The organism is Streptomyces sp. NPDC002754 (assembly GCF_053592315.1).
The window spans coordinates 1-54,834 of the sequence record NZ_JBSFVM010000009.1 but is presented as its reverse complement, the minus strand read 5'-3'; the positions used below and the strand labels follow the sequence as shown (position 1 = coordinate 54,834).

The 54,834-nt window shown below is 71.3% G+C and carries 57 protein-coding genes and 1 pseudogene (1 of these 58 only partly in view); 32 read left to right on the top strand and 26 right to left on the bottom strand.

Translation table 11 applies throughout. The features are described from left to right. From ACWD2L_RS20195 to ACWD2L_RS20160, 8 genes are all read right to left on the bottom strand, one after another. Positions 1–439, bottom strand: partial view of an alpha/beta hydrolase gene (locus ACWD2L_RS20195; RefSeq protein ID WP_451190396.1) — the 5' portion only. The gene continues 1,196 nt to the left of window position 1, outside the view; only the first 439 of its 1,635 coding nucleotides appear in the window; its start codon is at positions 437–439; its stop codon lies beyond the left edge, outside the window. A gap of 132 nt (positions 440–571) precedes the next feature. Then, the gene (locus ACWD2L_RS20190; RefSeq protein ID WP_351331114.1) at positions 572–1,345 is read right to left on the bottom strand and encodes an urease accessory protein UreD; all 774 of its coding nucleotides are present in this window, start codon (positions 1,343–1,345) and stop codon (positions 572–574) included. Then, positions 1,333–2,010: an urease accessory protein UreG gene (gene ureG, locus ACWD2L_RS20185; RefSeq protein WP_351331115.1), complete on the bottom strand. Its 678-nt coding sequence runs from the start codon at positions 2,008–2,010 to the stop codon at positions 1,333–1,335. Before ureG ends, ACWD2L_RS20190 begins: the two co-directional genes overlap by 13 nt. A 182-nt stretch (positions 2,011–2,192) precedes the next feature. Next, positions 2,193–2,867, bottom strand: coding sequence for an urease accessory protein UreF (locus ACWD2L_RS20180; protein WP_351331116.1), 675 nt, complete (start codon positions 2,865–2,867; stop codon positions 2,193–2,195). Between the two features lie 31 nt (positions 2,868–2,898). Then, positions 2,899–4,620: an urease subunit alpha gene (locus tag ACWD2L_RS20175; protein ID WP_351331117.1), complete on the bottom strand. Its 1,722-nt coding sequence runs from the start codon at positions 4,618–4,620 to the stop codon at positions 2,899–2,901. Continuing rightward, positions 4,613–4,924: an urease subunit beta gene (locus ACWD2L_RS20170; protein ID WP_351331118.1), complete on the bottom strand. Its 312-nt coding sequence runs from the start codon at positions 4,922–4,924 to the stop codon at positions 4,613–4,615. Before ACWD2L_RS20170 ends, ACWD2L_RS20175 begins: the two co-directional genes overlap by 8 nt. Before the next feature lie 16 nt (positions 4,925–4,940). Then, a complete protein-coding gene (locus tag ACWD2L_RS20165) occupies positions 4,941–5,243 on the bottom strand; it encodes an urease subunit gamma (protein ID WP_351331119.1) in 303 nt (100 codons plus the stop codon). A 211-nt stretch (positions 5,244–5,454) separates the two neighbouring features. Continuing rightward, positions 5,455–5,745, bottom strand: coding sequence for a type II toxin-antitoxin system Phd/YefM family antitoxin (locus ACWD2L_RS20160; RefSeq protein ID WP_351331120.1), 291 nt, complete (start codon positions 5,743–5,745; stop codon positions 5,455–5,457). Between the two features lie 78 nt (positions 5,746–5,823). Between ACWD2L_RS20160 and ACWD2L_RS20155 the strand changes: the two genes are divergently transcribed. The 4 genes from ACWD2L_RS20155 (at position 5,824) to ACWD2L_RS20140 (ending at position 8,311) form a co-directional block, all read left to right on the top strand. Continuing rightward, positions 5,824–6,459, top strand: coding sequence for an ATP-dependent Clp protease proteolytic subunit (locus ACWD2L_RS20155; protein ID WP_351331121.1), 636 nt, complete (start codon positions 5,824–5,826; stop codon positions 6,457–6,459). 7 nt (positions 6,460–6,466) lie between these two features. After that, complete coding sequence (locus ACWD2L_RS20150) at positions 6,467–6,775, top strand: hypothetical protein (protein WP_351331122.1); 309 nt, start codon at positions 6,467–6,469, stop codon at positions 6,773–6,775. 540 nt (positions 6,776–7,315) lie between these two features. Next, positions 7,316–7,789, top strand: a complete 474-nt coding sequence (locus tag ACWD2L_RS20145) for a C40 family peptidase (RefSeq protein WP_351331123.1) — start codon at positions 7,316–7,318, stop codon at positions 7,787–7,789. A gap of 48 nt (positions 7,790–7,837) precedes the next feature. Beyond that, positions 7,838–8,311, top strand: coding sequence for a DUF6328 family protein (locus tag ACWD2L_RS20140; RefSeq protein ID WP_351331124.1), 474 nt, complete (start codon positions 7,838–7,840; stop codon positions 8,309–8,311). On the opposite strand, the gene ACWD2L_RS20135 is transcribed toward ACWD2L_RS20140, so the two are convergent. Further along, on the bottom strand, positions 8,295–8,732 hold the full coding sequence (locus ACWD2L_RS20135; RefSeq protein ID WP_351331125.1) for an ATP-binding protein: 438 nt from the start codon (positions 8,730–8,732) through the stop codon (positions 8,295–8,297). The two genes, ACWD2L_RS20140 and ACWD2L_RS20135, sit on opposite strands and share 17 nt — an antisense overlap. A gap of 284 nt (positions 8,733–9,016) precedes the next feature. Here ACWD2L_RS20135 and ACWD2L_RS20130 point away from each other — a divergent pair, with 284 nt between their 5' ends. Both ACWD2L_RS20130 and ACWD2L_RS20125 read left to right on the top strand, forming a co-directional pair. Continuing rightward, on the top strand, positions 9,017–9,874 hold the full coding sequence (locus ACWD2L_RS20130; RefSeq protein ID WP_351331126.1) for a helix-turn-helix domain-containing protein: 858 nt from the start codon (positions 9,017–9,019) through the stop codon (positions 9,872–9,874). A 50-nt stretch (positions 9,875–9,924) separates the two neighbouring features. Beyond that, complete coding sequence (locus tag ACWD2L_RS20125; RefSeq protein WP_351331127.1) at positions 9,925–10,134, top strand: DUF397 domain-containing protein; 210 nt, start codon at positions 9,925–9,927, stop codon at positions 10,132–10,134. Here the strand turns inward: ACWD2L_RS20125 and ACWD2L_RS20120 are convergent. After that, positions 10,118–11,287, bottom strand: a complete 1,170-nt coding sequence (locus ACWD2L_RS20120; protein ID WP_351331128.1) for an 8-amino-7-oxononanoate synthase — start codon at positions 11,285–11,287, stop codon at positions 10,118–10,120. The genes ACWD2L_RS20125 and ACWD2L_RS20120 overlap by 17 nt on opposite strands. A 209-nt stretch (positions 11,288–11,496) precedes the next feature. Here ACWD2L_RS20120 and bioB point away from each other — a divergent pair, with 209 nt between their 5' ends. From bioB to bioD, 3 genes are read left to right on the top strand one after another with little or no spacing between them, the layout of a single operon-like run. After that, the gene (bioB, locus tag ACWD2L_RS20115; RefSeq protein WP_351331129.1) at positions 11,497–12,639 is read left to right on the top strand and encodes a biotin synthase BioB; all 1,143 of its coding nucleotides are present in this window, start codon (positions 11,497–11,499) and stop codon (positions 12,637–12,639) included. After that, positions 12,632–13,930 (top strand): adenosylmethionine--8-amino-7-oxononanoate transaminase, encoded by a 1,299-nt coding sequence (locus tag ACWD2L_RS20110; protein WP_351331130.1) that lies wholly within the window; start codon positions 12,632–12,634, stop codon positions 13,928–13,930. The genes bioB and ACWD2L_RS20110 overlap by 8 nt, the downstream gene beginning before the upstream one ends. Before the next feature lie 8 nt (positions 13,931–13,938). Next, positions 13,939–14,637 carry a dethiobiotin synthase gene (bioD, locus tag ACWD2L_RS20105; protein ID WP_351331131.1) on the top strand — a complete coding sequence of 233 codons (699 nt, stop codon included), beginning with the start codon at positions 13,939–13,941 and terminating at the stop codon, positions 14,635–14,637. Positions 14,638–14,789: 152 nt separating this feature from the next. Here the strand turns inward: bioD and ACWD2L_RS20100 are convergent, their stop codons facing one another. Both ACWD2L_RS20100 and ACWD2L_RS20095 read right to left on the bottom strand, forming a co-directional pair. Beyond that, a complete protein-coding gene (locus ACWD2L_RS20100; RefSeq protein ID WP_351331178.1) occupies positions 14,790–15,128 on the bottom strand; it encodes a fic family toxin-antitoxin system, toxin component in 339 nt (112 codons plus the stop codon). A gap of 64 nt (positions 15,129–15,192) precedes the next feature. Further along, a complete protein-coding gene (locus tag ACWD2L_RS20095; RefSeq protein WP_351331132.1) occupies positions 15,193–15,432 on the bottom strand; it encodes a toxin-antitoxin system HicB family antitoxin in 240 nt (79 codons plus the stop codon). A gap of 153 nt (positions 15,433–15,585) precedes the next feature. Here ACWD2L_RS20095 and ACWD2L_RS20090 point away from each other — a divergent pair, with 153 nt between their 5' ends. The 6 genes from ACWD2L_RS20090 (at position 15,586) to ACWD2L_RS20065 (ending at position 23,089) form a co-directional block, all read left to right on the top strand. After that, positions 15,586–16,386 (top strand): ABC transporter ATP-binding protein, encoded by an 801-nt coding sequence (locus ACWD2L_RS20090; RefSeq protein ID WP_451190384.1) that lies wholly within the window; start codon positions 15,586–15,588, stop codon positions 16,384–16,386. Between the two features lie 2 nt (positions 16,387–16,388). After that, positions 16,389–18,953 (top strand): ABC transporter permease, encoded by a 2,565-nt coding sequence (locus ACWD2L_RS20085; protein ID WP_351331134.1) that lies wholly within the window; start codon positions 16,389–16,391, stop codon positions 18,951–18,953. A gap of 54 nt (positions 18,954–19,007) precedes the next feature. Next, the gene (locus ACWD2L_RS20080) at positions 19,008–19,898 is read left to right on the top strand and encodes an LLM class F420-dependent oxidoreductase (RefSeq protein WP_351331135.1); all 891 of its coding nucleotides are present in this window, start codon (positions 19,008–19,010) and stop codon (positions 19,896–19,898) included. A gap of 81 nt (positions 19,899–19,979) precedes the next feature. After that, entirely contained in the window at positions 19,980–20,405 is a 426-nt protein-coding gene (locus ACWD2L_RS20075; RefSeq protein ID WP_351331136.1) for a GNAT family N-acetyltransferase, read from the top strand. 189 nt (positions 20,406–20,594) lie between these two features. Next, positions 20,595–22,079, top strand: a complete 1,485-nt coding sequence (locus ACWD2L_RS20070) for a hemolysin family protein (RefSeq protein WP_351331137.1) — start codon at positions 20,595–20,597, stop codon at positions 22,077–22,079. Continuing rightward, complete coding sequence (locus tag ACWD2L_RS20065) at positions 22,076–23,089, top strand: hemolysin family protein (protein ID WP_351331138.1); 1,014 nt, start codon at positions 22,076–22,078, stop codon at positions 23,087–23,089. The genes ACWD2L_RS20070 and ACWD2L_RS20065 overlap by 4 nt, the downstream gene beginning before the upstream one ends. 12 nt (positions 23,090–23,101) lie before the next feature. Here ACWD2L_RS20065 and ACWD2L_RS20060 read toward each other — a convergent pair whose 3' ends face one another. After that, the gene (locus tag ACWD2L_RS20060; protein WP_351331139.1) at positions 23,102–23,374 is read right to left on the bottom strand and encodes a holin; all 273 of its coding nucleotides are present in this window, start codon (positions 23,372–23,374) and stop codon (positions 23,102–23,104) included. 123 nt (positions 23,375–23,497) lie between these two features. Here ACWD2L_RS20060 and ACWD2L_RS20055 point away from each other — a divergent pair, with 123 nt between their 5' ends. Further along, positions 23,498–24,295, top strand: coding sequence for an SGNH/GDSL hydrolase family protein (locus ACWD2L_RS20055; protein WP_351331140.1), 798 nt, complete (start codon positions 23,498–23,500; stop codon positions 24,293–24,295). Positions 24,296–24,333: 38 nt separating this feature from the next. On the opposite strand, the gene ACWD2L_RS20050 is transcribed toward ACWD2L_RS20055, so the two are convergent. Continuing rightward, positions 24,334–25,260: an NADP-dependent oxidoreductase gene (locus tag ACWD2L_RS20050; protein ID WP_351331141.1), complete on the bottom strand. Its 927-nt coding sequence runs from the start codon at positions 25,258–25,260 to the stop codon at positions 24,334–24,336. Positions 25,261–25,393: 133 nt separating this feature from the next. On the opposite strand from ACWD2L_RS20050, the gene ACWD2L_RS20045 reads away from it, so the two are divergent. Beyond that, complete coding sequence (locus ACWD2L_RS20045; RefSeq protein WP_351331142.1) at positions 25,394–26,224, top strand: aldo/keto reductase; 831 nt, start codon at positions 25,394–25,396, stop codon at positions 26,222–26,224. Here ACWD2L_RS20045 and ACWD2L_RS20040 read toward each other — a convergent pair. Next, positions 26,221–27,708: a long-chain-fatty-acid--CoA ligase gene (locus ACWD2L_RS20040; protein ID WP_451190379.1), complete on the bottom strand. Its 1,488-nt coding sequence runs from the start codon at positions 27,706–27,708 to the stop codon at positions 26,221–26,223. The genes ACWD2L_RS20045 and ACWD2L_RS20040 overlap by 4 nt on opposite strands. Positions 27,709–27,906: 198 nt before the next feature. Between ACWD2L_RS20040 and ACWD2L_RS20035 the strand changes: the two genes are divergently transcribed. The 6 genes from ACWD2L_RS20035 to ACWD2L_RS20010 all read left to right on the top strand — a co-directional run bounded on the left by ACWD2L_RS20035 (position 27,907) and on the right by ACWD2L_RS20010 (position 33,884). Beyond that, a complete protein-coding gene (locus ACWD2L_RS20035; RefSeq protein ID WP_351331144.1) occupies positions 27,907–28,965 on the top strand; it encodes an AraC family transcriptional regulator in 1,059 nt (352 codons plus the stop codon). Between the two features lie 94 nt (positions 28,966–29,059). Continuing rightward, positions 29,060–30,130 carry a BKACE family enzyme gene (locus ACWD2L_RS20030; RefSeq protein WP_351331145.1) on the top strand — a complete coding sequence of 357 codons (1,071 nt, stop codon included), beginning with the start codon at positions 29,060–29,062 and terminating at the stop codon, positions 30,128–30,130. Next, complete coding sequence (locus tag ACWD2L_RS20025; RefSeq protein WP_351331146.1) at positions 30,130–31,101, top strand: quinone oxidoreductase family protein; 972 nt, start codon at positions 30,130–30,132, stop codon at positions 31,099–31,101. Before ACWD2L_RS20030 ends, ACWD2L_RS20025 begins: the two co-directional genes overlap by 1 nt. Positions 31,102–31,129: 28 nt before the next feature. Then, complete coding sequence (locus ACWD2L_RS20020) at positions 31,130–31,996, top strand: TauD/TfdA dioxygenase family protein (RefSeq protein WP_351331147.1); 867 nt, start codon at positions 31,130–31,132, stop codon at positions 31,994–31,996. After that, positions 31,996–33,288 (top strand): MFS transporter, encoded by a 1,293-nt coding sequence (locus ACWD2L_RS20015; RefSeq protein ID WP_351331148.1) that lies wholly within the window; start codon positions 31,996–31,998, stop codon positions 33,286–33,288. The genes ACWD2L_RS20020 and ACWD2L_RS20015 overlap by 1 nt, the downstream gene beginning before the upstream one ends. Then, entirely contained in the window at positions 33,285–33,884 is a 600-nt protein-coding gene (locus ACWD2L_RS20010; protein WP_351331149.1) for an RBBP9/YdeN family alpha/beta hydrolase, read from the top strand. The genes ACWD2L_RS20015 and ACWD2L_RS20010 overlap by 4 nt, the downstream gene beginning before the upstream one ends. A 6-nt stretch (positions 33,885–33,890) precedes the next feature. Here ACWD2L_RS20010 and ACWD2L_RS20005 read toward each other — a convergent pair whose 3' ends face one another. From ACWD2L_RS20005 to ACWD2L_RS19985, 5 genes are all read right to left on the bottom strand, one after another. Then, entirely contained in the window at positions 33,891–35,249 is a 1,359-nt protein-coding gene (locus ACWD2L_RS20005; protein ID WP_351331150.1) for an MFS transporter, read from the bottom strand. Positions 35,250–35,291: 42 nt separating this feature from the next. Next, entirely contained in the window at positions 35,292–36,611 is a 1,320-nt protein-coding gene (gene hisD / locus ACWD2L_RS20000) for a histidinol dehydrogenase (RefSeq protein ID WP_351331151.1), read from the bottom strand. 98 nt (positions 36,612–36,709) lie between these two features. Then, the gene (locus ACWD2L_RS19995; protein ID WP_351331152.1) at positions 36,710–37,705 is read right to left on the bottom strand and encodes a LacI family DNA-binding transcriptional regulator; all 996 of its coding nucleotides are present in this window, start codon (positions 37,703–37,705) and stop codon (positions 36,710–36,712) included. Between the two features lie 96 nt (positions 37,706–37,801). Next, positions 37,802–38,221: an SRPBCC family protein gene (locus tag ACWD2L_RS19990; protein WP_351331153.1), complete on the bottom strand. Its 420-nt coding sequence runs from the start codon at positions 38,219–38,221 to the stop codon at positions 37,802–37,804. Between the two features lie 48 nt (positions 38,222–38,269). After that, positions 38,270–39,280: an aldo/keto reductase gene (locus ACWD2L_RS19985; RefSeq protein ID WP_351331154.1), complete on the bottom strand. Its 1,011-nt coding sequence runs from the start codon at positions 39,278–39,280 to the stop codon at positions 38,270–38,272. A 180-nt stretch (positions 39,281–39,460) separates the two neighbouring features. Between ACWD2L_RS19985 and ACWD2L_RS19980 the strand changes: the two genes are divergently transcribed. From ACWD2L_RS19980 to mug, 3 genes are all read left to right on the top strand, one after another. Continuing rightward, positions 39,461–40,357, top strand: a complete 897-nt coding sequence (locus ACWD2L_RS19980) for a LysR substrate-binding domain-containing protein (RefSeq protein WP_351331155.1) — start codon at positions 39,461–39,463, stop codon at positions 40,355–40,357. 66 nt (positions 40,358–40,423) lie between these two features. Continuing rightward, on the top strand, positions 40,424–41,863 hold the full coding sequence (gene purB, locus ACWD2L_RS19975) for an adenylosuccinate lyase (protein ID WP_351331156.1): 1,440 nt from the start codon (positions 40,424–40,426) through the stop codon (positions 41,861–41,863). Positions 41,864–41,868: 5 nt separating this feature from the next. Beyond that, positions 41,869–42,402 (top strand): G/U mismatch-specific DNA glycosylase, encoded by a 534-nt coding sequence (gene mug, locus ACWD2L_RS19970; protein WP_351331157.1) that lies wholly within the window; start codon positions 41,869–41,871, stop codon positions 42,400–42,402. A 16-nt stretch (positions 42,403–42,418) separates the two neighbouring features. Here mug and ACWD2L_RS19965 read toward each other — a convergent pair whose 3' ends face one another. The 3 genes from ACWD2L_RS19965 to ACWD2L_RS19955 form a co-directional block, all read right to left on the bottom strand. Further along, entirely contained in the window at positions 42,419–43,216 is a 798-nt protein-coding gene (locus tag ACWD2L_RS19965) for an SAM-dependent methyltransferase (protein ID WP_351331158.1), read from the bottom strand. A gap of 116 nt (positions 43,217–43,332) precedes the next feature. Beyond that, positions 43,333–44,067, bottom strand: coding sequence for an ABC transporter permease (locus tag ACWD2L_RS19960; protein ID WP_351331179.1), 735 nt, complete (start codon positions 44,065–44,067; stop codon positions 43,333–43,335). A 12-nt stretch (positions 44,068–44,079) separates the two neighbouring features. Further along, complete coding sequence (locus tag ACWD2L_RS19955) at positions 44,080–45,003, bottom strand: ABC transporter ATP-binding protein (protein WP_351331159.1); 924 nt, start codon at positions 45,001–45,003, stop codon at positions 44,080–44,082. Between the two features lie 108 nt (positions 45,004–45,111). On the opposite strand from ACWD2L_RS19955, the gene ACWD2L_RS19950 reads away from it, so the two are divergent. The 3 genes from ACWD2L_RS19950 (at position 45,112) to ACWD2L_RS19940 (ending at position 48,295) form a co-directional block, all read left to right on the top strand. Next, positions 45,112–46,329, top strand: coding sequence for a sensor histidine kinase (locus ACWD2L_RS19950; protein WP_351331160.1), 1,218 nt, complete (start codon positions 45,112–45,114; stop codon positions 46,327–46,329). A gap of 24 nt (positions 46,330–46,353) precedes the next feature. Further along, positions 46,354–47,004 (top strand): response regulator transcription factor, encoded by a 651-nt coding sequence (locus tag ACWD2L_RS19945; protein WP_351331161.1) that lies wholly within the window; start codon positions 46,354–46,356, stop codon positions 47,002–47,004. Positions 47,005–47,137: 133 nt separating this feature from the next. Then, a complete protein-coding gene (locus ACWD2L_RS19940) occupies positions 47,138–48,295 on the top strand; it encodes an ROK family protein (RefSeq protein WP_351331162.1) in 1,158 nt (385 codons plus the stop codon). Between the two features lie 254 nt (positions 48,296–48,549). Here ACWD2L_RS19940 and ACWD2L_RS19935 read toward each other — a convergent pair whose 3' ends face one another. Beyond that, complete coding sequence (locus tag ACWD2L_RS19935) at positions 48,550–49,311, bottom strand: GntR family transcriptional regulator (protein ID WP_351331163.1); 762 nt, start codon at positions 49,309–49,311, stop codon at positions 48,550–48,552. A gap of 205 nt (positions 49,312–49,516) precedes the next feature. Then, positions 49,517–50,398, bottom strand: a complete 882-nt coding sequence (gene sigJ / locus ACWD2L_RS19930) for an RNA polymerase sigma factor SigJ (RefSeq protein ID WP_351331164.1) — start codon at positions 50,396–50,398, stop codon at positions 49,517–49,519. A gap of 223 nt (positions 50,399–50,621) precedes the next feature. On the opposite strand from sigJ, the gene ACWD2L_RS19925 reads away from it, so the two are divergent. After that, positions 50,622–51,452, top strand: coding sequence for an alpha/beta fold hydrolase (locus ACWD2L_RS19925; protein WP_351331165.1), 831 nt, complete (start codon positions 50,622–50,624; stop codon positions 51,450–51,452). Positions 51,453–51,488: 36 nt separating this feature from the next. On the opposite strand, the pseudogene ACWD2L_RS19920 reads toward ACWD2L_RS19925, so the two are convergent. Further along, positions 51,489–52,325: pseudogene (locus ACWD2L_RS19920) on the bottom strand (EamA family transporter); the annotation flags it as partial. Between the two features lie 111 nt (positions 52,326–52,436). Between ACWD2L_RS19920 and pdxR the strand changes: the two are divergent. Both pdxR and ACWD2L_RS19910 read left to right on the top strand, forming a co-directional pair. Next, entirely contained in the window at positions 52,437–53,876 is a 1,440-nt protein-coding gene (gene pdxR, locus ACWD2L_RS19915) for a MocR-like pyridoxine biosynthesis transcription factor PdxR (protein WP_351331166.1), read from the top strand. Positions 53,877–54,116: 240 nt separating this feature from the next. Beyond that, a partial coding sequence (locus ACWD2L_RS19910; protein ID WP_451190366.1) for a transposase occupies positions 54,117–54,834 on the top strand: 718 nt, incomplete at its 3' end.

Here is a 54,834-nt window from a genome sequence, read left to right as displayed (position 1 = left end):
TCACGCGCGTCGGGAAGCGCATGCCGGAGCCGCCCGGACCGCCCGGGTTGTAGACGAGGGAGCCCTGGCGCTCGCCCTTGGTGCCGGTGTTGCCGATGCGGTCCACGGCGAGCTTGATCTGCTTGCCGTGCGGCTTGGTGTAGTCGAGCGGCACGCTGACCCAGCCGCACTGGATGGGCTTGTCGAGGCCCCAGTCCGCGGGGCAGTCCTTCCAGTCGACGCCGGCCTTCGCGGCCTTGGCGGCGGCGAAGGCCGCGCCGCGCGCCTGGCGTTCGGCGGTACTGCTGCCGGACTTGGGTGCGTCGGCCTGGGCGACGGGGGCGGTGACCGCGCCCGCTATCAGCGCCGCCGCGGCGAACGCGCCCGCGGAGCCGATCACCGCCTTCCGGCTGCCGCGCGCTGTCTGTCTGGTCCGTCTCAAGTGAGGCCTCCCGCACATCGATTCGATCCGTACGTCGATCGTGTTGCTGATCGGTACGCGGATCCTGACGCGTGCGGGGCCCCTGGCAACAGAGACAGCGGGCGTTCTTTACCAATCCGATAAACGGTATAACTCGCCCCGGTGAGCGGTTCAGGCCAGTCGGTCCAGCGCCGCATCGAGCGTCCGGCGCAGCCGAAGGGCGTCCGGCGCGACCGCCGTGACCAGCACGGCGGGGCCCGCCAGGGGCGTGAGCGCGGCCGTTCCGGCCTCGTCGAGCAGGGCGGCGGACGGCTTGTCCGTCTCGAACTCCGGGCGTACGACGACGAGTTGACCGAGGGCCCGGTGACCGGCGAGGACGGCGGGACCGTCCCAGCCACCGGGCGCGCCCGGGCCGCAGGCCAGCTCCTGGTCGAGCAGCGGACGTCCGGCCCGGTACACGGTGAGGCGGCTGGTGAGCCGGCCCGGCTCCTCGGCCACGCGCCCGAGCACCTGCTCCTCGCGCAGCACGAGCCGCGCGCCCGGCGCGAGATCGGCGCGCGTGGCGACTCGCAGGTCGCTCCCGCCCGCCGAGATCAACTGCTCGGGCAGCCAGTCCAGTCGGGCCCCGTCGGCGACGTCGAGGCGTACGTCGTAGTGGGCCTCGTCCTTGGCCTGTCCCGGCAGGGCGATGGTCGCGGCGATGGAGCCCACGTGCAGGTGGGCGCCCTCCTCGGCGCGCGCCTCCACGGTGAGGTGGTCGCCGCCGAGCGGGCCGCTCATGGCGCCGACGAGCATGACGCGGGCCTCACCGGCGCTCGCGCCGCGCGTGCGGCGCAGCGCGAACGAGCCCTCGGCCTCCATGACGGGCAGCGCGGTGCCGCCCCGCCCGTCGCCGCGCGAGACGATCCGGGCGGTGGAGCGGACGCCCGCGCTCACGCGGTCCACGCGGCGAGCCGCTCCCGGGCCCAGGCCGCGACGTCCCCGACGCCGACCTCGGAGCGCAAGGACTGGAGCACGACGGGGAGTTCGGCCCGCGCCTCCTTGGCGTCGGCCTCCATCCTCGCCAGGTCGGAGCCGACGTACGGGGCGAGGTCGGTCTTGTTGATGACCAGCAGGTTCGCGGTGGTGACACCGGGGCCGCCCTTGCGCGGGATGTCGTCGCCGCCCGCGACGTCGATCACGAAGATCTGCGCGTCGATGAGGCCCTTGGAGAAGGTGGCGGTGAGGTTGTCGCCGCCGGACTCGATGAGGATCAGGTCGAGCGGGCCGACCTCGTCCTCCAGGTCCTCGACGGCCTCCAGGTTCGCGGAGATGTCGTCACGGATCGCGGTGTGCGGGCAGGCGCCCGTCTCCACGGCGGTGATCCGCTCGGGCGGCAGCACGGCCTCGCGCAGCAGGAACGCGGCGTCCTCCCGCGTGTAGATGTCGTTCGTGACGACGGCGAGCGAGAGCTCCTCGCGCAGCGCGCGGCAGAGCGCGGCGACGGTGGCGGTCTTCCCCGAACCGACGGGCCCACCGAGCCCGATCCGCAGCGCCCGCCGCGTCCCGTCGGGCCGCCGAGCATCGGCGGAAACGGCGGAGGCTTCGTCGTGAGAGTGCCCAAGGTGCATGCTGATCCACAACTCCAATCTTTCCGACCTCACGGTCGGCCCGGCCGGCTCTTCCAGCCCGTCCGGCGTTTGAGGACATCCGGCCGGCTCTATCCAGCCCGTCCGGCGTTTGAGGACAAGAGGGTCCGGGGGCGAAGCCCCCGGGGGTCGGGAATGGGAAGGGGCGGCGGGGGCGACTTCCGCTAGGACGCGAAGAGCCGCACGGGCCAAGCCGCATGCGCCTCCGCGCCAATCTCCAGAAGCGGCGCCGACCCCGCAGGAAGCGCATCAACCCCCACATCAACCACCCGCCGCGCCGCCTCCACGGCATCCGCCACCACCCGATCAACCTCAGGCGCAAGCCGCGCCAGCACCCCGGTCGCATCGAACGGATCAAGGCTCAACAACCGCACCACGGCAGTCGCCGCCCCACCCACCCCTTCATACGCGGAGCAATACGCGGCATCCTCCGCCCCAAGCCCCGCCGACCTCGCGGCAAGCCCGAGCACGACGGGCTGATGCGCCCCCTTGGGGAACTGCCGTGCCAGGGCGTCGAGTTCGGGGTGCGGCCAGGTGGCACGCGCGGCCCGCATCATCTGCCGCCCGAGCTTGCGCGCGACGGCCCGCAGCGCGACCGACGGCGTACGCGCGTCGGCAGCCTCGTCGAGCGCGGCGGGGTCAATGCCTAGCGCGGCGGCAGCGGCCAACGAAGCGGTCACGACCCCACTGGTGTGCAACCGCCCCCGGCAGAACGCCTCCAGGCTCGCCGCGTCGGTGATCCGGCCCGCCTTGACCGCGGCCTCCGCCCCACCGGAGTGCGCATGCCCTCCGGCGGGGAAGCGGCCGTCGGCCAGGACGAGCAGTGCGGCGCGGCTCATGACGTACGCACCCGGCTCACAAGAACCCGCATCAGAACAGGAAGTACCGCTGCGCGAGCGGCAGTTCGGCGGCCGGGGCGGGCTCGACGAGCTCGCCGTCGATGGTCACGGCGAACGAGTCGGCGGCGACCTCGACGCGCGGCAGGGCGTCGTTGTTGAGCATGTCGGACTTGCCGCGACCGCGGGTGGAGTGGATCGGCACGAACGACCGGCCGAGCCCGAGCCGCTCCGGCAGCCCGTCCTCGATCGCCCACTCGCTCGTGAAGTTCACCGAGTTGGACTGGGGCGCCCTGCCGTACGCGCCGTACATCGGGCGCGGCAGCATCGGCTGCGGCGTGGGGATGGACCCGTTGGCGTCGCCCATCTGCGCATACGCGATCTGCCCGCCCTTGACGACGAGTTGGGGCTTCGCGCCGAAGAACTTCGGGTCCCAGAGCACCAGGTCGGCGAGCTTGCCGGGCTCCACGGAGCCGACCTCGTGGTCGATGCCCTGCGAAACGGCCGCGTTGATCGTGTACTTGGCGACGTAGCGGCGGGCGCGGGCGTTGTCGGCGCGGGTGTCGCCGGGCAGGAAGCCGCGGCGTCGCTTCATGACGTGCGCGGTCTGCCAGGTCCGCATGATGACCTCGCCGACGCGGCCCATGGCCTGCGAGTCCGAGGACATGATCGAGATGGCGCCGAGGTCGTGCAGGATGTCCTCGGCCGCGATGGTGGTGGGCCGGATGCGGGACTCGGCGAAGGCCAGGTCCTCGGGCACCGCCGGGTTGAGGTGGTGGCAGACCATCAGCATGTCGAGGTGTTCCTCGACGGTGTTGACGGTGTGCGGCCGCGTCGGGTTGGTGGACGACGGCAGCATGTTGGGCAGCGACACCGCGGTGATCATGTCGGGCGCGTGCCCGCCGCCCGCGCCCTCGACGTGGAACGCGTGCAGCGTGCGCCCCGCGACCGCGTCGAAGGTGTCCTGGACGAAGCCGGACTCGTTCAACGTGTCGGAGTGGATGGCGAGTTGGACGCCGGACTCGTCACAGACGTCGAGACAGGCGTCGATCACGGCCGGTGTCGCGCCCCAGTCCTCGTGGATCTTGAAGCCGACGGCGCCGCCGCGCAGTTGGGCGCGCATGGACTCCTTCGACATGGTGTTGCCCTTGCCGAGGAAGCCGATGTTGACCGGGCTGCTCTCCATCGCCGCGAACATCCGGGCGAGGTGCCAGGAGCCGGGGGTGATGGTCGTCGCCTTGGAGCCCTCCGCGGGGCCCGTGCCGCCGCCGACCAGCGTGGTGACGCCGGAGGCGAGGGCCTCGTCGAACTGGGTCGGCGAGATGAAGTGGACGTGGGTGTCGATGCCGCCGGCGGTGACGATCTTGCCGTTGCCCGCGATGACTTCGGTGTCGGGGCCGAGGACGAGGTCGGGGTGGACGCCGTACATGGTGTCCGGGTTGCCGGACTTGCCGATCGCCGTGATGCGGCCGTCGCGGATGCCGATGTCGGCCTTGACGACGCCCCAGTGGTCGATGATCACGGCGCCGGTGATGACCGTGTCCGGGGTGCCGTCGGCGCGTGTGGCCCGTGACTGGCCCATGGACTCGCGGATGACCTTGCCGCCGCCGAAGACGGATTCGTCGCCGGAGAGGCCGGGTCCGCCGGAGCGATCCTCCTCGATCTCGACGAGCAGGTCGGTGTCGGCGAGCCGGATGCGGTCGCCGGTGGTGGGGCCGAACAGATCGGCGTACGCGGCGCGGGACAGCTCAGGCATCGAGGGCACCTCCGGTCTCGCCGCGCAGGCCGGTGACGATGCGATTGCCTGCGAGGGGTACGAGTTCGACGTCGACGGGGATGCCGGGCTCGAAGCGTACGGCGGTGCCCGCGGCTATGTTCAGCCGCTTGCCGCGGGCGGCGGCGCGGTCGAAGTCGAGGCCGGGGTTGGCCTCGTAGAAGTGGTAGTGGGAGCCCACCTGGATGGGACGGTCGGCGGCGTTGAGCACCGTCATACGTGTGACGTCGCGGCCCTCGTTGTATGCGACCGGCTCGTCGGCGAAGAGTATTTCTCCGGGAATCATGACTGCCGCTCCCCCGTCAGACGATCGGCTCGTGGACGGTCACGAGCTTGGTGCCGTCCGGGAAGGTCGCCTCGACCTGCACGTCGTGGATCATCTCGGAGATGCCGTCCATGACGTCGTCACGGGTGAGCAACTTGCGTCCGGAGGCCATGAGTTCGGCGACGGTGCGCCCGTCCCGGGCGCCTTCGAGAATGTGCGAGGTGATCAGTGCGACCGCCTCGGGGTGATTCAGTTTCAGACCCCGGGCCCGACGCTTCTCGGCGACGTCGGATGCCACATGGATGAGCAGTCTCTCCTGCTCGTGCGGGGTCAAATGCACGATCCACCTCACAAGTCCTTCATGCCGGACCGTGCGGGCCCGGCTGCCGCGGCCACCGCGACGGGTCTAGATGTAACACACAACAAAGGCGCTCATCCGTGCGGACCCTGCCGCGAAAAGCGGCCGATGACCTGGAGTTGGAGGCTAATTCAGCGGAGTTTCAACGGCGTTAACCGACGCTTGACCGTCTTATTGCTGAACGTCGACCGCGCTACCTCAGCTCGGGGCCGCGATGCTCGGCGGCAATACCGAACCTTTGCTGTTCGCCCGGAGCGGACGCCGCCGTACCAATTCGTGACACGGACGTGACCACCGGTTCATCCGCGACATCTCCGGCGTGGACCCCCATCGCCTCGAGTCGCTCCAGGTCGGCGGCCGAGACCAGGGCGACGAGCGGCTTGCCGTGCCGGGTGACGACCACGCGCTCGCTGCCGTACACGACGCGGTTGATCAGGTCGGCGAGCTCAGCCCTGGCTTGCGTCACCGGAATCTCATAGGCCATGCTCCTCATCGTACGTCATGTACGTCCTGTACATTTTTACCGGTACAGCGTTTTCGCAGGTCCAGAGGAGGAGGCACCATGACCCGTCCGTCCGGCCGCTACGTCCTGCCCGAGTTCACCGAGCGCACCAGCTCGGGTAGCCGCACCCTCGACCCGTATTCGAAGCTCCTGGAAGAGCGCATCGTCTTCCTCGGCACGCCGATCGACGACGTCTCGGCGAACGATGTGATGGCGCAGTTCATGCACCTCGAGTACCAGGCGCCCGACCAGGACATCTCCCTGTACATCAACTCCCCGGGCGGCTCGTTCAGCGCGATGACCGCGCTCTACGACACGATGCAGTACGTCAGTTGCGACGTGGCGACGACGTGTCTGGGGCAGTGCTCGTCCGTGGCCGCGGTGCTGCTCGCGGCGGGGGCGCCGGGGAAGCGGATGACGCTGCCCGGCGCGCGCGTGGTGATCGACCAGCCCTCGCTGCCCGAGCCGGCCCAGGGGCAGCCGAGCGACCTGGAGATCTACGCGAGCGAACTCACGCGCATGCGCGACCAGTTGGAGGAGCTGCTCGCCGAGCACAGCGGGCGCTCCAAGGAACAGGTCGGCGCGGACATCGAGCGGGACACCGTACTGACGGCCCAACAGGCCCTCGAATACGGCCTGGTGGACCACGTCGTGGAGAGCCGGACCACCACGCTGCGCTCCCCCGGCGCGAGGTGATCGGCCGATGTATCCGCCCGAGCTCCCGCCGCTGCCCGCGATGACCCGCGCCGAGTGCGAGCTCGTGGACCGCTATCTGGAGGTGGTCGACCTCATCGCGCGGATCAACCCGGCCCGGGGCGATGACACCTACAGCGGACTGCGCGCGGCGCAGGCGCTGGTGAGCCGGGCGGTCGAGCTGCGGGACGCGCTGAACCTGATGCACCAGAGGGGCGAGAGCCGGGTGCACGCGAGCACGCTCGCGCGGGCACTGCGCGTCCTGGACGGGGAGCGGCGCACCAATCGGGTCACGTTGCCGTCAGAAACGGTCGGTTGACGTCACGGACCGCTCACCGAACTTCCCGAACCACCACGCCGCAACCCAAACGACCCGTACGGGGTACCCCGTACGGCCCATCCTCCGGTACGCACATGAGCCCGCCAAAGTTGCGTACGCGCCGTAGTCCGTTGCCGGAATTCGACGTTCCGCCGCTGGTGCGGGGCTCGTCGGTGCTCGGCGGGCGGGGACGAAAGCCGCACCGTCCACCCGAACGGGCCAAGGGTGACGAGACTCACTTACCGCCGGTTCACCCCGGTTTTCGCCCCCGCCGTGCGTGAAGATCCGTTGCGACGACAAGCCCCCGCCACCGCGGCGGGGCGGTCCGCACGGACGCCGAGTCCTGCCGCCGTGCGGATGCCAGGTCGACAGGAGTGCATCGGCAGGAGTGGAGGACCCGAGCACGACGGGCCCCCGCCGCGCCTCGCCAGAGGCCGCGCCGGACGGTCCTTGGGGTGAAGCCGCAGCATGCGGCCGGGCAACTTCGCCGGCCCGAACCCGACAGGTCATCCTTCACAGGCGGTTGACGAAGGGTTGCGCATGACTGCGCTGAATCGTGTTCCGTCGCTGCTGACCCGGGCGGGTACCGCTTCCGCCCTCACCATCGCCGTCGCCGGCGCGGGGCTCACTGTCCCCGGCGCCGCTTCCGACGCATCAGCGGCCACGGCATCCGTCAAGGCACTGCACGTCGCCGCGTCCAAGAAGGGTGCGCCGTACAAGTGGGGCGCCGCCGGGCCGCACCGGTTCGACTGCTCGGGCCTCACGCTCTACTCGTTCAAGCGGGCGGGCAAGAAGCTGCCCCGTACCGCGGCCCAGCAGTACAACAGGACCAAGCACATCTCAAGGTCCCATCGCACCCGCGGTGACCTGGTGTTCTTCCGCTCCGGCCGAAGCATCTACCACGTCGGCATCTACGCCGGAAAGGGCCGTATCTGGCACTCCCCGAAGACCGGAGCCAAGGTGCGCCTTGAGCGGATCTGGACGAACAGCGTGCTGTACGGCCGGGTGCGGTGAGCCGCCGCGCTCGCGCTTGAGCGTGCCGCGAGCGGATACTCGTAGGCGATGGACGAGCGCAACGAGACGCCGTTGGAGCGCGCCGACCGGAACTTCGGAGAACTCCTTCAGGAGCTCCGGGTCATCCAGACCGGCGTGCAGTTCCTGTTCGCGTTCTTGTTGACCCTCGCGTTCACCTCGCGCTTTCCCGAGCTCGACACCGTCCAACGGGCCACGTATGTCACGACGTTGCTCCTCACGGTCATCGCGGCCGCGCTGTTCACGGCGCCGGCCGCGGTGCACCGGATGCTGTTCCAGCTGGGCGCGAAGCGGCTGATCGTGACGGTGTCCGCGCGGCTCGCCGCGTACGGGATGGTGGTGCTGGTGCTGGCGCTGAGCGGGTCCGTGCTGCTCGTGGTCGATGTGACGGTCGGCAGGGGCGGCGGGATCGCGGCCGGCGTCGGGACGTTCTGCGTCTGTGCGGGTCTGTGGGGGCTGCTGCCGTGGCTGCTGCGGCGAGCGATCCTCAGGCGGGACGGCTGACCGGGGCCACCCAGGGCAGCGTGATCAACACCGTCTTGCCCCCCTCGGGAGTCGGTCGCACGGTCAGCGTGCCGCCGCACTCCGCGGTGAGACAGCGGATGATGACCATGCCCCTGCCGTTGTCCTGCTGGACCGCGGCAGGCAGCCGCTTCGGATAGCGGGGGTGACTGTCCGTGACGCCGATGCGCAGCTGCTCGTCACGCTCCAGCTCCATGTCGACGGTGAACGTGGGTGACTGCCCGCGTGTGTGCTGCACCGCGTTCGTCGCGAGCTCGGAGACGATCAAGCGGATGGCGTCCGCCGCGTCGGTGCCCGACGCCATGCCCCACTCCCCGAGGATGGTGGCGACATACCTGCGGGCGGCGGAGACCGAGGCGGGATCGCTCGGCAGGGTGACGGATGCTTCCTGGTGATCTGCCATGGCGACGTGTCCCTTTCCCGCCGAGGTGGCTCGTCCGGCCGCACGGATCGCTCGCGTACGGCCCCCGGCAACTGCTTCGCGCCAGATTGCCACTTGGACGTCCCCCCGTGGTGCCGATCCCCCAAGATATGCATATATCTGTCGCTCGATGCGGTGAACTCTGGGACGGTGGAGTGCATTTGGGCCGAGGGCCGCTGTGTCCTCTACCGTCGGCTCAGATATGCGTCCCGTGCGGGCCGGGAGGGAGTCCGGCCGGGTGGCGCGAGGAGCCCGAGGAGTCCTCCATGAAATACGGTCCCGCGGTACGCCGCCGCAAGCTCGGTGCCGAATTGCGGACGCTGCGCGTCCGGGCCGGCCTGACGAGCGGAGAGGCGGCCAGGCTCGTCGGCTGGCACCAGTCGAAGGTGAGCAGGATCGAAACAGGGCGCAGCGGCGTGAAGCCTGCGGACGTGCTGCGGCTGCTCGACGCCTTCGAGGCCCGCGATCCCCGACTCCGCGAGCTGGTGGTCGCGCTGGCCGGCGGAGACGAGGCGGGCGGCGGCGGGCAGCACTGGTGGCACGCGTACCGGAGCCTGCTGCCGCCCGCGTACCGCGATTTCATCAGCCTGGAGTCCCAGGCGTGCCGCATCAGGACCCTGGAGACGAGCGTCGTGCCGGGGCTGCTGCAAACTCCCGAGTACGCGCACGCGGTGACACGTTCGGTATTGAACGGTGCGCCGGACCGGCACATCAACGCGCTGGTGGATGTGCGGCTCGCGCGGCAGGACGTGCTGCGCGCCGAGCCGCCGCTGCGGCTCACCGCCGTGCTCGACGAGGCGGTGCTGCGACGCGAGGTGGGCGGGAACGGAGTGCTGCGGCGGCAGTTGGCGCATCTGGCCGAGGCGGCATCAATGCCCCATGTCCGGATCCATGTGCTTCCGTTCTCGTCCGGAGGCCATATCGGCTTGACGGGACCTTTCGTTGTGTTCTCTTTTCCGAACACATCTGATCTGGATGTGGTTGTTCTCGACCATTTGACGAGTAGCCTCTACCTGGAACGGAAAGAAGACCTCAAGGCGTACACGGACGCCTTCGACGCTCTTCTGCTCCACGCCAGGTCACCCGAGGATTCACTGGAATTCATCGCAGCGATTGCCGGGTAAGCGAGGACGCCGACACCTCGTCGTGCGCCGGCACCGCGTGAGGAGGCATCATGGCCATTGCCCGCAGCACGTCGTTGAACGGTGTCCGATGGCGGCGCAGCAGCCGCAGCACGGGCGCCAACAACTGTGTGGAGACAGCCCCGCTGGGGACGGGCGCGACGGCCGAACTGCTGGCCGTCCGCGACTCCAAGCGCATGACGGGGCCCGCGCTCCTGTTCACGTCCGCGACATGGCGGGCATTCGTCACATCCCTGCGGTAGCCGCCCCGTTGGGTGCGGTGCGGCTGATCACCCGTACGGCCCGGTCGACTTCGGTCACCGTGAGGTCGGCGCGGGCGGTCAGCCGCAGCCGCGCGATACCGTCGGGCACGGACGGCGGCCTGAAGCACCCCACCGAGAGCCCGGCGTCCCGGCAGTCCGCGGCCCAGCGGACCGCCGCGTCGGGCGAGGGGGCGCGCACGGAGACGACCGCGGCGTCAGGGCGTACGGCCAACAGCCCTTCCTGCCGCAGGAGTTGATGCAGGGAGGTCGCCATGTCCCGCGACCGCGCCGCGCGTTCGGGCTCGCGGCGCAGGAGCCGTAGTGCCGCGAGGGCCGATCCGCACGCGGCCGGGGCGAGGCCCGTGTCGAAGATGAAGGTGCGGGCCGCGTTGACGAGGTGGTCGATGACGTGGGCCGGGCCGAGCACCGCGCCGCCCTGACTGCCGAGGGACTTGGAGAGGGTGACGGTGGTGACCGTGTCCGCGGCGCCCGCGAGGCCCTCCGCGTAGGGGACGCCCCGCCCGCCGGGGCCGACGACGCCGAGCCCGTGCGCGTCGTCGATGATCAGACCGGACCCGAACTCCCTTGCCGCACGCGCCAGTTCGGCGATCGGGGCCCGGTCGCCGTCGACCGAGAAGACCGAGTCGGTGACGACGACGGCCGACCCTTCATGCGTGCCGAGTGCCTTGCGGACGGCTTCAGGGTCCGCGTGCGGGGCCACTTGGGTAACCCCGCGGGCGAGGCGGCAGCCGTCGATCAGCGAGGCGTGGTTGCCCGCGTCCGACACGATCAGTGAGGCGTCTGGGGCGAGGGCCGTGACAGCCGCGAGGTTCGCCGCGTATCCGGAGGAGAACACGAGGGCCGCCTCGAAGCCGCAGAACTCGGCCAGTTCGCGCTCCAGTTGAGCGTGCAGTTCGGTGCTGCCCGTCACCAGGCGGGACCCGGTGGCCCCACCACCCCACCGGCGCGCGGCCCCGGCCGCACCCTCGACGACCTCGGGGTGCCGGGCGAGCCCCAGGTAGTCGTTGCTCGCGAGGTCGAGCACCGGGCTGCCCGCCGGGCGCGGGCGCAGCGTACGGACGAGTCCCGCGGCCTCGCGGGCGCGCCGCTGTGCGCCGATCCAGCCGAACGCGGGTGTGTGGGGCGTGGGCATGAGTCCCTCTGCGAGTCCGGCAATGGGTGAGCGGCGCATTGAGCGATGCGTTGGGCGCCGCTTTGGTTGAGCGCTGCTTTGTAGGTAATGCACAGACACTAGCGCCCGCGCCACTCGGGCAGGATGTGGCAATACCCACACGACGTACGCCGTCCTTTGTAGAGAGTCTCCTTTCCCCGGGGCTACGGGATAGGTAAGGATCAGGGCCCATGGACCTGCTGAACACGCTGGTGGACAAGGGGCTTCGGCGCGAACTGCCGAGCCGTGAAGAGGCGCTCGCGGTGCTCGCGACGTCGGACGACGAACTGCTCGACGTGGTGGCCGCGGCCGGCAAGGTGCGCCGCCAATGGTTCGGGCGGCGGGTGAAACTCAACTATCTGGTGAACCTCAAGTCGGGTCTGTGCCCGGAGGACTGCTTATACTGCTCGCAACGCCTCGGTTCGAAGGCGGAGATCCTCAAGTACACGTGGCTGAAGCCCGATGAGGCCTCCAAGGCAGCGGCCGCCGGGATCGCGGGCGGCGCAAAGCGGGTGTGCCTGGTGGCGAGCGGGCGCGGGCCGACGGACAAGGACGTGGACCGGGTCGCGCGGACCATCGACGCGATCAAGACCGAGAACGAGGGCGTGGAGGTGTGCGCCTGCCTCGGTCTGCTGAACGACGGGCAGGCGGAGCGGCTGCACGGCGCGGGTGCCGACGCGTACAACCACAACCTCAACACCTCCGAGGCGACGTACGGCGACATCACCACGACGCACACGTACGCGGACCGCGTCGACACCGTGAAGAAGGCGCACGAGGCGGGCCTTTCCGCCTGCTCCGGCCTGATCGCGGGCATGGGCGAGCGCGACGAGGACCTGGTCGACGTCGTCTACGGGCTGCGCGAACTCGACCCTGACTCGGTGCCGGTGAACTTCCTGATCCCGTTCGAGGGGACACCGCTGGCCAAGGAGTGGAACCTGACACCGCAGCGGTGTCTGCGGATCCTGGCCATGGTGCGGTTCGTGTGCCCGGACGTGGAGGTGCGGATCGCGGGCGGCCGCGAGGTGCACCTGCGGTCGATGCAGCCGCTCGCCCTGCACATCGCCAACTCCATTTTCCTGGGCGACTACTTGACGAGCGAGGGCCAGGCGGGAAAGACCGACCTGGACATGATCGCGGACGCCGGGTTCGAGGTGGAGGGCACGGAGCAGGTGACGCTGCCGGAGCACCGGGCGGTGGGTGGCTGCGGTTCGACCTGCGCCCCTTCAGCGGAGACCGGGACCGAGGCCGCCACCGAGGCCGGGGAGGCACGGACCGATCTCGTCGCCGTACGCCGCCGCGGCGCGGGGACGGATCTGGCGCCCAATGCCTGAGCTGAACGTGGCCGAACTGCTCGACCTGGACCGGCGCCACGTCTGGCACCCGTACGGTCCGATGCCCGGCACGCAGCAGCCCCTGGTCGTCGAGTCGGCGGCCGGGGCGCGGCTGCGGGTCGCGGGGCACGGCGAGCTGGTGGACGGCATGTCGTCATGGTGGTCGGCGATCCACGGCTATGGCCACCCGGTGCTCGACGAGGCGGCGCGCGGCCAGTTGGGGCGGATGAGCCACGTGATGTTCGGCGGCCTGACCCACGAGCCGGCGGTACGGCTCGTGGAACGCCTTGTCGACATGTCGCCGGAGGGCCTGGAGCACGTCTTCCTCGCGGACTCGGGGTCCGTGTCGGTCGAGGTCGCCCTGAAGATGTGTCTGCAGTACTGGCGCTCCCTGGGCCGGCCCGAGAAACGGCGCATGCTGACATGGCGCGGCGGTTACCACGGTGACACCTGGCAGCCGATGTCCGTGTGCGACCCGGAGGGCGGGATGCACGGCCTGTGGGCGGGTGTCCTCCAGGAGCAGATCTTCGTTGACGAGCCGCCGAGCGGCTTCGACGCGTACGAGGAGTCGTACGCGGAACAGCTGCGGGAGGCGATCGGCCGGCACGCGCACGAGGTGGCGGCCGTGATCGTGGAGCCGGTGGTGCAGGGCGCGGGCGGGATGCGGTTCCACTCCCCCGCGTATCTGCGGGTGCTCCGGGAGGCCTGCGACGCGCATGATGTGCTGCTGGTGTTCGACGAGATCGCCACGGGGTTCGGGCGGACCGGGGAGCTGTTCGCGGCCGGGCACGCGGGGGTGTCGCCCGATGTGATGTGTGTCGGGAAGGCGTTGACCGGTGGCTATCTGACGATGGCGGCGACGTTGTGCACGCCGCGGGTCGCCGAGGGGATCTCGCGGGGCGAGGTGCCGGTGCTCGCGCACGGGCCGACGTTCATGGGAAACCCGCTGGCGTCGGCGGTCGCGTGCGCGTCGATCGATCTGCTGCTTGAGCAGGACTGGCGCGGTGAGGTGAAGCGGATCGAAGCGGGGCTGAGTGATGCTCTGTCAGAGATGCGCGAGATGACCGGAGTTCGGGATGTACGCGTCCTGGGCGCCATCGGTGTCGTCCAGCTCGACCGTGAGATCGACATGGCCGCGGCGACGCGGGCGGCGGTCGCGGAGGGTGTGTGGCTGCGGCCGTTCCGGGACCTCGTCTACACGATGCCGCCGTACGTCACGAGCGACGAGGACGTGGCACGGATCGGTCGCGCGGTGTGCGCGGTCGCTGCCGCCGCGACACGGGAAGGGTGAGGGCCGAGATGGGTGTGCTGGTGGTGACCGGGACCGGGACCGACGTGGGCAAGACCGTGACGACGGCCGCGCTCGCGGCCGTCGCGGCGCGGGCCGGGCGCTCGGTGGCCGTGCTCAAACCGGCGCAGACGGGCGTCGCGCCCGGGGAGCCGGGAGACGTGGACGAGGTGCTGCGGCTCGCCGGGGACGCCGTGACGGGGGTCGAGCTGGCGCGGTATCCGGAGCCGCTCGCGCCGGGTACGGCTGCGGCGCGGGCCGGTCTCGCGCCGGTGCGGCCGTGGCAAGTCGCCGAAGCCGTGGGGAAGTTGGAGGCGTCGCACGACCTCGTGCTGGTGGAGGGCGCGGGCGGGCTGCTCGTGCGCTTCGACGAGGAGGGCGCGACGCTGGCGGATGTGGCGGGGCTGCTCGGGGCGCCGGTGCTCGTGGTCGCGGCGGCGGGGCTCGGGACGTTGAACTCCGTGCAGTTGACGGGTGAGGCCCTACGCGCGCGTGGCCTCCACCAGGCGGGCGTCGTCATCGGCAGCTGGCCCCGCGACCCGGGGCTCGCGGAACGCTGCAATGTGGCGGATCTGCCGGTGGCGGCGGAGGCGGAGCTGCTGGGCGCGGTGCCGGCGGGGGCCGGGGCACTGCCCTCCGGGGAGTTCCGGGCGGGAGCGCGGCGGTGGCTGGCGCCGTCGTTGGGCGGGGTGTGGGAGGGGCACGTTTGACCTAGCCGGGGTCGTTGTGGTCGAGCCGGGGCCGGGGCCAGGGGTTTCGTTGCGCGGCACCGGGGTGCCGCCTTGCCCACCCTGCCGCCCAAGGCGGCAGATTGCCCAAGGCGGCGCGGCACTATCGAGCCCCGCCGAGGGGCGGCTAAGCCTCACAAGCACCAGGTGCGGAGTTCCTTCTCGATGTCGTCGACCGTCGCCGTACCCGTCTTCACCAGGCGCGCCAGATCGCGGATCTGCTCCGGCGACGTGACGATCTTCAGCCCGCTGGCGACGAGGTACGCGTAGGCGACGGCCGTCGCGTACATCGCGTTCGAGCGCTCCAACGCCGGTACGTGGATGAGGAGTTGGAGGAGCGATGCGGCGCGCGCATGCGGCGAGTCGTAGACCGGCACGTCGAATATCGCGGCCCGATGCCGGGCGACGGCACCCACGAGGGCTCCCCAGTCGGTGACCTGCGGATCGCCAGGGGTCTTCCGCTCCGCGACCATCAGCAGCCAGGCGAGGTCGATGGAGAGATGCGGTGACGGTGACGGCCGCGACGACTGTGGCGGCTCACTCAACGGGACGACGCCGACCTTCGATGTCCGCGCCGAACTCCTCGGCGAACACCGACTCGTACTGCTTCATGAAGTCGGCGGCGGCGTCGACAAACGTCCGCCCCTGCTCGCCCGCGTCACGCCGCACCAGATCCTCGATGTACCGGTTCACGCTCACCCCTTGGGCGAGCGCGCGCTCACGGGCGGTGCGGGCGGTGCCCTCTTCCACCCTGACGTTCAGCTGCGTCTTGGCCATATCTCTACGCTAGCGCCATTGTGCTAGCAGCGGCAAGGTGCGGACGATCGATCGTCCGTCGAGGCTCGTTGTCAGTGCGAGCGGCTATTCTCGGATCCGATGTCGAGCCTTGCGGTCCGAAGCACAACTGGCTTACGGAGTAAGGGAGTTGGGGTGGGGGGAACGGGTGTGGTCAAGGAGGCCGCCGTTGCCGCGCGGGCCAGGGGCCTGACGAAGGCGTACGGCTCGGGCGAGACGCAGGTGCTCGCTCTCGACGCGGTGGACGTGGACATCGCGAGCGGCCGGTTCACGGCGGTGATGGGCCCTTCGGGCTCGGGCAAGTCCACGCTGATGCACTGCCTGGCGGGCCTCGACACGGTCTCGGCGGGACAGGTGTGGCTGGGCGAGACGGAGATCACGGGCCTGAAGGAGCGCGACCTGACGCGGCTGCGGCGCGACCGGGTGGGCTTTATGTTCCAGTCCTTCAACCTGATCCCGACGCTGAACGCGGCGGAGAACATCACGCTGCCGATGGACATCGCGGGCAAGTCACCGGACCCCAAGTGGCTGGAGCAGGTCGTCGACACGCTCGGCCTGCGGGACCGGCTGAAGCACCGCCCCGCTCAGCTGTCCGGCGGGCAGCAGCAGCGCGTCGCGTGCGCGCGGGCGCTCGCCGCGCGCCCCGAGCTGATCTTCGCGGACGAGCCGACGGGGAACCTGGACTCGCGGGCCGGGCTCGAAGTGCTCGGATTCCTGCGCCAGGCGGTCGACGAGCTGGGCCAGACCGTGGTCATGGTGACCCACGACCCGGGCGCCGCCGCCCACGCCGACCTGGTCCTCTTCCTCGGTGACGGCCGCCTCGTGGACGAGATGCGGGAGCCGACCGCCGAGGCCGTCCTGGAGCGCCTGAAGCGGTTCGACGTCGCGCGCCAGGTGGTCACCGAACATCCGGGCTCCCCGGGCTCCGGGTCGTAGCCGTGCTGAAGGCGACGTTACGGAGCTTCCTGGCGCACAAGGGGCGCCTCGTCCTGTCCGCGCTCGCCGTCGTCCTGTCGGTGGCGTTCGTCGCGGGCAGCCTGATCTTCTCGGACACCGTGTCGCGCACCTTCGACCGGCTCTTCGCGTCGACGTCGGCGGATGTGCGGGTGGCCCCCGCGGAGGACGACTTCGACGAGTCGGTGCCGTCGGGCACGGTGCGTACGGTGCCCGCCTCGCTGGCCGGGCGGATCGACCGGGTCGACGGCGTGGCCGCCACACACATCGACGCCGGGGTCGAGAACATCACCGTCGTCGACCGGCACAACAAGTCGGTCGGACCGACCACCGGCGCGCCCACGATCGCCACCAACTGGGAGCCCACGGACCGCAGTCCGGTGCGTCTGACCTCGGGGCACGCACCGCGCGGCGCCCGCCAGGCGCTGCTCGACGCGGACACCGCCGACAAGAAGCACGTGCGCATCGGGGACCCGCTCACCATCCTCGCCAAGCCCGGCTCGTTCAAGGTCGAGGTCGTGGGCATCGCCACGTTCCGTACGACGAACCCGGGCGCGGCCCTCGTCTTCCTCGACACCGGCACCGCACAGCGCAAGCTGCTCGGCGGCAGCGGCCGGGCGACGAGCATCGCGGTGGACGCGGCTCCGGGTGTCGCCGACGCGACGCTCAAGCGGCGGATCGGGCAGGAGCTGGGCGGGTCCTACGACGTGAAGACGGCCGCCGAGGACGCCAAGTCGGCCGCCGCGGACCTGGGCGGATTCCTCGACGTCATCAAGTACGTGATGCTCGGCTTCGCCGGGATCGCCGTCCTGGTCGGCGTGTTCCTCATCGTCAACACGTTCTCGATGCTGATCGCCCAGCGGACTCGGGAGTTGGGGCTGCTCCGCGCGCTCGGCGCGGACCGCCGGCAGGTGCGGCGCTCCGTCCTTACGGAGGCGGTGCTGCTCGGGCTCGTGGGCTCGGCGGCCGGGTTCGCGCTCGGCGTGGGGCTCGCGGTCGGGCTCATCAAGGTGATGGGCGTCTTCGGGATGAACCTCAAGTCCACGGAGATGGTGGTGGGTTGGGGCACGCCTGTCGTGTCGTTCGCGGTCGGCGTCGGGGTCACGTTCGTGGCCGCGTACCTGCCGTCGCGGCGCGCGGCCCGCGTCTCCCCGATGGCCGCGCTCGCCGACGCCGAGATCGCGGGCGTGGGGCGGCCGTTGAAGGTGCGGGCGGTGGTGGGCTCGGTGATCGGCGTGGCGGGCGCCGCGGCGCTGATCGGCTGCTGGACGGCGGACGAGACCGGGACCGCGGCCTCGCTGCTCGGCCTCGGCATCGTCCTCACGCTGCTCGCGACGGTCGTCGCGGGGCCCCTTCTCGTACGTCCCGTGATCCGGGTCCTCGGCGGCACGTTCCCCAGGGTGTTCGGCTCGATCGGCCGGATGAGCCAGCGCAACGCGCTGCGCAACCCGCGCAGGACGGGCGCGACGGCCGCCGCCCTGATGGTGGGCCTCGCCCTGGTGGCGGGGATGTCGGTGGCATCCGCCTCCATGAGCAAGTCGTTCGACCAGCAGATCGACGACACGCTGGGCGCCGACTTCACCGTGCAGAACGCCAACTTCATGCCGTTCCCACAGGAGGTCACGCGGAAGATTCGGGCGACGGACGGCGTGGGCCTGGTCGTGCGCCAGCGCTTCAGCGCGCTCGCCGTGCGCATGCCGGACGGAAAGCGCGTGAAGACGACGGCCTCCGGGTGGGACCGGCGCGTCGACGGCGTCGCGCATGTCACGTACGCGCGGGGCAGCAGCGCCACGGGCCTGGCGCCCCGGCATCTGCTGCTCCAGAAGGAGTTCGCCGACGAGCACGAAGCGCGGATCGGCAGCGTCCTGCCCGTGGAGTTCCCCGGCGGGAAGCGCACGAAGCTGACCGTGGGCGCCCTGACCGACCAGGAGGCGAACGACTTCGGCATGTCCGGTGGCTTCGCGATGGGCCTGGCCACGCTGGAGAGGTTCGCGCCGGGCGGCCAGGACTCGGCGGTGTACGTCAACGCCTCCTCCGGCACCTCGCCCGACGTGTTGCGCGAGCGCCTTGAGAAGACGCTCGACCCGTATCCGCAGGTGCAGGTGCGCGACCTCGCCGACTACAAGGAACTGATCCACGGGCAGATAGCGGTGCTGCTCTATCTGGTGTACGCGCTGCTCGGCCTGGCGATCGTCATCGCGGTCCTCGGGGTGGTCAACACCCTTGCCCTGTCGGTCGTGGAACGCACGCGGGAGATGGGCCTGCTGCGGGCGATCGGGCTCGCGCGACGCCAGTTGCGGCTCATGATCCGCCTGGAGTCGGTGGTGATCGCCGTGTTCGGGGCGGTGCTCGGGCTCGCGCTCGGCCTCATATGGGGCGTGGTCGCCCAGCGGGTGCTCTCCCTGGAGGGCATGAAGGCTCTGGCGATCCCGTGGTCGACGATCGTCGCGGTGGTGGTCGGCTCGGTGGTCGTGGGACTCGCGGCGGCGCTGCTGCCGGCGCTGCGGGCCTCGCGGCTGAACGTGCTGGCGGCGATCGCGCACGAATAGCGGGCCGGACGTAGGGTCGTTCCGAAGCAACTGTCCACGTTTCGAGGAGAGTTCATGAGTAGGGAAGGTCCGGCGACGGCGCGCCCGTTCCGTTTCGGCGTCAACCTGGTCACCCCGGCGCCGGACGACGCGTGGCGCGCCAAGTGCCGGCGGGCCGAGGAGCTCGGCTACGACGTGATCCTCGTACCCGACCATTTGGGCGCCCCGTCGCCGTTCCCCTCGCTCGTGGCGGCGGCCGACGCGACGAGCCGGCCGAAGGTGGGCACGTTCGTCCTCAACTGTGCGTTCTGGAACCCGGTGTTGCTCGCCCGCGAGATCACCACCACCGTCGCGCTCACCGGCGGCCGTCTCGAGCTCGGCCTCGGCACCGGCTACGTACGCGAGGAGTTCGAGCAGGCCGGCCTGGAGTGGGGCACGCCCGGCAGCCGGGTCGGGCATCTGAAGCACACCGTCACCGAGCTGGACCGGCTGCTCGCCGCCCCCGACCAGGGGCCCCGGCCCCCGCTCCTGATCGGCGCCAACGGCGACCGGATGCTGCGGATCACGGCCGAGCACGCCGACATCGCCGCGTTCAGCGGCGCCCGCGCACCCGCGGGGAACGCGGGCGGGCTCGAACCGCTGACCGGTGACGAGTTGGAGGAGCGGGTCGAGACGTACCGGAAGTTCGCCGCCGACCGCCCGGAGAGCGCCGAACTCAACCTGCTCGTACATCTGGTGGCGGTGACGGACGACCGGCCCGCCGCCGCCCGCCCCCTCCTCGAACATCTGCCGCGGCTCACCGAGGAGCAGGTCCTGGACTCACCGCTGCTGCTCGTCGGCACCGTCGAGCAGATCGTCGAGCAACTGCTGGCGCAGCGCGAGCGGTTCGGGTTCTCGTACATCACGGTCCTGGAGCCGTTCATGGAGGCACTCGCGCCGGTGATCGAACAACTGCGGGGCCGCTGATCGAAAGGCTGTGGAGGTCCACCGAGCGTCCGGCATGTGAAATCGGCGGCGGCCGGCGGGCCGCGGTGATGGGATCGGCGCATGAGCGATCTTCGTGTACGTGCCGCAGGACCCGCCGATCTCGACGCCGCGCTCGCGTTCTGGAAGGAGGCCGCGGAGGGCACCAGCATCAGCGACGACCGGACGGGCGTCGAGCGCCTGGTCGAGCGGGATCCCGAGGCCCTGCTGCTCGCCGAGCGCGACGGGGAGCTCGTGGGCACGGTCATCGCCGGGTTCGACGGCTGGCGCTGCCATCTGTACCGGCTCGCGGTGCATCCACAGGCGCGGCGTCAGGGCATCGGGAGCGCGCTGCTCGCGGCGGCGGAGGAGCGCTTCGTCGCGCTCGGCGGGCGCCGCGCAGACGCCATGGTCCTGGACCGGAACGAGCGGGCGCACCTCGCGTGGCAGGCGGCGGGGTACGCGCCGCAGCCGCAGTGGTCCCGGTGGGTCAAGCCGCTCACCGACTGACGGTTCCGGCAGCCGGAAATATCGCTTTGCTGGTCCTTTACCATGGATGGGTTACACGAACTCCTATGAAAGGTGTGAGCGTCCGCCCATGGGCGAGCCTCCCAGTCCCCGTTTCGTCCCCCCGCGCGGCCCCCACGAGCGCGCATCTGTCCCGGCCCTGGCCGATCATGGGACGGAGGTGACGTTCCGATGACCGAAGTACTGCTGCTCGCCGTCGCAGTCCTGCTCTCACTGGCCTGCGGCGCGTTCGTCGCGGCGGAGTTCTCGCTCACGACCGTCGAGCGCGCGGATCTCGAAGAGGCCGTGGAGCGCGGTGAGCACGGCGCGGCCGGCGCTCTGCGGGCCGTCAAGAACCTCACCTTCCAGCTCTCCGGCGCCCAGCTCGGCATCACCGTCACCAACCTGGTCGTCGGCATGCTCGCCGAGCCGTCCATCTCCAAGCTCCTGTCGGAGCCGCTGCAGTCCCTCGGCCTGTCCGAGGGGGCCTCCAGCTCGGTCGCCCTGGTGCTCGGCACCGCCCTGTCGACGGTGTTCCTGATGGTCGTCGGCGAGCTGGTACCGAAGAACTGGGCGATCTCGGCCCCGCTGGCCGTGGCGAAGAAGGTGGCGACGCCGCAGCGCTTGTTCAGCGCGGCGTTCCGCCCGTTCATCACGCACCTCAACAACACCGCGAACCGGCTCGTGCGCCGCTTCGGCATCGAGCCGACCGAGGAGCTGGCCTCCGCGCGCGGCCCGCAGGAGCTGATGGCGCTCGCCCGGCACTCGGCGAAGGAGGGCGCCCTGGAGGCGGACACCGCCGAGCTGTTCGTACGCACCCTGAACCTCGCCGACCTGACCGCGGAGAACGTGATGACGCCGCGCGTCCAGGTCATGGCCCTCGACCTGCAGGCCACCTGCGAGGACGTGGCGAATGCGACGCGGGCCACCGGCCTGTCCCGCTTCCCCGTCTACCGCGGCAGTCTCGACTCGGTCGTCGGCGTCGTGCACATCAAGGACGTCCTCGCCGTGCCCGACGAGCAGCGGTCCCGCAAGGGCGTCGCCGACCTGCTGCGCGAGCCGCTGCTCGTGCCGGAGACGCTGACCGTGGACCGGCTGCTCGACCGGCTCTCCGGCAAGCGGACGATGGCCGTGGTCATCGACGAGTACGGTGGCACGGCCGGTGTCGCCACCCTGGAGGACATCGTCGAGGAGGTCGTCGGCGAGGTCCGCGACGAGCACGACCCGCACGAGACCTCCGACATCGCGGCCGCCGGCACCGACCCGGAGGGCCGGGCGCTGTACTCCGCCGACGGCGCCGCCCGCACCGACCAGCTCGCCCGGGTCGGGCTGCGCGCGCCGGACGGGCCGTACGAGACGCTCGCCGGCCTCGTCGCGACGGAGCTGGGCCGGATCCCGGACATCGGCGACAGCGTCGAGGTCACCGGGTGGCGGCTCGACGTCGTCGACGCGCACGGGCACCGCGCGGCCCGCGTACTGCTGCACGCGCCGCCGACCCCGGACCCCGAGGACCGCGGGACGGCGGACGAGACGAAGCCCGGCCGGGTGACCGCCAGGTCCAGGGCGGCGAACAGGTCCGCCAAGGTCAACAGGTCCGCCAAAGCCAACAGGTCCGACAGCTCCGACAGCTCCGACAGCTCCGACAAGGCGTCTCAGGAGAAGGGGGCGGCCCGATGACCGCGATCCAATTGCTCATCGGCCTGGCGACACTCTTCGTCAACGCCTTCTTCGTGGGCGGCGAATTCGCGCTGATCTCGGTGCGCCGCAGCCAGATCGAGCCGTACGCGGAGGAGGGCGACCGGCGCGCGCGCAGCGTCATGTGGGGCCTTCAGCACGTGTCGGCGCTGCTCGCCGCGGCGCAGCTCGGCATCACGCTGTGCACGCTGGTGCTCGGCATCGTGGCCGAGCCGGCCATCGCGCATCTGCTGGAGCCCACGTTCGACGCGGTCGGCGTGCCGCACGGCCTGATCCATCCGATCTCGTTCGTGATCGCGCTGGCCGTGGCGACGTATCTGCACATGCTGCTCGGCGAGATGGTGCCGAAGAACATCGCGCTCGCCGAGCCGGTCCGCTCGGCGCTGCTGCTCGGCCCGCCCCTGGTCACCATCGCGCGCGCCCTGCGCCCGGTGATCTTCGCGATCAACGCCTTCGCGAACGGGCTGCTCAAGCTGCTCCGCGTGGAGGCGAAGGACGAGGTCACGGCGACATTCTCGGACGACGAGCTGGCCCGCATGGTCAAGGACTCCTCCGAGGCGGGCCTGATCGACGACCGCGCGCAGGAGCGTCTGCACGACGCGCTGGAACTGGGCCGCAGGCCCATCAAGGACGTCGTCCTGCCGATCGAAAGGGTCGTCTACGCGCGCGTGGGCGTCACGCCCGAGGGGCTGGAGCGGCTCTCCGCCGAGTCCGGTTTCTCGCGCTTCCCCGTGGTGGACGAGGGCCGGCGGATCGTCGGCTACCTCCACGTGAAGGACGCCCTGGACGCGATGCCGCGGGACCTGCCGTTCCGGGTGCCGGACATGCGGTCCATCGCGCGCGTGCGGGAGACGACGCCGCTGGACGACGTGCTGACCGCGATGCGCAGCAGCCGTACGCACGTCGCGGCGGTGCTCGGCGCGGACGGCCGGCTCGCCGGTCTGGTGACCATGGAGGACGTGCTGCGGGAGCTGTTCGGCCAGCCGGTGTGAGCCCGCGGGCCGTCAGGTGCGGGTGGCGGGCGGGTCGGGAGTGGCGGGCGTAGCGGGGGCCTGCGCAGGCGTTTCGAGCACGCCCGGCCCGTGCGCCCCGATGCCCGCGGTGCCGACCGCCGTGAGGACGGCAAGCAGTGCGGCGAGGCCCGCGGTGCCGAGTGCCGCGGCCCAGTCGACGTCCAGCAGATTCGTCGCGCCGGCGACCAGCACGGCCGCGAGGGCCTGCGCGAACGTCCGGATCGCGCGCTCGGCGGTGGCCTTCCAGAATCCGATGCTCCACATGACGTACTCCCCCGTTCGCGGTGCCGTTGGTGGCGCCCGCTCCTGGCATACCGCCGCCGGGCGCCGCTGCCCAGCCCCGCGGCGCCCACCACTTCGTTGCCTCGGGATACGATCTACGAAGCCATGCACACGAACACGAACCCCCAACACACCAGCCTCGTCGCGGTCGGCGACTCCTTCACCGAAGGCATGTCGGACCTGCTGCCGGACGGTTCCTACCGGGGATGGGCCGACCTCCTCGCCGCCCGGATGGCCGCGCACACCCCGGACTTCCGCTACGCGAACCTCGCCGTACGCGGCAAGCTCATCGGCCAGATCGTCGACGAGCAGATCGACGTCGCCGCGGCCATGAAGGCCAATGTGGTGACCCTGGTCGGCGGCCTCAATGACACCCTGCGCCCCAAGTGCGACATGGTCCGCGTCCGCGATCTGCTGACACGGGCCGTGGAGACGCTGGCCCCGTCCTGCGAGCAGCTCGTCCTGATGCGCAGCCCCGGCCGCAACGGCCCGGTGATGGAGCGCTTCCGGCCGCGCATGGAGGAGCTGTTCACCTGCATCGACGAGCTGGCGGCGAAGCACGACGCCCTCGTCGTCGACCTGTACGGCGCGCCGGTCCTCGGCGACCAGCGCCTGTGGGACGTGGACCGGCTGCACCTCACCGCGGAGGGCCACCGCCGGGTCGCCGAGGCGGTCTGGCAGGGCCTCGGTTACGAAGCGGAGTCCGACTGGCGCGCCGCGCTGCCGTTCGCGCTCCCGCCGAACTGGATGTCGCGCCGGGTGGCCGACGCCCGCTTCGCGAAGCAGCACCTGGCGCCGTGGATCGGACGCCGCCTGACAGGAAGGTCGTCGGGCGACGGCCGGGCGGCGAAGCGGACGGAGCTGGCCCCGTACGTGGACGGGTCGCGGGACCACTCCGCATAAACGCCCCGCAGGGGCTCACCGCGACACAGCGCAGCAGCTCAGTCCACGGACAGCACGAGCTTGCCCCGCGTGTGCCCCTCGGCGTTGAGCCGCCAGGCCTGTGCCGCCTCGGCGAGCGGCAGCACCTGCGTGACGGGCACGGTCAGCTTCCCCGCGTCGGCGAGGTCGGCGAGCGCCGTGAGATCGGCCGGGTCCGGGCGGACCCACACGTAGTGGCCGCCCTTCTCGGCGGCCTCCGCCTCGACGATGGACGCGAACCGGTCGGGCCGGTCGAGCAGCCGCAGCGAGGTCTCCACGGCTTCCGCGCCACCGACGAAGTCGAGCGCAGCACCGACGCCCTCGGGCGCCAGCTCCGCGACGCGGTCGGCGAGTCCGGGGCCGTAGGTCACGGGTCGCGCCCCCAACTCCCTTACGAAGTCGTGGTTGTGGGCGCTCGCCGTGCCGATCACGCGGGCCCCGAGCGCCACCGCGATCTGGACGGCGAACGAGCCGACGCCGCCCGCGGCCGCGTGCACCAGGACGGTGTCCCCCGCGCCGACACCCACGCGCTTGATGGCCTGGTAGGCCGTGAGCCCGGCGAGCGGCACGCCCGCGGCCTGCTCCCAGGAGAGCGCGGCGGGCTTGCGGGCCAGCATGCGCACGTGCGCGGAGACGTATTCGGCGTAGGCGCCGAGCTGGGCGGCGTCCTTACGGATGTAGCCGAAGACCTCGTCGCCGGGCGCGTACTCCTCGACGTCGAAGCCGACGCGCTCGACCACTCCGGCCACGTCCCAGCCGGGGACGAGGGGGAAGTGTGTCTCCATGATCGGGTCGAGGCCGCCCGCGGCGAGCTTCCAGTCGACCGGGTTGACCCCGGCGGCCCGGACCCGGATCAGCACCTCCCCAGGTGCGACCTTCGGGTCGGGGAGGTCGGTGAGCCGCAGCACGTCGGGGTCGCCGTATCCGTTCAGAGTGATCGCCTTCATCCGGCCAATGGTTGCACACGGCGGTAAATGCAAGCCCGCGATACGTGCGTTTGCAATTAACCCGCGCCTGCAATTACCGTCGGGCTGCGTAAGCACCCGTAGGGCCCGTACCACCTGAGAGGCCACCCAATCCATGGCACCGTCCACCATCCCCACCGTCACCCTCAACAACGGCGTCGAGATCCCTCAGCTGGGCTTCGGCGTCTTCCAGGTGCCGGACGACGAGACCACCGCGGCCGTGACCGCCGCGCTCGAGGCCGGTTACCGCAGCATCGACACCGCGGCGATCTACGGGAACGAGACCGGCGTCGGCCGCGCGCTCGCCACCTCCGGCATCGCCCGCGAGGACCTGTTCATCACGACCAAACTGTGGAACGCCGACCAGGGCTACGACGCCACTCTGGCGGCCTTCGAGGCCAGCCTGGCCAAGCTCGGCCTCGACCACGTCGACCTGTACCTCATCCACTGGCCGACCCCGGAACGCGACCTCTACCGCGAGACCTGGAAGGCCATCGAGAAGCTGGTCGCCGACGGCCGGATCCGCGCCGCGGGCGTCTCCAACTTCCAGCCCGCGCACATCGAGCGGCTCCTGGAGGACACGCGGCTCGTCCCCGCCGTGAACCAGGTCGAGTTGCACCCGGGCCTCCAGCAGAGCGAGCTGCGCGCCGTGCACGCCGACCTCGGCATCGCCACCGAGGCGTGGAGCCCGCTCGCGCAGGGCGCGGTCCTCGGCGACGAGGCGATCACCACCATCGCCGCCCGCCACGGCAAGTCGCCCGCCCAGGTCGTGCTGCGCTGGCACCTCCAGCTCGGCAACGTCGTGATCCCCAAGTCCGTGACGCCGGCACGCATCCGCGAGAACCTCGACGTCTTCGACTTCACGCTCACGGACGACGAGCTGGCCTCCATCGCCACCCTCGACCGCGACCTGCGCACGGGTCCGCACCCGGACGAGCTCAACTAGCCGTCGGCGAGCTCGCGCTTGAGGATCTTGCCGGTCGCCCCCTTCGGCAGGGCGGCCACGATCCGCACGCGGCGCGGGTACTTGTAGGCGGCGACCCGTTCCCGGACGAACTCGCGGATGGCCTCGGGCTCGGCGCGCTCGCCGACGCGCAGGCTCACGACGGCGACGACCTCCTCGCCGTGGGTCTCGTGCGGGACGCCGAGCACGGCGGCCTCCGCGACGGCGGGATGCTCGTGGAGCACTTCCTCGATCTCCCGCGGGTAGACGTTGTAGCCGGAGCGGATGATGAGGTCCTTCTTCCGGTCGACGACGTAGTAGTAGCCGTCGTCGTCGACGCGGGCGAGGTCCCCGGTCCGCAGCCAGCCGTCCGTGAAGGCCTCACGGGTCGCCGCCGCGCGGTTCCAGTAGCCCTTCATGACGTTGTCGCCGCGGATCACTATCTCGCCCACCTCGCCCACCTCGACGGGCTGCCCGGCGTCGTCGAGGAGGCGGAGCGCGACGCCGTCGACGGGCAGCCCGATCGAGCCGGGTCGGCGGGGTCCGTCCGGCGGATTGAACGTGGCGACCGGGGATGTCTCGGACAGCCCGTAGCCCTCCAGGATCGGCACCCCGTACGTGCGCTCGAAGGCGTGCAGCGTCTGGACCGGCAGGGAGGCGCCGCCCGAGACGGCGAGCCGCAGCCGTCCGGGCCGTATCCCCATCCCCACGCCTCCATGGAGCAGGGCGGCGTACATCGTCGGCACCCCGAGGAAGAGCGTGACTCCGTCGCGTGCCATGGTCTCCAGCGCCGCCCCGGCGTCGAACCGGGGCAGCAGGGTGAGCGTCGCGCCCGCGCTCACGGCGGCGTTGAGCGCGCAGGTCTGGCCGAACGCGTGGAACAGCGGGAGCCCGCCGAAGACCACGTCGTCCCGGTCGATCCGGAGGATGCCGCGCGCGACGGTGCGCGCGTTGGCGGCGAGATTGCGATGGGTGAGCTCGGCCCCTTTGGGCGCTCCTGTCGTCCCCGAGGTGTAGAGGATCACGGCGGTGTCGTGGTCGGCGCGCTCGACGATCGACCTCAACGGCTCGGCTTCACGCAGCAGTTGGGCGAACTCCTCCGTCCCCGCGGTCAGACAGGGCCTACCCGTCGGCGCGGCAGCGGCAGTGACCTCGCCCGCACACGAGGCCGCCGTCACCACGACACGAGGCTCGCAGTCCCCCAGCACGTGGGCGAATTCCCGGGACTTCAGCAGCGGGTTCAGCGGGACCACCACGGCGCCCGCGGCGAGGATGCCGTAGTAGGCGACAGGGAAGTCGACGACATTGGGCACGGCCATGGCCACCCGGTCACCGGTCCGCACGCCCCGCTCCCCCAACAGCGAGGCGAACCGGGCACAGGCATCGCCGAGCCGCTCATACGTGAGACGGTCCCCGCCCTGTCGCACGGCCGGCCGGTCGCCGTGCTCCCGGGCGGCTGTGACGAGGAGGGTGGCAAGGTTGGTCATGCGGCTCCTTCGAGGGCTGATCTTCGGCCGGTGCCTTGTCAACGCGCTGTCCGGCCGGTTTCCTGGCGTTCGGTAACTCCGTGACCGGGTGGCCTCGGGGACCGTCGCGGCGCTGCCACGCTAGGTCGCGGTCCGGTCCCCCGCTTGCCCCCTCGTGACGTACGACTTATCCAACGGGGACAGGCAAGGAGCGTGCCCATGAAGCCCCGCGTCCGCAGCGCCGCGCTCAGCGGCTACGTCCCGCTCGCCCGCTCGCTCGGCATCGCCCCGGATCCGCTGCTGCGCGAGGTGGGCCTGCGCCCCGCCGAACTCTCCGTACAGGACCGGTGGATCCCCGGGCCCGCCGTGACCCGGCTGCTCGAACGGTCGGCCGCCGTGGCGGGCCGCGAGGACTTCGGGCTGCTGCTCGCCGGACGGCGGCGGTTCGCGAACCTGGGGCCGATCAGCCTGGTGGCGCGCGAGGAGCCGACCCTGCGCAGCGCGCTCGATCTGCTGATCCGCCACGAGGACGCGTACAACGAGATGCTGCACGGCCGGCTCGACGAGTCGGAGGGGCGGTCGGTGCTGAAGGTGTGGCTCGAATCCGGTGAGCCGGCGCCCACACGTCAGGCGACGGAGCTGGCCGTGGGCGTCTTCCACCACGTCGTACGGGAGATACTGGGCGACCGCTGCCGCCCTGCCGCCATCTGTTTCACCCACCCGGCGCCCACCGAACCCGGCACACACCACCGCCTGTTCGGCCCCGCCGTGGAGTTCGGCCGCGCGTTCAACGGCCTGGTGCTGCACGCGCGTGACCTCGACGCCCCCAATCCGCACTCGGATCCGCTCCTGCACGCCTACGCCCGCCAGTACTTCGACTCGGTCACCGAGCCGCGCGGGGCCGCCCTGGTCGATCAGGTGCGGGAGTTGATCGAGGCGCTGCTGCCGACGGGGCGCTGCTCCATCGAGGCGGTCGCGCACAGTCTCGGCGTGGACCGCAGGACGGTGCACCGTCATCTGGCATCGGCGGAGCACACGTTCTCCTCGCTGCTCAACGCCACCCGCGCCCGCCTCGCCGAGCAGTTGGTGGCGAATCCGCGCCATCCGCTGACCGAGGTCTCACTCCTCCTCGGCTTCTCCGCACCCAGCGGCTTCTCACGGTGGTTCCGCGACCAGTTCGGCTGTACGCCGCGGGCTTGGCGGGCCCAACGTACGGGGAGTTCGGAGACAGCGGAGAGATCGGGGACAGCGGGGAGATCAACCCCTGTCCCCAAGTGACAAGTTGGCTGTCCCTTTCGGTTAAGCGGGCCGCGTAACCCCTCCTTAACGTGGCGGTGGTAGGCGAGAAACCGCACCGAAGGGGAGCAAACCCATGCATTTCCACGACGATTCCCTCTACCCCGAGAACCAGCAGAAGCTGGTCATCCAGGCCGCGCCGTACGGCCCCGAGTGGCTGCCCGGCGACGCCGACGACCTGCCGATGACCATGGACGAGCATGTCCGGGCCGCCGTGGACTGCTACAACGCGGGCGCCACAGTGCTGCACATCCACGTACGCGAACCGGACGGGCACGGCTCGAAGCGCCTGTCGATGTTCAACGAGCTGATGGGCCGGCTGCGGGAGGCCGTGCCGGACATGGTGCTGCAGATCGGCGGCTCGATCTCCTTCGCGCCCGAGGACGAGGGCGGTGACGCGCAGTGGCTCAGCTACGACACCCGCCACATGCTCGCGGAGGTCTCGCCGGCACCCGACCAGGTCACCATCGCCATCAACACCAACCAGATGAACATCGTCGAGATCTTCGACGACGCCGACATCGAGGGCACGTCCATCGCCAAGCCGGGCTACTACAAGGCGTATCGGGACATGGTCGTCGAGGCGGGTCCCGAGTTCTACCTGGAGCACCTGAAGCGGTTGCGGGCGAACGGCATCCAGCCGCACTTCCAACTCGCCAACCTGTCCCAGCTGGAGACGGTCGAGCGCCTCGTCCGCAAGGGCGAGTACCACGGCCCGCTCGTCCTCAACTACGTGGCGATCGGCGGCGGGTTCGCGGGCCGGCACCCCGCCGACCTGGTCGAGTTCATCCGACGGGTTCCTGACGGCGCGGTGCTCACCATCGAGGCCTCGATGCGCGCGGTGGCTCCCATGAACGCGGTCGGGATCGCGCTCGGCGCACACGTCCGGGTCGGCAACGAGGACAACCTGTGGAGCCGCAAGGGCGAGCGGATGTCGTCGGTGCAGCAGGTCGAGCAGATGGTACGGATCGCCGACGCCGTCGGCCGCGAGGTGGCCTCCGGGCCCGAGGCGCGGGAGATCTACCGGCTCGGCGAGTGGTACGACACCACCGAAGAGACCCTCGCGCAGCTCGGCATGGTACCCAACCGCCGCCCCGGGCAACGCGGTTCGATGCTGCGTCCCGTCGCGACCGAGGGCAAGAACTGATGGCGTACGCGGTCCGTTTCCACGAGACGGGCGGCCCCGATGTGCTGCGCTGGGAACAGGTCGCCGTGGACGCCCCGGGCCCCGGCGAGGTGCGCATCCGGCATCAGGCGGTCGGCCTGAACTTCGCCGACACCTATTTCCGCACCGGCCTGTACCCGGCGCCCCTGCCAGCGGGGCTCGGCGTCGAGGGCTCAGGCGTGATCCTGGCCGTGGGACCGGGCGTGACGGAGTTCGCCGAGGGCGACCGGGTCACGTACACGGGAAGCCCGCTCGGCGCGTACAGCACCGAGCGCGTGATGCCCACAGGGTCCCTGATCAAGCTCCCGGACGCGATCGGCTTCGACACGGCCGCGGCCATGACGATGCGCGGCCTGACCTCCGCGTACCTGCTGCGCCGCATCCATCCGTTGAAGGCGGGCGACACGATCCTGCTGCACGCGGCGGCCGGTGGCGTCGGGCTGATCCTCACCCAGTGGGCGAAGCTGCTCGGCATCAGGGTCATCGGCACGGTCTCCACGGAGGAGAAGGCGGCCGTCGCCCGCGAGCACGGCTGCGACCACACCATCCTGTACCGGCGCGAGAACGTCCCGGAGCGGGTCCGTGAACTCACCGACGGGGAGGGCGTTCCGCTCGTCCTCGACAGCATCGGCAAGGACACGGTCGAGGCGTCGATGGCCTCGCTGCGCCGCCGCGGACTGCTGGTGTGCTTCGGCACGGCATCGGGTGTGCCACCGCTGGACGCCATGCAACTGGCCGTCCACGGCTCACTGTTCGTGACGCGGCCCGCGCTGGCCGACTACATCGCCGATCCGGCCGAACGGGCCGCCCTCGCCGGGGAGTTGTTCGGCCATGTGGCGGCCGGCCGGATCACGGTCCGGATCCCGCAGCGGTTCGCGCTGCCGGACGCGGTGGACGCGCACCGCGCCCTGGAGTCGGGCCGCACGACGGGCTCGTCCGTCTTCGTCCTCTGAACATCTCCGCGCTTCTCCGGGAGTACCCATGCCTGTCCGTACCGCCCTCACCGTCGAACCCCTGACCTGCACACTCGGCGCCGAGCTGCACGGGGTCCAGCTCAGCGACGCCGCCCGCGAGGAGGAGCTGTTCGCCGAGATCCGTCAACTCCTCCTCCAATACAAGGTGTTGTTCCTGCGCGACCAGAACATGTCGCGGGCCGAACACGTCACCTTCGCCTCCCGCTTCGGCCCGCTGGAGGACCATCCGGTGGCGGGCAGCGACCCCGAGCACCCCGGCCTCGTCCGCATCTACAAGGACCTCGACAGCAAGCCCGAGCACTACGAGAACGCCCTGCACTGCGACGCGACATGGCGCGAGTCCCCGCCGATGGGCGCGGTGCTGCGCTGCATCGAGGGCCCGCCGGTCGGCGGCGACACCATGTGGATCGACATGGCCGAGGCGTACCGGCGCCTGCCCGACCGGGTCAAGCAGCGCATCGAAGGGCTGCGCGCCCGGCACAGCATCGAGGCGACGTTCGGCGCGGCTCTGCCGACGGCGGAGCGGCACGCGCTCAAGGAGCGCTTCCCCGACGCGGAACACCCCGTGGTGCGCAGGCACCCCGAGACCGGCGAGAAGATCCTCTTCGTCAATGCGTTCACCACGCACTTCGTGAACTACCACCGTCCCGAGAACGTGCGCTTCGGCCAGGACTACGCGCCCGGCGCCGCCGACCTCCTGCGCTATCTGATCAGCCAGGCGGCCGTCCCCGAGTACCAGGTGCGCTGGCGCTGGAGCCCGGACTCCGTCGCGATCTGGGACAACCGCTCCACCCAGCACTACGCCGTCCAGGACTACTGGCCCGCCGTGCGCCGCATGGAGCGCGCCGGCATCACCGGCGACCGACCGTTCTGATGGCGGGGCCCGTCCTGACATCGGAGGCCGTGGACGCCCCTCCGATCGTGTCGCGGCGCTACGCGTGGCTGGTGTTCGCGCTGAGTTTCGCCCTGCTGCTGTCCGACTACATGTCCCGGCAGGTGCTCAACGCCGTCTTCCCGATACTCAAGGCCCAATGGCTGCTCTCCGATGGCCAGTTGGGCTCCCTGAGCGGTGTCGTCGCGCTCATGGTCGGCGTGCTGACCTTCCCGCTGTCCCTGCTCGCGGACCGCTGGGGGCGGGTGCGCATCCTGGTCGCGGCCGCCACGGTGTGGAGCCTGGCGACCCTGGGCTGCGCCGTCGCGGCGGGCTACGGCGAGATGTTCCTGGCCCGCTTCTTGGTCGGCATCGGGGAAGCGGCCTACGGCAGCGTCGGCATCGCGGTCGTTCTCAGCGTCTTCCCTGTGGCCTTGCGGGCGACACTGGCCGGTGCGTTCATGGCCGGGGGTTCGTTCGGGTCCGTCCTCGGTGTCTCGGTCGGCGGCATCGTGGCGCAGGCGCACGGCTGGCGCTGGGCGTTCGGCGTGATGGGCCTGTACGGGCTCGTGCTCGCGGTCGTCTACGGCCTCGTCGTCAAGGAACGACGGATCGGCGGCGCCGGGCGGCGCTCCGAGGGCACCCAACACCCATCGGTCCGCCCGCAGTTGCCCCACCTGTTCAACTCGGCCTCCGTCATCTGCGCCTACGTCGGCAGCGGACTGCAGATGTTCCTGGCGATGGCGCTGCTGACGTGGATGCCCAGCTATCTGGACCGGGCGTACGGGCTGCCGACGAGCAAGGCGGGCCTGGCGGCAGGGGTGTTCGCCCTCATCGGCGGGATCGGGATGATCGCCTGTGGCGCCGTCGCCGACCGGCTCAGCCGTGCGGCGCCGATCCGCAACTGGAGCGTGGCGATCGTCTGCAGCCTCGGCTCGCTGACCCTCCTGACCACCGGCTTCCTGCTGCCTACCGGACCGGCGCAGCTCGCTCTCGTCGGCCTCGGCACGCTGCTCGCGGGCGGCACGTCGGGCCCCGCGGCGGCGATGGTGGCGAGCCTGACGCCCGCTGCCATCGCGGCGACGGCGCTCGCCACGCTCACCCTCGCCAACAGCCTCATCGGCCTGGCGCCCGGCCCCGCCCTGACCGGGATGCTCGCCGACCAGCTGGGCCTGGCCGGGGCGCTGCGCGTGATCCCGCTGGTCGCACTCCTGGGTGCCACGGCCTTCGCCATCGGCAGAAGCACGTACGAGAAGGACCTGTGCCGACCGACCCCCTTGGAGCCCTCGCCATGATTGACAGGAACACCATGAACAACCCGGAACCGCCCACCGTGGTGATCGTCCCCGGCCTGCGGGACCACGTCCCGGACCACTGGCAGACCCACCTCGCCCACGAACTCCCCCACTCCCGCACCGTTCCACCCCTGGAGCGCGATCGCCTCAGCCGAGCCGGACAAGTGGAGTCACTGCAACGAGAGTTGAGTGACACACCCGGGCCAGTTCTCCTGGTGGCGCACAGCGCGGGCGTACTGACCACCGTCCACTGGGCGCGGCAGCACAGCGCACGCGTCGTCGGAGCGCTGCTCGCCGCCCCACCCGACTTCGACGCCGAACTGCCCGACGGCTACCCCTCCCGCAGGGAGTTGCGCGAGCACGGCTGGTCACCGGTCCCGCGCGAGCGGCTCCCCTTTCCCAGTGTCGTCGCCGCGAGCAGGAACGACCCCTTGGCGCCCTTCGACCGGGCGAGTGCCCTGGCCGCCTACTGGGGCAGCCGCCTCGTGGACCTCGGGCCGGTGGGCCACCTCAACCCCGCGTCCGGCTACGGCCGCTGGCCCCGCGCCATGGAACTGCTGAGTGAACTCGGCGCGACGCACCGGGCCTTCACGTAGGGCCGGTCAGTGCGCGGGCACGGCCTGCACGTCCCGCTCCTCCGTCGTCGCGCCGACCTCCGACAGCTCCCGGTCCCGCAGGTCCGGCGCGAACGCGATGGCGACCATCGCGATCACCGTCGTCACGATGGCGAACGCGATGACCATCCACAGACCGCCGTCGGCCCACAGCACCATCGCGCCGGCCAGCGCCGGGGTGAAGCTCGCCAGGAGGATCGACGCCATCTGGTAGCCGATGGAGATGCCCGAGTAGCGGACCGCCGTGGGGAACATCTCGCAGTACAGGGCGGGCAGCGGCGCGTACACCATGGCGTGGCCGAGGGCGAGGAACAGCACCACGCCCGCGACGATCGCCCACAGCTGCCCGGTGTGCACCAGCGCGAAGACCGGCCAGGTCGTGACCACGATCAGGGCGCCGCCGATGAGGAAGGTCCGGACGCGTCCGATGCGGTCGGAGACGGCTCCGAACACCGGGATCATCACGATGTTCACCGCGGCGCCGATCATCGAGGCCGTGAGGCCGTAGCTCTTCGGCGCGCCGAGGGTGCTGGTGACGTAGGACAGGATGAACGTCGTGAACAGGTAGTAGTTTCCGGCCTCGGCGAAGCGGCCGAAGATCGTGATCAGCAGGGCCTTGCGGTGGTCGCGGAAGACGACCGCCGCGGGCGCCTTGCGGCGCTCCAGTTCGGCGTCCATCTTGCGCTTCTCTTCGAGGAACGCCGGGCTCTCGGTGGCCCGCAGGCGGATGAAGAAGCCGACCGCGGCGAGGATCACGCTGAGCAGGAACGGCAGCCGCCAGCCCCACTCGTCGAAGGCGTCACCGGAGAGCCACGAGGCCAGCGACACCGCGGCCGTGCCAAGCAGCAACCCCGCCGAGACCCCGATCTGCGGCCACGCACCGAAGTAGCCGCGCCGCTTCTTCGGCGCGTTCTCGACGGCGACGATGGCCGCCCCGCCCCACTCGCCACCGACGGCGAACCCCTGCGCGAGCCGCAGCACGCACAGCAACAGCGGTGCCGCGACGCCGATCTGGTCGTAGGTCGGCACGAGCCCGATCGCCGCCGTGGCCACCGTCATGATCGAGAACGTGAGGATCAGCGTGGACTTGCGGCCGATCCGGTCCCCGAGGTGTCCGGCGACGAACGCGCCGATCGGCCGGGCCAGGAACCCCACGCCGAACGAGGCGAGCGAGACGATCTGGCCGATGCCGGGCGACAGGTTCGGGAAGAACAGGTGCCCGAACACCAGCGCCGCGGCGGTGCCGTAGATCGTGTACTCGTACCACTCGACGATCGCGCCGATGGTGCCGGACTGCAGTGACCGGCGCCGGAGTTGCTCCGGTGTCGGGGTGGCGGCGGTGGCCATGGGATCTCCGTTGATCAGGGTGAGCGGGGCGGGCCGGTGCGGTCAGGAGCGGGCGGACTCGTAGTGGTCGGTCCACGGCAGCGTGGCGCCGGCGTACTTGGCGGCGCGGACGTCACCGGAGCGGGCGTGCCCCTCGAACAGCTCGACGCGGGCCGCGCGGCCGCACAGCTCCCCGAGTTCGGCGGAGGACTTCTCCTCGCGCACCTCCTGGTACGTGACGGTGCGCAGGTACATGCCGACCCACAGGCCGCCGGTGTAGCGGGCGGCGCCGCGGGTGGGCAGCACGTGGTTGGTGCCGATCACCTTGTCGCCGTAGGAGACGCAGGTGCCCTCGCCGAGGAACAGGGCGCCGTAGGCGTGCATCTTGTCCAGGGCCTCGCGGGGGTTCCCGGTGAGGATCTGCACGTGCTCGTAGGCGAAGTCGTCGGCGCCGCGGTAGGCCTCGTCGAGGTCGTCGACCAGGATGATCTGGCCGTGGTCGCGCCAGGCCGGGCCCGCGATGTCGCCGGTCTGCATGCCGGGCAGGATCTCTTCGATGTGCCGCTGGACCTCGTCGGCGACCCGCCGGCTGGTGGTGATCAGGGCGGCGGGCGAGTCCGGTCCGTGCTCGGCCTGCGAGAGCAGGTCGACGGCGGCGACGAACGGGTCGGCCGCCTCGTCCGCGACGACCAGGATCTCGGTCGGCCCGGCGAACAGGTCGATGCCGACCTCGCCGAACAGCTGGCGTTTGGCCTCGGCGACGTAGGCGTTGCCGGGACCCGCGAGCATGTCGACCGGCTTGATGGTCTCCGTGCCGACGGCCATCGCGGCGACCGCCTGGACGCCACCGAGAACGTAGATCTCGTCCGCGCCCGCGAAGTGCATGGCGGCGATGGTCGCGGCGGGGATCTCGCCGCGGATCGGCGGGGTGCAGGCCACCACGCGCGGCACACCCGCGGCCTTGGCGGTCACGATCGTCATGTGCGCGGAGGCGGTCAGCGGGTAGCGGCCGCCGGGGATGTAGGCGCCGACGGACTGGACCGGCACGTGCCGGTGGCCGAGGAAGACGCCCGGCGCGGTCTCGATCTCGATCTCGGACATCGAGTCGCGCTGCGCCTCTGCGAACCGGCGGACGTTGGCCTGGACCGTCTTGATGTCCTCGATGACCTGCGGGTCGAGGGTGCCGATGATCTCGGCAAGGCGCTCGCCCTCCAGCCGGAAGGACTCCGGCTCCCAGCGGTCGAAGCGCGCCGACAGGGCGCGGACGGCTTCGTCGCCACGGCTGCGTACGTCGGCGATCAGCTCGCGGACAGCCTGCCCGACGGTGTCGTCACCGGACGGCGCGGTGGACGGGGTGGTGGCGGCCTTGATGGTGCGGGACACACCCAGCTCCTCACTGTGATGGATACGTATCCATTGGATACGTATCCATAGAATGGAAGACGGAGGCCGGAACGGTCAAGAGGGGTTTGCGAGGAGATTTACGCGGGTCCTGTGGTGGAGCGGCCGACGAACTCCACGGGCAGCACCTCGTGCCGGTGCGGCAGCTCGGGGTCCTCGAGCCGGCCGAGCAGCAGCTCGACGCCGACCTGCGCGATCCGCTCCAGCGGCTGGCGCACGGTCGTCAGGTCGATCCGCTCCCACGCGGAGAGCGGCACGTCGTCGCAGCCCACGATGCTCAACTCGCCCGGTACGTGCACGCCTTCGGCCGCGGCGGCGTTCAGCGCGGCGTATGCCATGACGTCGTTGTGGCAGTAGAGCGCCGTCGGCCGCTCGGGCGCGGCGAGCAACGCGCGCACCGCCGCGTAGGCGGTGGCGTAGTCGTAATCGCCGTCGATCTCGGTGAGGGTGGCCGCGCCGGCGGCCCGCACCCGGTCGCGGAAGCCGCGGCCGCGCTGCTGGGCCGTGCTCGACCGGGCCAGGCCGCACACCATCGCGATCCGGCGGTGCCCGAGGCCCAGCAGATGCTCGGCGGCGAGCTCGCCCGCGGTCGGGTTGTCGGCCTCGACCTGGTCGGCGGGAAAGTCCTCCAGGGTGCGGTGGACCAGCACGACGGGGATGCCGTGGCCCGCCATCCGGTGCGCCAACGGCTCGTCCTGCAACGCCGAGGTGAACACGACCCCGTCGACGCCCTCGCGGCGCAACTGCGCGAGCCCCTCCTCCGCGGTCATCACGTCCGTGACCAGCGTGAGGCGCATGCCCTGCTCGTGCAGGACGCGCTCCATCGCCTTGACCATGACCGGGTAGAACGGGTTCGTCAGATCGCGGATGACCACTCCGATCAGGTCGGAGCGGGAGCCCACGAGGCTGCGCGCGGCCTGGCTGGGCTGGAAGTCGTACTTGGCGACCACGTCGAGCACACGGCGGCGCGTCTCGGGCGCGACGCTCCCGCCGTTCAGGACGCGGGAGACGGTCGACTGCGCCACTCCGGCCTCGCGGGCGATCTGCACGCTGGTGACGGTCGGCCGCCGCGCCATATGTCCTTACCTCCGGGTCGGGTCGAGGCAAGGATACGGATCGCCGGGCGCCGGAGGCATTCCGCCTCCGGCACGCATCCGGGGTCGGCGGGTCGGTCAGGCCTGAACGGTCTTCAGGAGTGCCGCGAGCCCGTCGGCGTAGATGCCGTGGAAGAGCTCCTCGGCCTCGGTGTCGCTCACGCCGACCGGGGTGAACGAGCCCGACCACTCGACGCGGGAGGCGTCGGGGCTGCCGGGGACGGCGTGCACCGTGATGGTCGAGAGGTAGCCGGTGACCGGGAACGGGGCCTGTTCGATGGCGTAGCCGTAGTGGCGCTCGGCCTCGTTGAACTCGACGAGGCGCTCGACGATGACGCCGCCGTCCGCGTTCGTCAGATGGCGCACGCGGCCGCCCTCACCGAGCTCGCTCTTCGGGATGTACGGGAGCCAGTCCGGCAGCGAGCCGAAGCCGCCGATGAGCTGCCAGACGCGGTCGGGGCTCCGCGGGATGTCGAGGGATGCGGTGGTGGAAGCCATGGTGGGCCCCTCCTTTACGTACAACTGGGACGTGCAACTGGTGTGAGTTCAGGCGTTGTTGGGGAGCGGCGCGGCCGGGCTGACGAGGCCCTCGGCGCGCAGGTCGGTCCAGAACGCGGCCGGGATCTCCTCGGCGAGGGCGGCGGTGTCCTCGGCGATGCGGCTCGGGCGGGTGGCGCCGGGGATCACTGCGGCGGAGGCCGGGTGGGCCAGGGAGAACTGCAGGGCGGCGGACTTGATGCCGATGCCGTGCTTCTCGGTGAGCACCTTCAGTCGGGCGACGCGGTCGATGATCTCCTGCGGCGCCTCCTGGTACTCGAAGTGGGTGCCGCCCGCGAGGATGCCGGAGCTGTAGGGGCCGCCCGCGACCAGGTCGACGCCCTGTTCCTGAGCCATGGGCAGCAGACGCGTGAGGGCGTGGTCGTGGTCGAGGAGCGTGTAGCGGCCGGCGAGCAGGAAGCCGTCGGGCCGCGGCTCGTCGAGGGCGAGGGTCAGCTCGATGGGCTCGGTCTTGTTGACGCCGAGGCCCCAGGCCTTGATGACGCCCTCGTCCCGCAGCCGGGACAGGACACGGAAGGCTCCGGTGCGGGCCTCCTCGAACTTCTGGATCCACTGGTCGCCGTGGAAGTCCTGGGCGATGTCGTGGACCCAGACGATGTCGAGACGGTCGGTGCCGAGGCGCTTGAGGCTGCCCTCGATGGAGCGCTCGGTGGCGTCGGCGGTCCACTCGTGGAGGATCTTGTTCGGGTTGCCGTGCTCGAACAGGCCGCCCTTCTCCCCGAAGTCGGGGACGTCGCTCTCGTGCTCGTCGAGGATGACGCGGCCGACCTTGGTAGACAGGACGTAGGAGTCGCGCGGCTTGCTGGACAGGACCTCGCCCAGGCGCTCCTCGGCCAGTCCCGCGCCGTAGAAGGGGGCGGTGTCGAAGTAGCGGATTCCGTGGTCCCAGGCCGCCTCGACGGTGGCACGTGCCTCGCCGTCGGGGATCGCGCGGAACATGTTGCCGAGGGGTGCGGTGCCGAAACCGAGCCGGCCGGGGAGGAGGGACTTGAGGCCCATGGAGATCGTTCCTTGCCTTGGTGCTGTATGCCTGGTGCCGTACGCATGGTGCGCAGCGCGGCTTGAGGAGTTTTCCGCTGGTTTCTCCTGCTCCGCGGCTCTTGCTCCTCCGAGGCTAGGATCGACGGGTAAGACTGTCCAAGACTTGCTTGGACATACTTGAGTCCCCCGAGGTCCAACATGCTTGACCTGCGACAACTTCGCTATTTCGTGGCCGTGGCCGAGGAGGAGCACGTCGGCCGGGCCGCCGAGCGGCTGCACATCTCGCAGTCGCCGCTGAGCCGGCAGATCGCGCAGCTGGAGAAGAACCTGGGCCTGACCCTGTTCGAGCGCAGCCAGCAGCGCATCCGGCTCACCTCCGACGGCCGCGTCTTCCTCACCGAAGCGACGGCGCTGCTGCGGCACGCCGCCCGCCTGGAGAACCTCGGCCGCCGCCTGGGCCGCGGCGAGGAGGGCGGCCTGTGCGTCGGCTACGTCGGCGACGCCATGCACACCGGCCTGCTGCCCAAGGCGCTGCGCTCGCTCAACGAGGAGCGCCCCGGTATCCACGTCGCTCTCTACGACATGACCGCGCACGAGCAGTTCGAGGGTCTGCGCCAGCGCAGCCTCGACCTCGCCCTGGTCCGGGAGGCCCCGCCCGAGGACGATCCGGACCTGCGCGGCACGCTCCTCCTGGAGGACCCGCTGCTCCTGGCCGTCCCCAGCACCCACCCGCTGGCGGGCGCGGACGAGGTGCGGCCCGAGGACCTCGACGGCCTGCCGTGGATCGCCGTGGAGGATGCGCAGGACCACGTCTGGCGTGACGACTTCGTCGCGGCCTGCGCCGCCGCCGGGTTCACCCCGGACATCCGCTTCGAGGCCCCCGAACCACTCACGGCGGTGGGCCTGGTGGCGTCGGGGCTCGGTGCGGCGTTCGTCCAGCGGAGCATGCTGCCCGAACGCCGCACCGAGGGCGTCACCGTGCGCGAACTCCACTGGCTTGCCCGGTCCGTTCGCCTGTGGGCCGTCTGGCACCAGGTCGACCTGCGCCCTGTCGTGTCGTCGTTCCGTGCGACGGTGCTGGCCACCGGGGGGTGACCTGTACGTTCCTACATTCGGACGACGGTTCGGAGCCTGTAGGGACGCCCGGTAAACTCCGTACACGTGACTGCGCCTGCCAAGCCCCGTATCCCGAATGTTCTCGCCGGCCGCTATGCCTCCGTCGAGCTCGCCACTCTCTGGTCCCCCGAGGAGAAGGTGAAGCTGGAGCGACAGCTCTGGCTCGCCGTGCTGAAGGCTCAGAAGGACCTCGGGATCGACGTCCCGGACGCCGCGATCGCCGACTACGAGCGCGTGCTCGACCAGGTCGACCTGGCCTCCATCGCCGAGCGCGAGAAGGTCACGCGGCACGACGTGAAGGCCCGGATCGAGGAGTTCAACGCGCTCGCCGGGCACGAGCAGGTCCACAAGGGCATGACGTCCCGCGACCTGACGGAGAACGTCGAGCAGCTCCAGGTCCGGCTGTCGCTGGAGCTGGTCCGCGACCGTGCCGTCGCCGTCCTCGCCCGCCTCGGCAAGCTCTCCGGCGAGTACGGCGAGCTGGTCATGGCCGGCCGCTCGCACAACGTCGCGGCGCAGGCCACCACCCTCGGCAAGCGCTTCGCGACCGCCACCGACGAGCTGCTCGTCGCGTACGGCCGGGTCGAGGAGCTGCTGAACCGCTACCCGCTGCGCGGCATCAAGGGACCGGTCGGCACGGCGCAGGACATGCTCGACCTGCTCGGCGGCGACGCCGACAAGCTGGCCGACCTGGAGCAGCGGATCGCCCAGCACCTGGGCTTCTCGCAGGCCTTCACCTCCGTCGGCCAGGTCTACCCGCGCTCGCTCGACTACGAGGTCGTGACCGCGCTGGTGCAGCTGGCCGCCGCGCCTTCGTCCACGGCGAAGACGATCCGGCTGATGGCCGGGCACGAGCTGGTCACCGAGGGCTTCAAGCCGGGCCAGGTCGGCTCCTCCGCGATGCCGCACAAGATGAACACCCGCTCCTGCGAGCGCGTCAACGGCCTCATGGTCATCCTGCGCGGCTACGCGTCGATGACCGGCGAGCTGGCCGGCGACCAGTGGAACGAGGGCGATGTCTCGTGCTCGGTGGTGCGTCGCGTGGCGCTGCCGGACGCGTTCTTCGCGCTCGACGGTCTCCTTGAGACGTTCCTGACGGTGCTCGACGAGTTCGGCGCCTTCCCGGCCGTCGTCGCCCGTGAGCTGGACCGCTACCTGCCGTTCCTCGCCACCACGAAGGTGCTCATGGCCTCGGTGCGCGCGGGCGTCGGCCGCGAGGAGGCCCACGAGGCCATCAAGGAGAACGCGGTGGCCTCCGCCCTCGCGATGCGCGAGCAGGGCGCCGAGCGCAACGAGCTGCTCGACAAGCTGGCCGCCGACTCCCGGATCCCGCTGGACCGCGCGCAGCTCGACGGGCTGATGGCGGACAAGCTGTCGTTCACGGGCGCCGCAGCCGGCCAGGTCGCGCAGATCGTGGCCCGCGTCGAGGAGATCGCGAAGCAGCACCCGGAGGCCGCCGGGTACACGCCGGGAGCGATCCTCTGACCCGCTTGACACAGGCCGACCTGGAGGCCGCTCGCGACCGTCTCGTACCGGACGTCGTCGCGAGCGGCCTTCGGGTTCTGTTCTGCGGGATCAATCCCAGCCTCATGACGGCCGCGACCGGCCACCACTTCGCCCGCCCCGGCAACCGCTTCTGGCCGGTCCTCCACCTGTCCGGTTTCACGCCCCGGCAGCTGAAGCCGTCCGAGCAGCGGGAGCTTCTCTCGTACGGGCTCGGGATCACGAACGTCGTCGCGCGGGCCACGGCGCGGGCGGACGAGCTGAGCGCGGCGGAGTACCGGGAGGGCGGCCGGCTGCTGGAGGAGAAGGTGGCGCTCCTGCGGCCCGCGTGGCTCGCCGTGGTGGGCGTGACCGCGTACCGCTCGGCCTTCGGCGAACGCAAGGCGCGGATCGGCCCGCAGGAGCGGATGATCGGCGGCGCCAGGGTGTGGGCACTGCCCAACCCCAGCGGCCTCAACGCCCATTGGACGGCGGCGACGATGGCCGAGGAGTACGCGCGCCTGCGCGAAGCCGCCTCGTAGCCGTAGCCGGTTCAGATCACGGCTTGCGGGCCACCGCGCCGAACTGGGCGACCTGCGTGCCCTGCTCGTCGCGCCAGCGCGCGCACGAGACGAGGCCGGGCTCCACGAGGTCCAGGCCGTCGAGGAAAGCCGCCACCTCGGCGCCCGTGCGGGCGGTGATCGGCGGCTTCGCGTTCTCGTTCCAGAACTTCATGGCTTCCTCGTTGCCCTCGCCACCGAGTTCCAGGGTGGGGTGGGTGAGCACCACGTAGCTGCCGGAGGGCACGGCGTCGACGAGCTCGCGCACGATGGAGGCGGCCTTCTCCGTGTCGAGGACGAAGTTGAGGATGCCCAGGAGCATCACCGCGACCGGGCGGTCGAAGTCTAGGGTCTCGGAGGCCGCCTCGATGATCGCGCGCGGGTCGCGGGCGTCCGCGTCCACGTAGTTCGTCCGGCCCTCGGCGGAGCTGGTGAGCAGCGCGCGGGCGTGGGTGAGGACGATCGGGTCGTTGTCGACGTAGACGACGCGTGCGTCCGGCGCGATCCGCTGGGCGACCTCGTGCGTGTTGTCGACGGTCGGCAGGCCCGTGCCGACGTCGAGGAACTGGCGGACGCCCGCTTCCCCGGCGAGGAAGGTGACGACGCGGCCGAGGAACGCGCGGTCGGCGCGGGCCACCTCGCCGATGCTCGGGTACATGGACGTCACCATGTTGCCGACTTCCTCGTCGACCTCGTAGTGGTCCTTGCCGCCCAGCCAGTAGTTCCACACGCGCGCGTTGTGCGCGATGTGGCTGGAGATCCGTCCCTCCGGCCTGGACCCGTCGGCGTCACTCATGCGATCTCCCTCGTGCGTTACCCGGCTCTGCTCAAGATCCCATCTTGGCACGGGAGTTCGACGAAGCGCGCGACGGGCCCATCGCTCTATGTGTCCCTACGTGTCCCTACGTGTCCCTACGCGTCCCTGCGCCGTACGGCCCACCAGCCGGCGAGTACCGCGGCCGCCGCCCACAGCGCGGTGACGGCGAGCCCGGTCCACGGGCCGAGGGATCCCTCGGTGTGCTGGTGGAGGATCTGCTGACCGGCACGGTCGGGCAGGTAGTCGGCGGCCGAGCCCGCGATGTCCCCGACGACGAAGGACACGATCAGCAGGAACGGCACCAGGATGCTCAGCACGGCCACCGCACTGCGCAGCACGGCCGTGAGTCCCGCCGCGAGCAGGGCCATGAGCGCGAGATACACCCCGCCGCCGACGCAGGCCCGCAGCGCCCCCGGATCGCCGAGGCCGAGCGCGTACGGGCCCATGAACGCCTGACCCACGAGGAAGGAGGCGAAGCTCGTGACCATCGCGACGACGAGCGCGCTCGCGCCGACGACCGCCATCTTCGCGGCGTAGAAGCGGTTCCGGTTGGGCACGGCGGCGAGCGAGACGCGCAGCGCGTTGTTGAGGTATTCGGAGGAGACGGCGGTGGCGCCGAAGGCGAGCACCGCGATCTGGCCGAAGTTGAGGGCGTAGAAGGCCTCGAAGAGCAGGTCCCCGCCGTCGTCGGCCTCGGCCTGGCCGATCGTCGCGAACGCGAGGATCGTGACGGCGAGGGTGGCGATGAAGACGGCGAGCAGCGAGCCGAAGCTGCCGCGCAGCGATCTGACTTTGATCCACTCGGAGTGCAGTACGGCGGTGGGTGACATGGCGGACATGCGTCAGGCCTCCTGGAGGGGTGCGGCGGCGAACTCGGTCTCGTTCGCGGTGGGGGCGAGGTAGGCCTGCTCCAACGAGGCCTGTTCGTCGGCGAGTTCGAGGACGGGCACACCCTCGGCGGCGGCCAACGCGCCCACGTCGGCGGCGGTGACGTCCTCCACGTCGCAGCGGCCGTCGTCGGCGAGCGTGACCGTGTGCCCCGCGCGCACGAGCGCCGCTCTCAGGCGGGCGGGGTCCGTGGAGCGCACCCGTACGCGACGGGCGCTGTGCGCGGCGATGAAGTCCGGCATCGGGGTGTCGGCGAGGAGCCGACCGCGGCCGAGGACGACGAGGTGGTCGGCGAAGGTCGCGGTCTCGTTCATGAGGTGACTGGAGACCAGCACCGTGCGTCCCTCGCGCGCGAGGTCGCGCATCAACTCCCTGATCCAGATGATGCCTTCGGGGTCGAGGCCGTTCGACGGCTCGTCGAGCAGCACCACTTCGGGGTCGCCGAGGAGCGCCGCCGCGATGCCGAGCCGCTGCCGCATACCGAGCGAGAACGTCTTGACGCGCTTCTTCGTCACGGCGGCGATCCCGGCCCGCTCCAGCACCTCCTCGACCCGATGTGTCGGGATCCGGTTGCTGACGGCGAGCGCCCGCAGGTGATCGCGTGCGGTGCGGGAGCCGTGCGCCGCCTGCGCGTCGAGCAGGGCGCCCACGACGCGCAGCGGTTCGTCGTACGTGGCGTACGGGCGGCCTCCGATGAGCGCGGTCCCGGAGGTGGGGCGGTCGAGGCCGAGAGCGAGGCGCATCGTCGTCGACTTGCCGGCGCCGTTCGGGCCGAGGAAGCCGGTGACGCGGCCGGGCCCGACCTGGAAGGTCAGCCCGTCGACGGCGCGCGTCGTCCCGTACTCCTTGGTGAGGTCCTGGACGTCGATACTGGTCATGGCGTCAGCTTGGCCGCCGTCAGGGGCCTCGGGCCTCCCCCGCCCGTGGAGTTCGCCTCCCCCGCGCGGGGGAACCGTCGGGCGCGGGGCGGCTGGCACGATGGCGGCATGCCCCGCTTCCTGAGACCGCTCGCGCGCGCGGTGACGTACACCCGCTGGCTGCATCTGCTCTGCGCGTCGGTGATCGCCTTCGTGTTCGCGATGGTCTACCCGGGGCTGTCCTCTCCCTCCGTGGGCGCCTGGGTGCTCATCTACGTGATACCCGTGCCGCCGCTCCTGGCGCTCGGCACGATTCCGGTGATGCGGCGTTCGGAGGGGCTGCAGGCGCGGATGATGCTGTTTCCCGGGAAGCACGCGCGCGTGGCCGACACCGGCGCGGAGCGCGAGATCTCGGTCGCGCCCTCGGCGTCGTGGCGGGACCGCGGCAGGACGTCGGCCTGGCTGGTGTTCCGGCTGTTCCTGGGGCTCTCGGTCGCCCTGCTTTCGGGCCAAATGGCCGCGCTGGTCATGGAGTTGACGGGCGTTGCCATGGGTGAGCGGGTCGACGAACTGTCGGCACTGCCCTTGCCGCGGGCGCCCTGGTTGTGCGTGGTGGCGATCCCCTTCGCCCTGCTCTTCCTGGTGTACGTGGCGGCGGGCGCGGGGTGGCTGACGACCCGCACCGCCCAGGTGCTGCTCGGCCCGTCCGGAGCGGAGCGGATGGCGGCCCTGGAGGAGCGGACCGAGCAACTCCTGGAGCGCAATCGCATCGCCCGCGAGCTGCACGACTCCATCGGCCACGCGCTGACGGTCGCCGTCGTGCAGGCGGGCGCGGCGCGGGCGGCGGGCGATCCGGCGTTCACCGACCGGGCGTTGGGCGCCATCGAGGAGACGGGGCGGGCCGCCCTTGAGGAGCTGGAGCGGGTCCTCCTGGTGCTGCGCGAGGCGGAGCAGCCGGTGGGCAGCCGTCCCACGCTCCAGGAGGCGGACCGGCTGCTCGACTCGGCGCGGGCCTCCGGCACGAAGGTCGAGGTGACGGTGGCGGGACCGCTGGAGACGGTGCCGGGGCCGGTGTCCCGTGAGGGCTACCGCATCCTCCAGGAGGCGCTCACGAACGTGCTGCGGCACTGCGGAACCGTGCCGGTCACCGTCACCCTCCAGGTCGCGGACGAGCGCCTCGTCCTGGAGGTGCGCAATCCGCTGCCGACCGGACGCGCGTCCGGGCACGGCGGCACGGGCAGCGGGCTGCGCGGTGTACGGGAGCGGGCGGCGCTGCTCGGCGGGCGCGCCCGGACGGGCCCGCTCGGCGACGAGTGGCAGGTTCACGTCGAACTGCCCGTCGCGTGATCACGCGTGTTCTAGTCTGGCGGCGTGCCGCTCACTGTCCTGCTTGTCGATGACGAACCCCTGGTCCGCGCGGGGCTGCGCGCGGTGCTCGAAGCGCAGCCGGACATCACGGTGGTGGGTGAGGCCGCGGACGGCGCGGCGGTCGTCCCACTCGTCCGTGAGCTGCGACCCGACGTGGTCGCCATGGACGTCCGGATGCCGCTGCTCGACGGGATCGAGGCCACGCGCGCGGTGCTGCGCGGCGCGGAGCGGCCGCCGAAGATCCTCGTGATCACCACGTTCGAGAACGACGAGTACGTGTACGGGGCGCTGCGCGCGGGCGCCGACGGCTTCCTGCTGAAGCGGGCACGCCCCGAGGAGATCGTGCACGCGGTACGCCTCGTCGCGGCGGGCGAATCGCTCCTGTTCCCCGCGGCGGTCCGCAAGTTGGCTGCGGAGTACGGGAGTTCGGCGGCCCGTGCGGCCCTGGAGCGCGCGGCGCTGACCGAACGCGAGGGACAGGTGCTGCGGCTCATGGCGCGCGGCCTGTCGAACGCGGAGATCGCCGCGGATCTGGTCGTCGGCACCGAGACGGTCAAGTCGCACGTCAGCGCGGTGCTGACGAAGCTGGGCGCGCGGGACCGGACGCAGGCGGTGATCGCGGCGTACGAGTCGGGGTTCGTGGCGCCGGGGTGAGGTCCGACCAGCACCGTTTCGTCGGGGGCGGGCGGCTGAGCACCGTACGTCACAGAGGTGCACCCGACTCTCGCCGCCGTCCGAGGCTGCGGGTACGATCCGGCGGACACGCGCGACTGCGGGGAGGACGACGGTGGAGCGGCTGACCGGCGGGGATCCCTCTCTGCTCAGGCGGATCAATTCCGCGGTGGTGCTGCACGCACTGCGCTCCACCGATTTCGCGACGCTCACCGAGGTCACCCGCGTCACCGGTCTGTCGCGGCCCACCGTGGAGGGTGTCGTCGAGGGGCTGATCGTGGCCGGGCTCGTCGTGGAGACCACGGTTGAGGAGCCGGGTGCGCGGCGGCAGGGCCGGCCCGCGCGCAAGTTCCGCTTCCGGGCCGAGGCCGGGCATCTGCTCGGCCTGGAGATCGGCCCGCACCGGGTGGCCGCGGTGCTCTCCGCGCTCGACGGCAGGGTGCTCGGTTCGGCGTCCAAGGAGGTCGACGAGGCCGCGTCGGCGGACGAGCGGCTCGAGAAGCTGCGCGGCACCGTCGCCGATCTCCTGCGCCGCGCGGGCGTGGCCCGTGGCTCGCTGTGGGCGGTCGGCGTCGGCAGCCCGGGGATCGTGCAGGCGGACGGGACGGTGCGGCTCAGCACCGCGCTGCCGGGCTGGACCGGGCTTCCGCTGGGCGAGCGGCTGCGGCGCTCCTTCAAGTGCCCGGTCCTCGTGGAGAACGACGCGAACGCGGCGGCCGTGGCCGAGCACTGGAAGGGCGCGGGGGCGGAGACGGACGACATGGTGTTCGTCCTCGCGGGTCTCAGCCCCGGGGCCGGCGCCCTGATTGGCGGCCGCCTGCACCGCGGCTACGGGGGCGCCGCCGGGGAGATCGGCGCGCTGCACCTGCTGGGCCGCGAGGTGCGGCCCGAGACGCTGCTGTCCACCACGGGTGAGCCGCTGCATCCGCTGGACGAGCTGGCCGTGGCGCACGTGTTCACGCTGGCGCGCGAGGGCGACGACCGGGCGTCCGCCGCGGTCGAGCGGTTCCTTCAGCGACTCGTGCACGATGTCGCGGCGCTGGTGCTTGCGCTGGATCCGGAGCTGGTCGTGGTGGGCGGTTGGGCCGCGGGACTCGATGGGGTGCTCGAACCGTTGCGGCGGGAGCTGGAGCGGTACTGTCTGCGGCCGCCGCGGGTGGCGTTGTCGGTACTGGGTGAGGCGGCGGTGGCCACGGGGGCGTTGCGGCTGGCGCTTGACCATGTGGAGGAGGAGCTTTTCGCTACGGAGAGCACGGTGACGGCCCGCCGGTGAGCGGGTGGGTGGGGTGCCTCCGACGGCCTGTTTACGGTCACCCGGCGCACGGTGCGCGGTTCCTCGCGCCCCTGGTGGGCACGGTCGACCGACCCTTAGACGTCACCCCGTGGAGCGGTGCGCAGTTCCCCGCGCCCCTGATCGGACGGTCGCCGTCACCCGGCGCACGGTTCCTCGCGCCCCTGGTGGGCACGGTCGACCGACCCTTAGATGTCACCCGTCACCCGGTGCGCGGTTTTTCGCGGCGACAGGCGTCAGGACGCGCGTGTTTGGGGTGCGTGGTGGATGTGGACGGCTGGCGTGTCGCCGAAGGTGAGGCGGCAGGTGTCCGCGCGGTAGGTGGCCATCGAGACGGCGGCGGTCGTGCCGCGGCTGAAGTAGCGGGTCGTGACGACGAGGACCGGGGCGCCGGGCAGCCGGTCGAGTTCCTTCGCGTCGTCGGCGCGCGCCGAGCCCAGCTCGACCGCGCGGTCCTCCCCGTCGAGGCCGAGACGCTGCAGCTCCCGCACGACCGCACGCGCGCGTGCCGCACCGGACACGGCGTCGATGGCCGTCAGGTCGGGGGCCGAGCCCACGGGGACGTACAGCAGCTCGGCCGCGACCGGCTGGCCGTGCGAGACCCGGGTGCGGCGCAGGACGTGCACCTCGGTGCCCGGCGCGGTCTCCAGGGCCGCGGCGACGGCGCTCGGCGGCACCTCGACCGTCGCGTCGACGGCCTGCCACGCGTCCGCGCTGCCACCGGGCCAGTCCCGGTCGTTCGACGCGACGGCGACGCCCATGCGCGGCGGCGCGACCGTGGTGCCGACGCCGCGGCGGCGCTGCAGCCTGCCTTCCAGCTCCAGCTGCTCCAGGGCCTGGCGGAGCGTGGCGCGGGCGACGCCGAAGCGGGCCGCGAGGTCCCGCTCGTTCGGCAGGATCTCGCCCACCGCGAACTCGGAGTCGAGCGCATCGGTGAGCACGGTCTTCAGGTGCCAGTACTTCGGCTCCGGAGCCGCTTCCAACTGCGTGGTCCCCACCCTGTCCTCCGCAACAGCCGTGCCCTGGCAGCTTTTTATCGCCCTTGTTTATTAAAGGTTCCTGCCTTATCCCTGCGAGAGTAGGACCGTTCTCGGAACTTGGTCAATACCAATCGTCGGCCGGTTCTCACGTGGCGGAACGCCGGAAGGCCCGCTCCCGTATGTGCGACGGGAGCGGGCCTGAGGTGCAAGGGGCCGGGCGCGGCTACTCGAGCGAGCCGAGCTTGTCCGGGTTGCGCACGATGTAGATCTGCTGGATCCGGCCTTCGCGCAGGCCGAGTTGGAGGACGGAGTCCGGCTTCCCGCCCCCGGTGACGAGCACGCCGAGGACGCCGTTGAACTCCACGATGCGGAGCTCGAAGCCCTCGGAGCCCCCCTGCCGCACGGCGCCCTGCACGAACCGGCCCACCTTGTCGGCGGTCTCGATGACCCGCAGCGGCGCCCTCGCCTTGCCGCCGCTGTCGCCCACGAGCCGCGCGTCCGGGGCGAGCATGGCCATCAGCCCGTCGAGGTCGCCCTCGGACGCGGCGGCCAGGAAGCGCTCGGTGAGGTCGCGCTGCTGGACCGGGTCGACGTCGAAGCGGGGCCGGCGCTCGTCCACGTGCTTACGCGCGCGTGCGGCAAGTTGTCGCACGGCGGCCTCGCCGCGCTCCAGCGTGCCGGCGATCTCCGCGTAGGTCAGGCCGAACGCCTCCCGCAGCACGAACACCGCGCGCTCCAGCGGCGAGAGGGACTCCAGGACGACGAGTACCGCGAGCGACACGGAGTCGGCGAGCACGGCCTGCTCCGCGGTGTCGGGCACCCTGGGCCCGAAGTCGGTGACGAGCGGTTCGGGCAGCCACGGACCTACGTAGGACTCGCGGCGCGCCTGGGACTGGCGCAGCCGGTCGATGGCGAGCCGGGTGGTGACACGTACCAAGTAGGCGCGCGGTTCGCGGACGTCGGCCCGGTCCGCGCGGGACCAGCGCAGCCAGGCGTCCTGCACCACGTCCTCCGCGTCGGCGACCCGGCCCAGCATGCGGTAGGCCACGCCCATGAGGACGGGGCGGTGCTCTTCGAAGTCATCGATCTCTGTATCGGTGGCCACCCGTCCATCCCATAGGACGCATCGAGCGCTGTCCAGCGGGCGCCCTGCGACTTCGGCCACTGCTCCTCGGCCGACTCTCCTCGGCCGGCTCTCCTCGGCCGGCTCTCCTCGGCCGGCTCTCTTCGGCTGCGCCCCTTGAACTGAGGGCTACTGAGCGGTAATTGTTGCTGACAAGGAGTCTAAGGAGACCGTCGCGGCATGGCGGGGACAGGGAGCGAGCGACATGGCGACAGAGGCGTCCTTCAGCATCGAGAGCGCCGGCGGACCCCGCACCGTGCGCCTCGCGTACGAGCGCACGGGCACCGGTGAGCCGCTGCTCCTGCTGCACGGAATAGGTCACCACTGGGAGGCCTGGCAGCCCGTGCTGCCGATCCTCGCGGCGGAGCGGGACGTGATCGCGGTGGATCTGCCGGGGTTCGGGAAGTCGCCCGCGCTGCCGGACGGACTCGCGTACGACCTGGCCGGTGTGGTGCCCGTCCTCGACGCGTTCTGCCGCCATCTCGGGGTCGAGCGGCCGCATGTGGCGGGGAACTCGCTGGGCGGGCTGCTCGCCCTCGACCTCGGCCGGGAGAAGCTCGTACGGTCCGTCACGGCGCTCTCCCCCGCCGGGTTCTGGACCGGGGCGGAGCGGCGGTACGCCTTCGGGACGCTGCTCGCGATGCGGGCGGGCGCCCGGGCCATGCCCGTGCCGGTGATCGAGCGGCTCTCCCGCTCCGCGGCGGGCCGCGCGGCGCTCACGAGCACCATCTACGCGCGGCCCGGCCGCCGTTCAGCCGATGCGGTCGTCGCGGAGACGCTGGCCCTGCGGGAGGCCACCGGGTTCCGCGAGACGCTGGAGGCCGGCCGTTCGGTGCTGTTCCGGGACGACATTCAGGAGCTGCCGGTCACGATCGGCTGGGGTTCCAAGGACCGCCTCCTCGTGCGTCGCCAGGGCGTCCGCGCCAAGCACGTCATCCCGCAGGCCCGCCTGGTCAAGCTTCCCGGCTGCGGGCACGTTCCGATGAACGACGACCCGGCGCTCGTCGCCCGGGTGATCCTCGACGGCAGTCGCTGAGCGCCGCGCGAACACCCCCGAGCCCAGGGCGACCCCGGCGGCGACGAGCGCGCTGCCCGCGCCCTGGGCGATGCCGTACGTCCCCGAGCCGACCAGCGGCGCCGTGCAGGCCGCGGCGACGGGGATGAGCCCGGAGAACAGCGTGGCCCGGTCGGCGCCGATCCGCTGCATGCCCATGTACCAGCACACGAAGCCGACGACCGTGACGACCACGGCCTGCCACACCAGGGCCGCGGCCTCGGCGCCGTCGGGCATCCGCAACCAGGAGCCGCCGTCCACGACGAGCCCGACAACGGCCGCCTCCAGTGCGGCGATTCCGCACACCACGCAGGACAGCAGCCGGGGGCCGAGCGGGCGCAGCACCGGCACGGCGAGCACGGCGAAACCGACCTCGCCCGCCAGGGCGCATACGGAGAAGGCGATCCCGGCCGCGTCCGCACGTCCCCACCCCTGGACCGTGAAGGCCCCGGCGGCGACGAGCAACGCCCCGTAGAGCACGGCCCGTTGTGGCCGTGTCCCGCGCATCATCGGCACCAGTACGGCGACGACCACGGGCGCACATCCTACGAAGACGCCGGGTACCGCGGGTTCGGCGGAGCGTTCCGCGGCGAGGACCGCGAGGTTGAAGCCCACCATGCCGACGGCGGCGAGCAGGGCGAGCCGGCCCCACTGGCGCGGCGCGAGCCGCCGCAGCGGGCGCAGGCCGCCGCGGCCGAGCAGCGGCAGGAGCAGCAGGAACGCGATGGCGTAGCGGATGAACTGGCCGCCGGCGTACGGGTAGTGGCCCAGGACGCTGTTGGCGGTGAAGGAGCCGCCCACAAGGACGCAGGCGATCGTGGCGAGCAGGGAGCCTCGAAGTGAAGTGGCTTTCATGGAGGCGACGTTAAGGACGGCGGGTGGTCCGTCACGAGGTCCACTTGAGGATCCTCATCGGGGACCAATCAGCACGGCGCGGGCCCCACCGTCGGCCTTAAGGTCGTCGTCATGACCCAGCCGCCTGTTCCAGGAAGCCGCGAATCCTCGTCCCCCGCCTGGGAGTTGCTGCTGCCCGCGTCGTCCGCACCGGCACGCGCGCGTGGTCGTGCCTTGCAGTCCGCGCTGCGGGACGCGGTGCGTTCGGGGCGGCTCGTGTCCGACACGCGGTTGCCGTCGAGCCGGGATCTGGCGCGGGACCTCGGGGTGTCGCGGGGCCTGGTCACGGAGGCGTACGAGCAGTTGACCGCCGAGGGGTACCTGCGTGCCGGGCGGGGCTCCGGGACGTGGGTGGGCGAGGCGGCGCGGGCGGCCGCGCCGGGGGCGAGCGACCTGGCGCCGCGCCCGACGACCGGCGTGCGGGCCGACTTCGTGGCGGGCTCCCCCGACCTGTCGCTGTTCCCGCGTGCGGCGTGGTCGGCGGCGCAGCGGGCGGTGCTGGCCGACCTTCCGCACCACAGCCTCGGCTACCCGGACCCGCGCGGCCTGCCCCGCCTGCGCACGGCCCTCGCCGAGCTGCTCACCCGGAGGCGCGGCGTGGTGGCGGACCCGGAGCGGATCATCGTGTGCTCCGGGGTGACGCAGGCGGTGACGCTGCTCGGCATCGTGCTCCGCGCTCGGGGGCAGCACGAGGTCGGTGTGGAGAGCCCCGGCAGCCCGCAGTACGAGGACCTGTTCGCGACGGTGGGGTCACGGGCGGTGCGCCTCCCGATGGACGACGAGGGGCTCGCCATGGGGCCGCTGCTGGAGTCCGGGGTCCGCACGGCGGTCACCACCCCGTCGCACCACTTCCCTTCGGGCATCGCGTACTCGGCACACCGCAGGGCGCAACTCCTCTCCTGGGCACGGCGGGTGGGCGGCCTGATCGTGGAGGACGACTACGACGGGGACTTCCGCTACGACCGCGCCCCGGTGGGCGCGCTCCAGGGGCTCGACCCCGAACACGTCGCGTACACCGGGTCCGTGAGCAAGTCGCTGGCGCCGGGGCTGCGGCTCGGCTGGCTGATCGTGCCGGACGCGCTGACCGACGACGTCGTCGCGCGCAAGCGCTACATGGACCTCGGCAACCCGGCCGTCGACCAGGCGGTGCTCGCCCGTTTCGTCGAACGCGGCGATTACGACCGCCAGTTGCGCCGCTGCCAGCGCGCGTACAAGGAACGCCGCGACACCCTGGTGACGGCGCTGCACGAGCACCTGCCCGGCACCGAGGTCTCCGGCATCGCGGCGGGCCTGCACGCCATCGCCACGCTCCCCGGCCGCTTCGGCCCGCACCAGGCACTCCTGGACCGATGCGCGTCCGCCGGGGTGTCCGTCCGCTCACTCGGCCACTACGGAGGCGCCTCCGGCGACGGCGTGTCCCTGGTGATCGGCTACGCGCATCTGTCACCGACCCGCATCGCCGAAGGAGTACGCCTCTTGGCACACGCCGTCGCGCACGCCCGGTTCCCTTGACGGTGGGGACAGTTGTTCACCTGGTTCCGGCGAGGATGCCCCTGCGTTCACGCCGGGGAGGAATCTCCTCTGGACGGGGCGACGCGGAGCGTCGCCGTATCCCGTCGTGGTGGCGGAGTCGTCGCATGGCTGCTCGACGGAGTCGAGAAACGCAATCAGTTCCGAGGTGGTCCACCAGGACGGGTGAACACCGGGGAAGTCCTGGTCGGGCGTTCGCCCTTCGGACTATCGTCCGATGCCATGAAGCTGGTGGTGCAGGTGAAGCTGCTGCCGACGGCCGAGCAGGCGCCGGCGCTCGAGGCGACCCTGCACGCCTGCAACCGGGCCGCCACCTGGGTTGCGCAGGTCGCCTTCGAGCAGCAGGTGAAGGACCGCAACGGGCTCCAGAAGCTCCTCTACGCGGACGTGAAGGCGACGTTCGGGCTGTCGGCGAAGCCGTTCGACGACCGGTGCCTGTCCTGGCAGTACGACGCCCGCACGGTGTCGATCTGGACGGTTGACGGCCGCATGAAGAACGTCAGGTACACCGGTTCTGCCGACCAGTTGAAGACCTTGACGTCGTTCCGCAAGGGCGAGAGCGATCCGGTCCAGCGGCACGGCACGTGGTACCTGATCGCCACCTGCGACATCCCGGACCCGGACGTGCACGAGCCGGTGGACTGGATCGGGGTGGACCGCGGCATCGTGAACCTGGCGACCACCAGCGACGGCGCCAACTACCAGGGCCGCCGCCTGACCCGCTACCGGCGGTGGCAAGCCCGCAAACGCGCCGAACTCCAGAAGAAGCAGACCCGGTCGGCCACCCGCCGCCTCGCGCGGCGCAGCCGGAAGGAGCACCGGCATGCCACGCACATGAACCACAAGATCAGCAAGGAGATCGTGTCCGTCGCGCAACGCACCGGTCGCGGGATTGCCGTCGAACAACTCGACGGGATCCGGGACCGGGTACGGCTTCGAC

Excerpts from the sequence above, each read along its gene's own strand:
- ureG (WP_351331115.1), bottom strand. The coding sequence starts at position 2,010 with ATGCACCTTGGGCACTCTCACGACGAAGCCTCCGCCGTTTCCGCCGAT.
- ACWD2L_RS20180 (WP_351331116.1), bottom strand. The coding sequence starts at position 2,867 with ATGAGCCGCGCCGCACTGCTCGTCCTGGCCGACGGCCGCTTCCCCGCC.
- ACWD2L_RS20175 (WP_351331117.1), bottom strand. The coding sequence starts at position 4,620 with ATGCCTGAGCTGTCCCGCGCCGCGTACGCCGATCTGTTCGGCCCCACC.
- ACWD2L_RS20170 (WP_351331118.1), bottom strand. The coding sequence starts at position 4,924 with ATGATTCCCGGAGAAATACTCTTCGCCGACGAGCCGGTCGCATACAAC.
- ACWD2L_RS20160 (WP_351331120.1), bottom strand. The coding sequence starts at position 5,745 with ATGGCCTATGAGATTCCGGTGACGCAAGCCAGGGCTGAGCTCGCCGAC.
- ACWD2L_RS20155 (WP_351331121.1), top strand. The coding sequence starts at position 5,824 with ATGACCCGTCCGTCCGGCCGCTACGTCCTGCCCGAGTTCACCGAGCGC.
- ACWD2L_RS20150 (WP_351331122.1), top strand. The coding sequence starts at position 6,467 with ATGTATCCGCCCGAGCTCCCGCCGCTGCCCGCGATGACCCGCGCCGAG.
- ACWD2L_RS20145 (WP_351331123.1), top strand. The coding sequence starts at position 7,316 with ATGACTGCGCTGAATCGTGTTCCGTCGCTGCTGACCCGGGCGGGTACC.
- ACWD2L_RS20140 (WP_351331124.1), top strand. The coding sequence starts at position 7,838 with ATGGACGAGCGCAACGAGACGCCGTTGGAGCGCGCCGACCGGAACTTC.
- ACWD2L_RS20135 (WP_351331125.1), bottom strand. The coding sequence starts at position 8,732 with ATGGCAGATCACCAGGAAGCATCCGTCACCCTGCCGAGCGATCCCGCC.
- ACWD2L_RS20130 (WP_351331126.1), top strand. The coding sequence starts at position 9,017 with ATGAAATACGGTCCCGCGGTACGCCGCCGCAAGCTCGGTGCCGAATTG.
- ACWD2L_RS20125 (WP_351331127.1), top strand. The coding sequence starts at position 9,925 with ATGGCCATTGCCCGCAGCACGTCGTTGAACGGTGTCCGATGGCGGCGC.
- ACWD2L_RS20120 (WP_351331128.1), bottom strand. The coding sequence starts at position 11,287 with ATGCCCACGCCCCACACACCCGCGTTCGGCTGGATCGGCGCACAGCGG.
- bioB (WP_351331129.1), top strand. The coding sequence starts at position 11,497 with ATGGACCTGCTGAACACGCTGGTGGACAAGGGGCTTCGGCGCGAACTG.
- ACWD2L_RS20110 (WP_351331130.1), top strand. The coding sequence starts at position 12,632 with ATGCCTGAGCTGAACGTGGCCGAACTGCTCGACCTGGACCGGCGCCAC.
- bioD (WP_351331131.1), top strand. The coding sequence starts at position 13,939 with ATGGGTGTGCTGGTGGTGACCGGGACCGGGACCGACGTGGGCAAGACC.
- ACWD2L_RS20100 (WP_351331178.1), bottom strand. The coding sequence starts at position 15,128 with ATGGTCGCGGAGCGGAAGACCCCTGGCGATCCGCAGGTCACCGACTGG.
- ACWD2L_RS20095 (WP_351331132.1), bottom strand. The coding sequence starts at position 15,432 with ATGGCCAAGACGCAGCTGAACGTCAGGGTGGAAGAGGGCACCGCCCGC.
- ACWD2L_RS20080 (WP_351331135.1), top strand. The coding sequence starts at position 19,008 with ATGAGTAGGGAAGGTCCGGCGACGGCGCGCCCGTTCCGTTTCGGCGTC.
- ACWD2L_RS20075 (WP_351331136.1), top strand. The coding sequence starts at position 19,980 with ATGAGCGATCTTCGTGTACGTGCCGCAGGACCCGCCGATCTCGACGCC.
- ACWD2L_RS20070 (WP_351331137.1), top strand. The coding sequence starts at position 20,595 with ATGACCGAAGTACTGCTGCTCGCCGTCGCAGTCCTGCTCTCACTGGCC.
- ACWD2L_RS20065 (WP_351331138.1), top strand. The coding sequence starts at position 22,076 with ATGACCGCGATCCAATTGCTCATCGGCCTGGCGACACTCTTCGTCAAC.
- ACWD2L_RS20060 (WP_351331139.1), bottom strand. The coding sequence starts at position 23,374 with ATGTGGAGCATCGGATTCTGGAAGGCCACCGCCGAGCGCGCGATCCGG.
- ACWD2L_RS20055 (WP_351331140.1), top strand. The coding sequence starts at position 23,498 with ATGCACACGAACACGAACCCCCAACACACCAGCCTCGTCGCGGTCGGC.
- ACWD2L_RS20050 (WP_351331141.1), bottom strand. The coding sequence starts at position 25,260 with ATGAAGGCGATCACTCTGAACGGATACGGCGACCCCGACGTGCTGCGG.
- ACWD2L_RS20045 (WP_351331142.1), top strand. The coding sequence starts at position 25,394 with ATGGCACCGTCCACCATCCCCACCGTCACCCTCAACAACGGCGTCGAG.
- ACWD2L_RS20040 (WP_451190379.1), bottom strand. The coding sequence starts at position 27,708 with ATGACCAACCTTGCCACCCTCCTCGTCACAGCCGCCCGGGAGCACGGC.
- ACWD2L_RS20035 (WP_351331144.1), top strand. The coding sequence starts at position 27,907 with ATGAAGCCCCGCGTCCGCAGCGCCGCGCTCAGCGGCTACGTCCCGCTC.
- ACWD2L_RS20030 (WP_351331145.1), top strand. The coding sequence starts at position 29,060 with ATGCATTTCCACGACGATTCCCTCTACCCCGAGAACCAGCAGAAGCTG.
- ACWD2L_RS20025 (WP_351331146.1), top strand. The coding sequence starts at position 30,130 with ATGGCGTACGCGGTCCGTTTCCACGAGACGGGCGGCCCCGATGTGCTG.
- ACWD2L_RS20020 (WP_351331147.1), top strand. The coding sequence starts at position 31,130 with ATGCCTGTCCGTACCGCCCTCACCGTCGAACCCCTGACCTGCACACTC.
- ACWD2L_RS20015 (WP_351331148.1), top strand. The coding sequence starts at position 31,996 with ATGGCGGGGCCCGTCCTGACATCGGAGGCCGTGGACGCCCCTCCGATC.
- ACWD2L_RS20010 (WP_351331149.1), top strand. The coding sequence starts at position 33,285 with ATGATTGACAGGAACACCATGAACAACCCGGAACCGCCCACCGTGGTG.
- ACWD2L_RS20005 (WP_351331150.1), bottom strand. The coding sequence starts at position 35,249 with ATGGCCACCGCCGCCACCCCGACACCGGAGCAACTCCGGCGCCGGTCA.
- ACWD2L_RS19995 (WP_351331152.1), bottom strand. The coding sequence starts at position 37,705 with ATGGCGCGGCGGCCGACCGTCACCAGCGTGCAGATCGCCCGCGAGGCC.
- ACWD2L_RS19990 (WP_351331153.1), bottom strand. The coding sequence starts at position 38,221 with ATGGCTTCCACCACCGCATCCCTCGACATCCCGCGGAGCCCCGACCGC.
- ACWD2L_RS19985 (WP_351331154.1), bottom strand. The coding sequence starts at position 39,280 with ATGGGCCTCAAGTCCCTCCTCCCCGGCCGGCTCGGTTTCGGCACCGCA.
- ACWD2L_RS19980 (WP_351331155.1), top strand. The coding sequence starts at position 39,461 with ATGCTTGACCTGCGACAACTTCGCTATTTCGTGGCCGTGGCCGAGGAG.
- ACWD2L_RS19965 (WP_351331158.1), bottom strand. The coding sequence starts at position 43,216 with ATGAGTGACGCCGACGGGTCCAGGCCGGAGGGACGGATCTCCAGCCAC.
- ACWD2L_RS19960 (WP_351331179.1), bottom strand. The coding sequence starts at position 44,067 with ATGTCACCCACCGCCGTACTGCACTCCGAGTGGATCAAAGTCAGATCG.
- ACWD2L_RS19955 (WP_351331159.1), bottom strand. The coding sequence starts at position 45,003 with ATGACCAGTATCGACGTCCAGGACCTCACCAAGGAGTACGGGACGACG.
- ACWD2L_RS19950 (WP_351331160.1), top strand. The coding sequence starts at position 45,112 with ATGCCCCGCTTCCTGAGACCGCTCGCGCGCGCGGTGACGTACACCCGC.
- ACWD2L_RS19925 (WP_351331165.1), top strand. The coding sequence starts at position 50,622 with ATGGCGACAGAGGCGTCCTTCAGCATCGAGAGCGCCGGCGGACCCCGC.
- pdxR (WP_351331166.1), top strand. The coding sequence starts at position 52,437 with ATGACCCAGCCGCCTGTTCCAGGAAGCCGCGAATCCTCGTCCCCCGCC.